The sequence below is a fragment of the Pseudomonas sp. HMSC066A08 genome, assembly GCF_001813025.1.
GTDB classification, from domain to species: domain Bacteria; phylum Pseudomonadota; class Gammaproteobacteria; order Pseudomonadales; family Pseudomonadaceae; genus Pseudomonas; species Pseudomonas aeruginosa.
This window is the reverse complement of record NZ_KV811293.1, coordinates 1-54969: the sequence shown is the minus strand read 5'-3', so window position 1 is coordinate 54969 and position 54969 is coordinate 1. Positions and strand designations below refer to the sequence as shown.

Genomic DNA, 54969 nt, shown 5'->3' with positions numbered 1-54969 from the left:
GTTCTGGTATCTGGGTCTCCCGTAGGTAGTGAGTGTCGCCCGACTGCTGCTTCAACGACCGTAACTCTGTCCTTTCAATGGGCACGCCAGACGGTTGGCAGCTTTATTTTCAGTGCGGCGCTCGTTGTCCGACCGCGTGAGGCGTGGTTGACCGAGGGGCCGAAAAAGGTACGATTCATCGTGCCCCAGACGCCCAGGAGGCAAAGATGCGTCCATGCAAAAACGTGCCAATTCGGCGCGCGCGGCAGCCAAGCTGTTTCTAGCTGCCCTCTGCTTCGTTTGCTTGCTGGTCGAGCCGCCAGGCGGCGGTGAAGCCAGTTTGCCAGACGGCAGCGATCTCTCTTCGGAGGGCGCTGTTCGGGTCGCGACCAAGATAGCCGTTCTGGTATCTGGGTCTCCCGTAGGTAGTGAGTCCCTGTAGCAGTTGGGTGAGAGCGAACTGGTGTTGCCCAACAACACAAGGAGTAGCTTTGAGTAGGCTATATAAGGACATTTGCAGCCAACGAACGCTTTACGGCGCCTGGAGAAAGGTGCGTAGTAGCGCCATCTTCTCCTCCTCTGATGAAATCAAACGGGAGGCTGAAGATTTCGAAAGCCGGCTCCCTGACTCCTTGATCGATATTCAGCGCGCTCTATCGAAACAAGCATTTATATTCCTCCAGCAAACTGGCGTCGCACAGAAGAAGCCAGGCGGGAAATCCCGCCCCTTGGTTCTAGCTCCTATCCCGAATCGTATTGTCCAGCGAGCCATTCTCGACGTTTTGCAGCGACGCGTCCGCTTTGTTAAGCGAGTTCTTGGTACTTCCACAAGCTATGGTGGCATTCCCGAAAAACGTGTAGCCATGGCCATCTCTGACGCGAGAGAAGCAATGCGTGCGGGGGCACGATTCCACATTCGGTCAGACATCCCCGCCTTCTTCACCAAAATCAACAAAGACCGGGTTCTAGAGCTTCTGCGGCCGCATCTGAACTGTGAGGCTACCCTCAAGCTTTTTGAGGAAGCCATCAAAACGGACTTAGCCAATATCGACGACCTCAGAAGGAAGGAGCTGGCCGAGATTTTTCCAATCGGAATCGAGGGAGTGGCTCAAGGATCTCCATTGTCCCCCCTGATAGCCAACATCTACCTGGCCGACTTCGATCTAGAAATGAACTCAGACGGCATTACATGCCTACGCTACATCGATGACTTTTTGCTGCTTGGGGCAACTCTTAGTGATGTAGACAAAGCATTCAACAGATCGTTGAAAGTGCTGAGCAAGATTGGGCTGGAGGCTTACGACCCACGGACAGACAAAGCAAAGGCCTCCCGCGGAGCCACCCAGAAGGGGTTCGATTTCTTGGGCTGCAATGTCTCTCCGGGTTTGGTACAGCCTAGCGAAGCGACACGCAAACGATTCAGGGAAAAGTTGGACGCCGAGTTCGTCGCTGCTTCACATGCCCTACGCTATAACGCCCAGTACCACGACGGCGACGGGAAGTACGCATACTCATCCGCTCTTTTCCGGATCGACAAAATCATCCTAGGGTGGGGAAAAGCTTTCACGTTTTGCAATGGCACCCACAGCATGAGCGCGCTGGATGATTTTATTTCAAAAAAACTTGCTCAGCTTGAAGCAGAGAAGACTGCTGTTCTGGCCAAGTCCGACAGCGCAGCGCAAAGAAGAATCTTGGGCGTACGCCTCCTGACTGACATCCAAGGCTAAATTGCTCCTGATGCCCGAGAGCTGCCCCCCATGGGCAGCCGCGCCTATACAGCCAGCTTCTCCTAAGTCGCAATTAACCGACGTCAATGAGTTCAGCAATGTCCTCGCGAGGTATAGCAAGCCCATTACCTGTAAAGGTATGTTTAAGGTGGCACTCACCATCATCTGATAATAAATAGGCCCAGAGCGTGGCGGAGTAGTCGTCAATGTTCGAGACCCCTCCTTTGAACTTGACTACAACGGGCCTCAGCCTCTCCTCGATGATTTCCGACAAGTCGACCACCCCTCCACCACCACAAAAGCTGGAAGACCACAGATCCTGAATAGCCTCTGGAACCCGATAGCGAATTCCATTTGAGCTAGAGCTGGCCGCGGTGAAAGTATTCCAAGCGTAGGGGCCACACATCTCGGGTGCGTAGCCCTCAAACTCGCTGCGACGCTTAACGATTCCCTTAGCCACCTGCTTCGCAAGTGATTGCTTCTCAGGAGGAATCCACTCGGTGATTTTTTCTAAGAAGCGCTCTACACCTTGCGACGAACCTAGGAGGCCCTCATCAAACCATGAGGTGCAGCCATCGTAGCTTGTCGAATGGTAGTAATAAGCTTGGGTGATATCAGTGCGAGGAGAGGCTTTCAGCAGGTGGCATACAAAAAAATGGAAGCTCCTCGTATCAATCTCAGAATAAATCTCAGCGATTTGTTGCACTTCAGGATTTCGAAGAACTCTATCGATTTCCTCAGTGGGAACTGCATAGATTTCAGCAAGAGATCTAATGGCATCCTCTCTGTTATCACAGCTCGGGATAAACAATGAATCGTCCCCTCTTTTATAGTCGATTCGAATGACTGCTTCTGGCCGCCTCCTGCCTGTTGCGACAGGCTCAATGCGGCCAAATGCTGCCTGCGAGCGAAGGCAGAAAACGACCGATTGCTGCCTGACATGAAGGGCTACAAGTGCCCCATAGCCATCGTCAGAGAAGATCAACAGGCCAGACATGGCTTCATCGAACGGCTGTTTAGTTGGCCGAAGAAGCGCAGCTGCCTAGCGGCCCATTACTGCAAGCTCGCAACAAGTTGCGCAGCGATGAGGCCTTGTAGCGGCGATGTTTACCATTTAATTTTACCTGCAGTCCCTAATCCCTAACCAGAATTTCATAAGTGAACGTCACATGCTCTGGAACATACTCTTGTGCGTTGACCTCACGCTGCACCTCATCAATTGTGATGATACACAGAACTCCGTACGAGTTTAATAGGACTGCTTTCTGCCCCAAAACTGGGTTGACAATGCGACCCGGTGTTATGAAAGACTCTACAGTGAGCGGGTCAAAATCCGGACCAACAATCAGGCCAACCGCTTTCAAGCCGCTATCTATGTACACCTGGATACTGTTGTTGGAATGCCCACTGAAGTTGATTTTGAATTCGAACTCCCCGTGGCCAACCGTGTAGTGGGCATGGTTTCTATAGCGAAAGGTCACACGTCCATTAAGGGCGGGATTCGCGTAAAGAGCTGGGTCGCGAAGAGCATCAACACGCTCAAGGCGTGCTGCGCGTTTTCGAACCAAAGACAATGGGACGGCATGAGTCTTGTCAGCCGGCAGCCCTTCAACCCATCGCCAGAGCTCGTCTATCTGAATCGACCCGGGAAACTCGTTATTTTCAGGACTGGAATTAAAGTCAAAACCCTTAGGATTATGATCATTGAGCCAGTTAGGCAATATACGCTCGGGGTTTCGGACGAATATAACTGACAACCAATTGGCTGGCTTGCCCATAAAAGCCCTACTTACCCATTCCGTCTCAATGCCAACCCCAGACTTTGGCTTATTATTAGCTCGATCAACATAATTCTCGTCGACAATCAAAAGAACATGAGCGGACTCTGTAACCTCTCGCATGAAACCATGCAGACTTGATCCATAATCTACTGCCTCATCAATTTTTACGACGTAGCCGAGCAAATGGAGTTGACTAGCAAGCAAGCGAACCCAATCTCGATGGGCTGTTGATGTCCACGCGTAAGAGATAAATAGATCGGCACTCATGCATTCAATTCCCGTTTACGTAGCGAGCCTGCGGCTCCCCAACAAAATATTCAAAATATGCCTAAACGTCCTAGTTGCTGTGATTCATTCTGCCTTGCTAAGATTTTGGCATTGTTCGGCAACCTAGCGTTCTTCGAGGCTAACACACTGCGTAACAATGTCTTTGAAGGAATGCAAAACCAAAAGCTATACGTACTGTTGTCGACCGTCAGTTATCGGCCGCCAAGAATTCAATATCCCGAAAGCCAATCTCTCAACGTTACGGCTGTATTTGCTTTAGTATCAAGCACCATCCACAGCTCTTTCTCGTACCCTGAAAGTTTTCCCCAAGCGATTCGATGGTACAAGCCGAGATACTCCCAATTCGTCCAATTGTCATCGTAGGTGCTGTCAGATGCTGGAAACAGGGCGATTTTCATCAAACCCTTTTCGCCATCCGCAATGCCCAACTCCCAGGGAACCCACCGACTGTCTTTGCTCTTCTCAGTGGTCAGCAGAACAAAGCGTCTTGTTTGACTAATGCGCTGCTTAAGTAAGGCAGCAGTTTCTGCTGAGGTGTAGGGCGGCATTTCAGGGTCAATTTCATCGATATAGACCCGTGCACCGTGGTTGTGAAGCACCTCCATCGCTCCCTCCAACAGTTCGTGATCTTTGCTGGAGTGCGACAAGAATGTGCTCGTGCCACTGCTTGATGCATTGGATCTTAGAAGCTGCTCGCGGCCACTTTGCGATCTGTTTGCTGTAAAAGCTCGAAGTTCGGCCGTGGTAACGTTCCTTGCCATCGAATCCTTTCTACTTGGGGCACTCACGTAGCATGAGCTATTCGGTCAATGATCTCAAAAACTAGGGAAACGAGCTTGCGCCGCCCAACTTTGCTATCCAGGAATCCTGGAGCAGAAAGTACTTTCAGTTCTTTATCCGTGGGCCTTACAGCGTCCTGACCAGATGAGGAGAGCTCTGATCCCAACAGCAGGTCACTGATTTTCTGCGCAGCGCCACCAGACGCCCCTACCGGAAGCAGAAATACCCCTGCCGCCTTGGCAACTTCAAACTCTTGTTCCACGCCTTGAGCGACCTCCAACTTGTCGCCGGCCAGCTTCGCACCGCCAATGAAAATGGCGATACCAGCTTGTCGCGCAAGCTCCAGCCGCAGCGCAGCCCATTCTTCGTTGTTGGGCTGGGCTCCCGCCAGGGGTTGAGGAAAGGGCCTGGCGATCAGCCGTCGCTCGAGATCCCATCCGCCGCCTTGCCGCAGCGCTCCCAAGAACCCCGACAATGACGCCGATCCAACCAACAGGCCTGCACCAGTCACCAGGTGGCGCCCTGTCTCACCAATCTGCCGGCCAATGTCCTCGGCCAGTGCATGAATGTCGGCTGACTCGGAACCTCCCCGCTCAAGAGGCCAGCTGCCACTCACCCAGATTCTGCGCGCAGCGACTCGCTTTTCAATCTGACGTAGAAGCGCCGGAATTTCGGCATAGTCACTGACCTCTACCGCCAACAAGCCATAGCGTTTCAGATCTTTCGCCCACAGCTTGTGCTGAGCATTGCGCGCTGCGAATTCCCCTTCGGTCGTGAAGTCGGCCCTCTGCGGCGCACGCACGATGGCGAAGTGCTCGGGCGGCGCATCGGTGAAGCTTTCCCGAATCAGCGATAGGACATGCCGAACATTGGGGTCGGTGAAGCTGATGCCGATGAACAGCATGGACATGCTGGTCAGGTGCGCTTGAAACAGCGGTAGGTACTGGCCTCGTTTTGAACGAAACAGCTCGTAGTCGTCCGTGGAGATGACGACATCGTCGAGGCGATCCACAGAACCATGCATCTTGTAGAGCAGCGCTGCGCCAGGTGTCACCCTAAGGGCGAGATCTTTGGAGCCGGATATGGGGTTGAGCGGCCGGCTAATGGATTCAAATGCACGCTCTATCAAGCGGTCGTAGTTGGTCGTCCAGATATGTCTGACCGGTAGCCGCGAGATGATCTCAACCGTCTCGGGGATAGGTTTGTCAGGGCCTATCTCGTTCTTGATGACATTACGGACGCGTGTGGCACCACCATTTTCCAGGATGCTCCATTGAGCCAGCGCCGCCAGGTCGTGGACGTTCTTCGAGTCAACCTCAAGCTCTACAGCGATGTCACTGAGCAGCTCTGACCAGGAAGGGTAACCCGCCGCCATTGAGACGCCGGCACCAACGAAAATCGCCCCCACACCATCGTTCAGCGCATCAGGGTACTCATTGAGGAATCGGTTCAAAGCCGCTTTAGTCATGGTCAGCACTCATCAAATGCGCGGAGATTGCTCCAGACCTCACGGCTTGTAGTTCTTCCGGACGGCAATGGCATCCTCGATCCATTGCTCAATGCTCTCCTGGATCGATGCGTAGACCGCTTTGCTGTCGACCCCTACGGGGGTGATCAGCTTGGCATAGTTCGAAAGGTTCACAGTACCGTTCTTCAGTGTGACCAGATCGAAAGGGTTGGAGCCCGCCATCGAAGAGTTTCCATTGGTATCTAGAAGCTTGTTGATGCGAATGCCCACGACGCCCTTGCCCGCGTTCCAACCCTTGATGATTTCGTTCACCACCCATGGTCGGCTTGCGGTCTCGGAGCCCACCAGCACGACTACGCATGACTTCCCTACAAGGCTGTCATCAATCCACTTTTCAATTGCTGCATTACCCTTTTTCTTGACCTCTTCCCACTCGTTCGGCGTATAGAGCTTCTGACCATCCAATGCACCGATGTTCCGAACTTGCTGGGTGCGCCAAAAATCATTCTTGAAGTGGAAGCTGAAGAAAACATTCCTTGCCATTGCATAGCTCCTTCTTGGGGTACGGATGACTTTGATCAAACCTAACTGATTGGAAAGAGCGAATCCACAAGTTGAATCGCTCCTAGCTCCGCAGCCGCTTTTGATGGTTGCTCGTGGCCGCTTTTGGCCGTTTTCTGCCAGTCCAAATTGGCGAAATCAATACCAATGAGAGACGTCATACGCAGCCACCTTCTCCTCAACCCCTCATCCATTCCTCCCCAACCTATACCTACTGACCGCCTCGTAAACCGCCTTCCGCAACCGGTTGATCCCGCCGATCGGCCGATGCGCCGGCAGCGCGTGCCAGGGGTTGAACGAAAGGTTGTCACAGAACAGGTTCTGTTCCCGGCTATCGAAATCCTGAGCTGGCACGATGATGTCGGCTATGGTAGCGAAGGGCGCGTCCGACTCCTTCCATTCGATGCTGGTGTCTTCGATGGGCATGTACTTGTCCGGGTCCTGGCGCTGCACCTGGAAGGCGTAGCAGGCGGGGGCGCGGTCGATGGAGAGTTGCTGGTACAGGGCGGCGCGGAGGAAGTTGGGCAGGTCCTGGTTCTGCTTCGGTAGCTGGTAGGCCGGGCATTTCTCCGGGGCGGGGACGACGCGGAACTTGATGTTGTGTTCGCCCAGCTTGTACGGCGAGATGCCGTTGTAGCCGGCGTGCAGCGGGCTGTCCGGGGCGGGGGCGAGGGTGCGTAGGGCGATCAGCAGGTGGCGCAGTTCCCAGCTGGTGGGGTTCCAGTTGGGGAAGAAGGCCAGGGCTTTCTTGCCGTCGGCCTGGGCGGCGAAGTTCTGCCGGTATTCGGCGATGTCGCGGATGAAGAACACCGGCTGGTTGAACATGACGAAGTCCTGCTCGCTGTCATGGCCGCGGCCGGGCAGGAGTTTTTCGCCGGGCACGTCGAGCAGCTTGATGGCCATGCCGCGCGCGTCGTTCTTGCTGTCGAACTGCGGGTAGGCGTTGCCGTTGGAGAAGCGCACCCAGGCGTTCCAGCTCTTGCCCGCTTCGGCGAACACGCCGCGACGCAGGGTCGGGTCGAGGTCGGCGCGTACCTTGAACTCGGCCTTCACGCAGCCGTGGGCCTTGGCGTGGGCATCGCGCAGGACGCGGGTGTTGTCGCGGTGCTGTTCGACCACGCGGATGGCGTCCTGGATGATCGCCTGGGTGATGCGGGCTTCGTCCGGGGCGATCTGCTCTTCCGCGGACACCGGGCCGGAGAATTTCCAGGCGTAGTAGAGGCTGCCGATGGCCCAGCCGCCGAGGCCGACGGCCAGCAGCAGGAGGAGCAGGTGGCCGAGCCATTTGCCGAGGAACAGCCAGGCGTGGGTGAGGAGTGCGCGCATGGAGTGGGTGTCCTTGGTGGTGTGCGTTGGCTGTGGGCTTTTATTCTTCTTGGGCGGGGAGTGCGCCACGATGGCTTCTCCCCGTCCTCTGGCTAGGCGTCCCCCCTGGAGGGAGAGGGGCTGCTCGGGGTGGAGAGGGGCGGCGGCGCCATGCCTCGCGCTTCTCCATTTCCCAGGTTCAGCGTTGCGCGGTCCGTTGCTCCGGCGCCGGGCATTTCGGGCCGGGCGTCCAGGGTGGGGTCTGGGCCGGGACCAGGCGGCGCTCGAATTCGGGGTTGCCGAGCACCTTCAGGTATTCCACCAGCGCCCAGCGTTCTTCCGGGCTGAGGGCGCGGCCGATCACGCCGTTCTGCCGGCAGCCGTCGCGGAATTCGTGGCCGCTGTTGCGGTTGCCGGTGAGACGGGTGTCGAGGAGGAAGCCGCCGGGGAATTTCTCGGTGCGGAATCCGACGAATTTCGGATCGAATTCGAAGGTGCCGACGTAGAACTGCGGCGAGCGTTCGGCGGCCGGGGAGAGCAGCTGGAACAGGTTGGGCACCGAGCCGTTGTGCAGGAACGGCGGGGTCGCCCAGACGCCGTCCAGCGGGCGGGCCTTGTAGGCGCGCAGTTCCTGTACGCCGATCGGCAGGTCGAAGCCGTTCATGGTCTTCTGCTGTTCCGGCGGGATGCCGGCGTCCCGGTAGGCGCGCTGCTCGACGAAGGCGGTGATGTAGGCCAGGCCCTTGGCCGAGGACAGTTGCGAGAGGTCGAGTTGCTGCGGATCGGCGCCGATCAGCTGGACGTTCATCCGCGCCAGTTCGTCGACGCTCCAGCCGAGCTTGCGCAGGTCGTAGCGGTGGTCGGCGATGTTGTCGGCGGTGGTCGGGTCGGTGCCGATCACCTCGGTCGGCACCATGTGCATGCGCCACTCGGGATTGCGTCCGGGGGCGGCGTATTCCGCCGGTTGCACCTTGGGCGCATGGCAGAAGGCGCAGTTGGCTTCGAACAGGGCGCGGCCCTGGGAAGCGCGTTGCAGGTCGATGCGGCCGAAGAGGTCTTCCGGCCAGGTCGGCGGTTTCAGTTGTTGCAGGGTTTCTTCCAGGGCGTGCAGGTCGTGCAGGCGTACGCTGGAGGCGTAGCGCTGCTCGCCCTGCAGCGCCTGACCGTGCTCGTCGAAGATCTGCAGGCGCGCGCCGACACCGAGGGCCTCGCCGATGTTGCGCGCCATCGGCTGCATGGCCGAGCCGTTCCATTGCACCCAGTCGAATTTCCAGATGTCCCAGACCTGCGGATAGCTCACCGGGGCGTTGGCGACGCGGTAGTTGCCCGGGTCGATGGCATCGCCGAAGACGCTGTTGGCAATGCGCCCGAAGGCGTCGGTGCGGCCGGGGCCTTCCTCGGTGGGGTAGAGGTGGCGGCGGGTGTCGTTCCAGGCGGTGCGCAGGAGGGTGTCGAGCACGGCCTTGAAGTCGGCGCGCAGTTGCGACTTGTCCTGTTCGTAGCGTTCGCCGAGGACTTTCCTGGCGAAGCGGTTGAACTTGAACGGGTTGTAGTAGGTGGCGGCCATGCTCGCGCCGAGCGCCTGGCCGAAGGCGCCGCCGCGCAGGGTCGGCACGGTGGCGGCGATGGAGTGCATGGCGGCGCCGCCGTCGATGCGCAGCGACTTGCCCTGGTAGCGCAGTTCGCCGGTGTGGCAGGCGGCGCAGGTGATGTCCAGGTAGCGGGTGCCGGTCTTCTCGTCGCGGTGCTGGCTGAAGCCCACCGGCAGGTTGCCGGGGTTGAGGTCGCTGGCTTTCTGCTGCGGATCGACGAGGAAGCCGAAGCGGGCGAGGTATTCGGGGGCGGCGAAGGGTTCTTCGGAGAAGGGCAGTTCGAGGGCGGTGAACCAGTCGTAGTGCAGGCCCTTCACCAGGGTACCCTGGGGGGTGTAGTAGAAGCGCTGGCGGGCCTCGTCCTTCCATTGCGGCAGGTAGCGTACCTCGCTCGGCGCCTGGTAGTGGGGGAGGTTGGGATTGGCGACGTAGTAGACCACCACCCCGACGACCGCCAGCACGATCACGCCGACAACCAGCAGAGCCTTTTTCACGGTGCGCATCAGGAAACGTCCTTGTAGGCCTTTTTTGGGCACCGTTATGCCAAGGCGTTGGCATATTGGCAAGCTGCTATCAGCTTTTTTGACAAGGTTTTCTTGACAGCGAACGGGTGAAACGTTTGTGCAGGCCTCGCCTGGCGATATTGGCGACGAAAACTCGGTATTTCACCGGAGAAAGGCGGGACGCCGGAGCGTCTTGGAACGGCAGGGCGAGGCGCCGGCGGCCTGCCGGTCAGAGACCGGAGAAGGCCAGCCAGGCGATGATTGCGGCGTAGAGCATCCAGGTGGGATCGGTGCGGCGGTCGAGCAGGGCTTTCATTTCTTCGCCTCCGCGCTCCAGAAGCCCTGGGCGTTGCGGAAGGGCTGGCGGGCCAGTTGTTCCAGGCGGGTGATGCCGTCGGCGCGCATGGCATTGATCAGGGCCGAGAAGGATTTGGCGGAGTAGCTCATGGTGTCGTCTCCAGTTCCGTTCTGGTTATTCGGGGATCTGGCGACTATGTAAACATCGGCGTTGGCGAATGAAAAATGGATAGTCTCACTAGCCACTATCGATGGAATTGATTGATAGGCGAGAACATCTCCCCGCCGCAGGGCGGGGCGATGCGGCTCATTCCGGGTTGAACAGGATCACCGCCGCGCGCAGCTTGCTGCGGCCGAAGCGGCTCATCTTGTCGAACTCGGCGTGGCTTACCGGGATGTGCTGGCAGTCCAGCGGCTGGCGGTGCTGGCTGTGGTCGACGTCGGGATCGTGGAGGTAGACGAAGTCCTCGTCGTAGTGGGTGACCAGCACCCAGTGCGGGGCCTTGGAGCGGGTCAGGCGGTAGCTGCTGATCAGCACCAGCGGCTGGCCGCCCCGGGCCAGCTGGCGCGGGATGTCGAGCCTGGCCGAGCGCTTCTGCTCGACGCCCGAGGCGTCCAGTTCCTCGCAGAAGTCCTCGTGGACCAGGCGCATCACCGCCTTCTTGTCTTCGTTGCGTACGCCGTCGAGGAACAGCGGGCCGCCGGCGGACAGCACCAGCTTGACCCGGAAGCCGCGCCGCCAGGCGGCCAGCGCCAGGCCCTGGGGGCTACAGCCGCCGTGCCCGGCGGTCATGTAGATGGTGGTCGCCTCGCGCCACAGGCGCAGCTCCTCGCGGCGGGTCAACTGGCGCTCCGGTTGCAGCGCGCCCATGGCCATCAGCAGGCAGGCCGGGCCGCAGGTGAAATCGGTGGTCTGCCGGTAGAAGGGCACGTGGCGGCGCTGGTCGTGGCCGGGGTTGCGGATGCGTTTCTCGAAGCGCAGCGCTTCGCTGTGGTCCTCGTAGTAGTCGCGCACGGTGGCGAAGGGACGGTAGCCGTTGCGCTCGTAGAGGGCGATGGCGCCACGGTTGTCCGGGCGCACTTCCAGGCGCATGTAGGCGCGGTCGTTGTCCCGCGCGGCCTGCTCGGCGGCTTCCAGCAGCTTCTGGCCGAGGCCGATGCCGCGGGCGCGCGGGTCGATGGCGATGGAGTAGAGGCGGGCCAGCGAGGTGCCTTCGTGGAACAGCACCAGGGCGTAGCCGAGCACGCCGCCGTCGCCTTCGGCTACCGTCAGGCTGGCGTGGGCGCGGGTGAGCATCCACTGGAAGTTGCGGCGGGACAGGCGATCGTAGTCGAAGCAGCGATTTTCCAGCTCGACCAGGGCGGACAGGTCGTCCACGCCGGCCGGGCGGAGGGTCAGGTTCATAGCGGTCTCCACGGCCGCGGGCGGGAACTTCCGCGCAGGCGTGCTGTAATGGATGCTGTACGCTTCGGTTTGCTGGCAGGCGCCATAGAGCGGTTTCGCAAGGGATTCCCGCCGAGTATTGGCCGGGATGCGTGCGCCGGCAAGCCGGTTCCGAATGCGCCGTGGTTTCGCTGTCACCCCGGGAGGTGTCGTGAGCAAGCTGTTCATCATCGTGGAACGCAAGGAAGACTGGACGTCCTATTACCCCAGCGAGGATGTGGTCACCGCCCAGGAATACCTGGAACTGCCCATCGACGACGACACCGGCAAGCGGGTCCAGGTGATCAACCTGTGCCGGCACTACAAGTACCTGCGCCATGGCTACTACTGCTCGCTGCTCGCCGAGGCGCGCGGGCACAAGGTGATCCCCTCGGTGCGGACGATCAGCGAGCTGGCCAGGAAGTCGCTGTACAGCCTGGTCCTGGAAGATCTCGATCGCACCCTGGACAAGGCCCTGGCCGCGCACCCCTACGGCAGCACCGATGGTTTCACCCTGACCCTGTATTTCGGCCGTACCGACATCGAGCCGCTGCAGGACCTGGCGCGACAACTGTTCGAGGCGTTTCCCTGCCCGTTGCTGCTGGTGGAGTTCAAGCGCAACCGCACCTGGCACATCGAGGGCATCAAGCCCGGCGCCATCCACAAGCTGCGCGAGGACCAGGAAGACCTCTTCGCCAACGCCCTGGACAGCTTCAGCCGGCAGATCTGGCGCAAGCCGCGTTCGCGCAAGCCGTTCCGCTACGACCTGGCGATCCTCCACGACCCCGGCGAGGCGTTCCCGCCCTCCGACGCCAAGGCGCTGAAGAATTTCGTGCGGGTCGGCCGCAGCCTCGGCATCGACGTCGACCTGATCGAGCGCAAGGACTATTCGCGGATCGCCGAGTACGACGCGCTGTTCATCCGCGAGACCACCAATGTCGCCGACCACACCTACCGTTTCGCCAAGAAGGCCGAGAGCGAAGGGTTGGTGGTGATGGACGACCCGGTGTCGATCCTGCGCTGCACCAACAAGGTGTACCTGGCCGACCTGCTGCGCAGCCACAAGCTGGGCATGCCGGCCACCGAGATTCTCTACAAGGAGAACCCGCAGGAACTGGAGAAGGTCGGCGAGCGCCTGGGCTTCCCGCTGGTGCTGAAGATTCCCGACGGCAGCTTCTCGCGCGGGGTGATCAAGGTGGAGGACCAGGAGCAGTTGCTGGCGGCCAGCGCCGAGCTGTTCGAGCGCTCGGTGCTGATCCTTGCCCAGGAGTTCTTCTATACCGAGTACGACTGGCGTATCGGCGTGCTCAACCGCAAGCCGATCTTCGCCTGCCAGTACTTCATGTCCAAGGGCCACTGGCAGATCTACGACCACAGCCCGGACGCCGAGGAGGTCAGCGGCGATTTCCGCACCCTGCCCGTGCACGAGGCGCCGCGCAAGGTGGTGGAGCTGGCGGTGAAGACCGCCAACCTGATCGGCGACGGCCTCTACGGGGTGGACCTGAAGCAGGCCGGTGACAAGGTGGTGGTGATCGAGGTGAACGACAACCCGAACATCGACTGCGGGGTGGAGGATGTCTACCTCGGCGACGACCTCTACAAGCTGGTCCTGGAGGAGTTCGTCCGGCGTCTGGAAGTCAAGCGTCGCGGCTACGACTGATAAGACGATTTCGGCATTGGCGATATAAACAAAGATTCACTTCAGGGCGTCAAAAAATTGCTAGATTTTCCTTTCAGAGCGCCAACATGCCGTTTCTATGACGGTTCAAAGAATTGGCGCCGCAAAGGAGCAAACATGCCAGACGCATCGAACCTCCGCCGTCTGCTGGTGGTGGACCCGTGCGACGATTGCCGGCGCCTGACGCCGGGACTTCGCGAGGCGGGTTGGGCAGTGGACAGCTGCGCGCTGGAAACGGCGCGCGAACGCGCCTGCGACGTCGGCCTGCTGCGCCTGCGGCCGTTCCACCTGGAACGGCCGGAGACGGTGAAGGACCTGATCAGCCGCAGCGGCACCGAGTGGATCGCCGTGCTCAGCCCGGACACCTTGCCGGTGAATGGCGTCGGCGATTTCGTCTGCGAATGGTTCTTCGACTTCCATACCTTGCCGTTCGACATGGCGCGGGTGCAGGTGACCCTCGGCCGCGCCTTCGGCATGGCCCGCCTGCGCGGGCGTGGCACGGTGCCCGGCAATGCCGGGGGCGAGCACGAACTGCTCGGCGAGAGCCTGGCCGTACGCGACCTGCGCCGGCTGCTGGCGAAGCTGGCGCCGACCGAATCGCCGGTACTGATCCGTGGCGAGAGCGGCACCGGCAAGGAACTGGTCGCGCGTACCCTGCACCGGCAGTCGCGGCGCGCGGACAAGCTGTTCGTCGCGATCAACTGCGGGGCGATTCCCGAGCACCTGATCCAGTCCGAGCTGTTCGGCCACGAGAAGGGCGCCTTCACCGGCGCGCACCAGCGCAAGGTCGGGCGGATCGAGGCGGCCGACGGCGGCACCCTGTTCCTCGACGAGATCGGCGACCTGCCGCTGGAGTTGCAGGCCAACCTGTTGCGCTTTCTCCAGGAACAGCAGATCGAGCGGGTCGGCGGTAGCCGGCCGGTCGAGGTGGATGTGCGGGTGCTGGCGGCGACCCATGTCGACCTGGAGGCGGCGATCGACGCCGGGACGTTCCGCGAGGACCTCTACTACCGGCTCAACGTCCTGCAGGTCGGCACCGCGCCATTGCGCGAACGGAGCGAGGACCTGCCGCTGCTGGCCAATCATTTCTCCCGGCTCTACAGCCTGGAGACCGGCCGCCGCCCGCGTCGCTTCAGCGAGGACGCGCTGGCGGCGATGGCGATGCATGCCTGGCCTGGCAATGTCCGCGAACTGGCCAACCGGGTACGTCGCGGATTGGTCCTGGCGGAGGGGCGACAGATCGAGGCCCAGGACCTCGGCCTGGAATGCGCGCGCGGCGACGGCCCGCCGTTGTCCAGCCTGGAGGTCTACAAACTCTGCGCCGAGCGCCAGGCGATGTGTGACGCGCTGGCCCGTTACGGCGACAACCTCAGCGTGGCCGCGCGGATGCTCGGGGTGTCGCGGCCGACCTTCTACCGCCTGTTGCACAAGCACCGGTTGCGCTGAGCGGCCACCGTGGGCGGGCGCGTAGGGCGTACGAGCGCGTCTCGGTTATCCGCCGTTGCGGCGGAGTCGGCGCATAACGCCCGTGGCGTTATGCGCCCTACGGGAGCGAGTGGGCATGCGGATGTTCCCCTGCGTTCGCGGGAGGGCCGGTTGCGTAGGGCGACGGAGAGGGCGGCGGCAGATGTGCCGGCCAAGCAAAATATCCTGCGTTTCCCAGCCGTAGCGAACTAGAATCCAACCGATCCCGACCGGTTCGCGACAGTTGCTCGTGGCGATTGACAGAATCTGTCAGATCGACGCATATTCACCTAACGCAAACGTTTGCGTATGGATAATATCCTGGAAAAGCCTCAGTAAAACGATAAGAAAAGCTGGAGGATACACCATGAAGCGGGTCGCTTCCCGGCGCCTGTTGGCTGCCGTTGTGCTGACTGCCTGTTCCTCGTTCCTGCCCCTGTCCGCCGTCCACGCGGAAACTCCCGAGAAGCCCAGGATCGCGCTGGTGATGAAGTCGCTGGCGAACGAGTTCTTCCTGACCATGGAGGACGGCGCCAAGGCCTACCAGAAGGAGCATGCCGACCGGTTCGAACTGGTTTCCAACGGCATCAAGGACGAGACCGATACCTCCAGCCAGATCCGCATCGTCGAGCAGATGATCGTTTCCGGGGTCGACGCACTGGTGATCGCGCCGGCCGATTCCAAGGCGCTGGTGCCGGTGGTGAAGAAAGCGCTGGATGCCGGCATCGTGGTGATCAACATCGACAACCGCTTCGACCCGCAGGTGCTGCAGGCGAAGAAGATCGGCGTGCCCTTCGTCGGGCCCGACAATCGCAAGGGCGCGCGGCTGGTCGGCGAGTACCTGGCGAAGCGACTGAAGGCCGGCGACGAGGTCGGCATCATCGAAGGGGTCTCCACGACCACCAATGCCCAGCAGCGCACCGCCGGCTTCAAGGATGCGATGGAAGCGGCGGGGATGAAGATCGTCTCCTTGCAGTCGGGCAACTGGGAAATCGAGAAGGGCAACGCGGTGGCCTCGGCGATGCTCAACGAGCATCCGGACCTCAAGGCGCTGCTCGCCGGCAACGACAGCATGGCCCTCGGCGCGGTATCGGCGGTGCGCGCGGCGGGCCGCGCCGGGCAGGTGAAGGTGGTCGGCTACGACAATATCCAGGCGATCAAGCCGATGCTCAAGGATGGCCGGGTGCTGGCCACTGCCGACCAGTTCGCCGCGAAGCAGGCGGTGTTCGGTATCCAGACCGCGCTCAAGCTGCTCGCCGGACAAACCCCGGAACATGAGAAGGACGGCGTGGTCGAGACGCCTGTCGAGTTGGTGACCGCGCCCTGAGCCGTCCGATGGAGCCTTCCCATGTCTAGCGACGCATTGCCGCTGCTGAGCATCCGCGGGGTCGGCAAGACCTACGCGCAGCCGGTGCTGGCGGAGATCGACCTGCAACTGTTCGGCGGCGAGGTGCTGGCCCTGACCGGCGAGAACGGTGCCGGCAAGAGCACCCTGTCGAAGATCGTCGGCGGCCTGGAGCGTCCCGGCGCCGGCAGCCTGGAACTCCTCGGCCGGCCCTACGCCCCCGCTAGCCGCCGCGAGGCCGAGGCGCTGGGCGTGCGCATGGTGATGCAGGAACTGAACCTGCTGCCGACCCTGTCGGTGGCGGAGAACCTGTTCCTCCACGACCTGCCCCGGCGCGCCGGCTGGATCGACCGTCGGCGCCTGCGCGCGGCGGCCCGCGAGGCGATGGCCCAGGTCGGCCTGGAGGCGATCGATCCCGACACGCTGGTCGGCGACCTCGGCATCGGCCACCAGCAGATGGTCGAGATTGCACGCAACCTGATCGGCGACTGCCGCTTGCTGATCCTCGACGAACCCACGGCGATGCTTACCGCGCGCGAGGTGGACATGCTCTTCGAGCAGGTCGAGCGGCTGCGCGAACGCGGCGTGGCGATCGTCTACATCTCCCATCGCCTGGAAGAGCTGGCGCGGATTTCGCAGCGCATCGCGGTGTTACGCGATGGCCGCCTGGTCTGCGTCGAGCCGATCGAACGTTACGACGCCGACCGACTGGTGACCCTGATGGTCGGCCGCGACCTGGGTGAGCGCTTCGACCTGGGTACACGGCAGATCGGCGCGCCGTTGCTGCGGGTGGAGCGGCTGAGCCGGCGCGGCAAGGTGCATGAGGTGTCGTTCGAGGTGCGCGCGGGGGAGATCTTCGGCATTTCCGGACTGATCGGTTCCGGGCGCACCGAATTGTTGCGCCTGATCTACGGCGCCGACCGCGCCGACGGTGGCCAGGTCCTGCTCGGCGATCCGCCGCAGCGCCTGAGCCTGCGTTCGCCGGCCGACTCGGTGCGCCAGGGGGTGGCGCTGATTACCGAGGACCGCAAGGGCGAGGGCCTGCTGCTGGACCAGTCGATCAGCGCCAACCTGGCCCTGGGCAACCTGCCGGCGCTGGCGCGCCACGGGGTGATCGACCGGCGCCGCGAGGAAGCCCTGGCGCGGCGCCAGGTGGCGGCGCTGCGGGTGCGCTGCGCGGACACCGCGCAGGCGGTGGGCGAACTGTCCGGCGGCAACCAGCAGAAGGTGGTGATCGGCCGCTGGCTGGAGCGCGACTGCCAGGTGCTGCTGTTCGACGAGCCGACCCGTGGCATCGATGTCGGCGCCAAGTTCGATATCTATGCCTTGCTCGCCGAGTTGACCCGCCGGGGCAAGGCGCTGGTGGTGGTGTCCAGCGACCTGCGCGAGCTGATGCTGATCTGCGATCGCATCGGCGTGCTCTCGGCGGGACGCCTGGTGGACACCTTCGAGCGTGAGGCCTGGACCCAGGACGCGCTGCTGGCGGCGGCCTTCGCCGGTTACAAGAAACGCGACGCGCTGCTGGCGACGTCGTGAACACGCAACGCAAGGAACCAGAAATGAGCGACCCGACGTCTTCCGCTACCGCCGCCGCAGCGCCAACCCTGCGACGCGGCAACTATTTCGGCCTGGGCACCTACCTCGGCCTGGCCGGCGCGCTGCTGGCGATGATCGCGCTGTTCTCGGCGCTGAGCAGCCACTTCCTCAGCTATGGCACCTTCCTCGCCATCGCCAACCAGATCCCCGACCTGGTGGTGCTGGCGGTGGGCATGACCTTGATCCTGATCGTCGGCGGCATCGATCTCTCGGTGGGTTCGGTGCTGGCCCTGGCGGCCTCGGCGGTAAGCCTGGCGACGCTCGGCTGGGGCTGGGGCGTGCTGCCGGCGGCGCTGCTCGGGATGGCCTGCGCGACCCTGGCCGGCTGCGTCACCGGTTCGATCACGGTGGCCTGGCGGATTCCCTCGTTCATCGTGTCCCTCGGCGTGCTGGAGATGGCCCGTGGGCTGGCCTACCAGATGACCGATTCGCGCACGGCCTATATCGGCGACGCCTATGCCTGGCTGTCCAATCCGCTGGCGTTCGGCATCTCGCCGGCCTTCGTGATCGCCCTGCTGGTGATGTTCGCCGCCCAGGCGGTGCTCACCCGCACGGTGTTCGGCCGCTACCTGATCGGCATCGGCACCAACGAAGAAGCGGTGCGATTGGCCGGTGTGAACCCGAAACCCTATAAGATTGCTGTATTCGCCCTGATGGGGCTGCTCGCCGGGTTGGCCGCGCTGTTCCAGATCTCGCGTCTGGAAGCGGCCGATCCCAACGCCGGGGTCGGCCTGGAACTCCAGGTCATCGCCGCGGTGGTGATCGGTGGCACCAGCCTGATGGGCGGGCGAGGTTCGGTGGTCAGCACCTTCTTCGGCGTGCTGATCATTTCCGTATTGGCGGCGGGGCTGGCGCAGATCGGTGCGTCGGAGCCGACCAAACGAATCATTACCGGGGCGGTGATCGTGGTAGCGGTGGTGCTGGATACCTACCGCAGCCATCGCGCCCGCAGACAGGGCTGAACGATGGCGACAATGAAGGACGTGGCGGCGATGGCGGGGGTTTCCTTCACCACCGTATCGCATGTGGTGAACAGGACGCGGCCGGTCAGCGACGCGGTGCGCAAGAAGGTCGAGGACGCCATCGCGCAGCTGCACTACGTGCCCAGCGCGGTGGCGCGTTCGCTGAAGGTGCGCACCACCTCGATCATCGGCCTGCTGGTGCCGAACAGCACCAACCCGTATTTCGCCGAGCTGTCGCGCGGCATCGAGGATTGCTGCGAGCGCAACGGTTACTGCGTGATCCTCTGCAACTCCGACGACAACCCGCAGAAGCAGGCCAACTACCTGCGCGTGCTCCAGGAAAAACGCATCGATGGCCTGGTCCTGGCGTCCGCCGGCGGCGACGGCGCGCTGGCCAAGGGGCTGGCGAACATGCGCACGCCGACCGTGATCGTCGACCGCGAGGTGGAAGGCGTGGAAGCCGACCGGGTGCAGATCGACCATGAGATGGGCGCCTACCTGGCGACCCGCCACCTGCTCGAACTGGGCCATCGCGACATCGCCTGCATCGGCGGGCCGCTGTCGACCAAGGTCTCGACGCTGCGGGTCGAGGGCTACCGGCGGGCGATGGCCAAGGCCGGCCTGGAGGTGCGCCCACAGTGGCTGCTGGAAAGCGAGTTCAGCAGCCCCGGCGGCTACCACGCGGCGTTCGGCCTGCTGGGCGGCGAGGGTGAGCGACCGACGGCGATCGTCGCCGGTAACGACATGATCGGCATCGGCGTGCTGCGTGCCGCGGCGGAGCTGAATATCAGGGTGCCGCACGAGCTGTCGGTGATCGGCTTCGACGATATCGAGCTGAGCCGCTTCGTGTTTCCCGCCTTGACCACCGTGGGCCAGTCGATCCGCCTGCTCGGCGAGATCGCCGCGCAACTGCTGCTGCAACGCATCGCCGAGCGCGAGGAGCCGATGCAGCGGCGGGTGGTGGCGCCGGCGCTGGTCCTGCGCGAATCCACCGCGCCGCCGCTGGTGCGGGTCTGAACCGGGCGCCGGGGGCGCCCTCGCTAGAGAGAGGCTGGAACAAGGACGCAACGATGCAAGCGAAAGTACTGGTGGTGGGCAGCCTGAACATGGACCTGGTGGTGCGCGCGCCGCGTCTGCCACGGGGCGGCGAGACCCTCGCCGGGCAGTCCTTCATCACCATTCCCGGCGGCAAGGGAGCCAACCAGGCGGTCGCCGCGGCGCGTCTCGGCGCGGAGGTGGCGATGATCGGCTGCCTTGGCGACGATGCCTACGGCGACCAGCTGTACCGTGCGCTACAGGCCGAGGGCATCGACTGCCAGGGCGTCGAGCGGGTGGCCGGGGAGTCCAGTGGAGTGGCGCTGATCGTGGTCGACGACAGCAGCCAGAATGCCATCGTCATCGTCGCCGGCGGCAACGGCCACCTGTCGCCGGCCGTCCTGGCGCGCCACGAGCACTTGCTGGAGCAGGCGCAGGTGGTGGTCTGCCAACTGGAAAGCCCGCTGGAGACGGTTGGCCATGTGCTGCGCCGGGCCCATGCGCTGGGCAAGACGGTGATCCTCAACCCGGCTCCGGCCACCCGCGACGTGCCGGCGGAGTGGCTGCCGCTGGTGGACTACCTGGTCCCCAACGAGACCGAAAGCGAACTGCTCTGCCGCCTGCCGGTGGACTCCCCGGAGAGCGCCGGGCGTGCCGCCGAGCGCCTGCGCGAAATGGGCGCCGGCAGGGTGATCGTCACCCTCGGCGCACAGGGGGCGCTGTTGGTGGGCGAAGGACGGGTCGAGCATTTCCCGGTGGCGCGGGTCAAGGCGCTGGATACCACGGCGGCCGGGGACACCTTCGTCGGCGGCTTCGCCGCGGCCCTTGCGCGCGGCCTCGACGAGGCGGCGGCGATCCGCTTCGGCCAGGCCGCCGCGGCGATCTCGGTGACCCGCCTCGGCGCGCAGACCTCGATCCCCTCGCGCGGGGAAGTCGAGCGGGCGCTCGCTGGCGAGGCTTGAGAGGGACGCTGCCGTTGCTACCGGCGTTATCCGCCCTGCGCAGCTACGCGAGGATCGCTCCCAGGCTCGCGCATCCCTTTGAGGGGTAGGGCATGCCCAGGCTCGAACGGCGGCATGCCCCCTCAGAAGTAGTAGGGGAATTTCACGCCGAAGGTGAAGTCGGGCGCGTCCGGAGTGATGCCGATGGACAGGCTGGGCACGATGCTGAACCTGTTGCTCACCGCATAGGTCATGCCCAGGCCGAAGTAGCCGGCGTTGGCGTCGCTGCCGCTGACGGTCTGCCAGCTCTGGCCGTCCTGCTTGACCTTGCTCTTCTGGCTGATCAGCTCGGAGAAGGAGAACGACATGCTCATCTTCTCGTTCAGCGCGAAGGCCACGCCGACGCCGAGCTGGAACCAGTTGCCGAGCTTGACCTTGCCGCCGGTCTTCACGCCTTGCTGCGGGTTGATGTCGTCGAACGACTCTTCGAAGTTGTAGGTATACGACAGGCTGCCGAACAGCACCGCCGGGTCCACCGTCTTCACCAGCGAGATGCCCGGGGTGATCGACCAGACGCCGTTGCCGGTGGGCAGGTCGTCGGGCACGTTGAGGTTGTTGTTGCCCGGTACCTGCCTCAGCTTGATGCCGTAGGGATCCTTGCCGGTGGGCGCCTTGACCCGCAGGCTGACCACCGCGTCCGGGGTGCTCTCGCTTTCGTCGAGGAACTTGTAGGCGACGCCGAAACTGACGTCGCCCAGGCGCGGATCGCCGGTCACCGATTTCTCGGTGATCTGCGAGGTCGAGCCGCCGGCGCCGGCGGACTGGTAGGTCGATTCGCGATAGACCACCGGGGCGTTGATATCCACCTGCCAGCGCTGGTTCCAGTTGTAGCGGCCGGTCAGGTCGAGGGTCCAGATGTCGGCGTCGATCTGGTCCACGCCGATGTTGCCGAGGAAGATCGAGTCCAGCGCCAGGAAGCCGTTGAGGAACAACTGGCGGGTGTCGTAGTGGCTGTAGGTGAGGCCGGTCTCCAGGCTGAAGGTGCCGCCGCCGAAGAAGCCGCTGGCGTCCTGGTAGATGTTTTCCACGCTGGGCGCGGGCGCGCCGTCGTCCTTGAGGCTGGCACCGTAGGTGCCGGCGACCGCGTTGGCGTCGTTGCGCGCCTGCGCCGGCGGCTGGATCGACTTGACCAGGCGTTGCGGCTGCGGCGCCTGCGGTTGCGCCTCGACCTGGCGCACGCGCTGTTCGAGGACCATCAGGGCGTTCTGCTGGGCCTCGTAGCGTTGGCGCAGCTCCAGGAGTTCCTTCTTCAGCGCCTCGACCTCGGACTCCGTCGCGGCCTGCGCCAGGAACGGGGAAACCAGGGTGGTGGCGCAGAGGACAGCTTGCAGCGAGAGTGTCTGGGTCATGTTTGCCGTTCCGTTTTTATGGCCTTCCGATAGCACAGTGATTTCAGACTAGATCAACTTTCAGTAGCCGCTGGGGCGCAGCGCGCGCAATTGCTCCCAGGCGCAATTCAGCGCCGGATCGGCGCCCGGCCGGTCCTTGAGCATCACCTCGAGCGCCGCCAGGTTCTGCACCAGGTTGCGATTTCCGCTGAGCGCCACGCTCTGCACCAGGCCGCCGGCGCCGAGGCTTTGCAGGCTGGCGCCCTGGCCGCTGGCCTGGATCGCCAGTTGCAGGGCGCCGCCGTTCGGCGTGACCTTGACCGTGCCGGCTTCGCCGCTGAGGGCGAGCGCGCCCTCCAGCGGCGTGCCGCCCGGCAATGGCGGCGGCGCCTCGCCGTGGCGGACCTCGATGCTGACGCCATTGCTGGCGCTGTTGTGGTCGCCGGCGGTGCGGATGCTCTGGCTGACCCCCTGGGTCTGCGCCAGCCCGGCGCCGCCGAGGACCTGGCCGGTGCCGGCGGCGGGCGGCGGTGCGTCGCCTGGCCGATCGACCAGGGTGACGTTGAGGACCGGGCGCGCCAGGTTCTGCCGGACCTGCAGGTCGACGCGCGCGCCGAGGACCTGGCCGCTGGCGTTCTGCCAGGTGCTGCTCATGGTCACCCCGAAGCTGACGATCCGCCCCGGCAGCACATAGCGCCCGCGCAGCTGGGAAAGCTCCTGGTCGCTCAGTTCGGCGGGGGCGAAGAGGTCGCTGGCGGGGGCGGGCAGCGCGGCGCCCAGGCAGCAGGCGAGGAGGAACCAGTGGTGCGTGTGCATGGCGTACTCCCGAAGCGTCCAGCTCCTGCGATCAGAAGAAATCGCTCTGGATGAAGCCGAATTCCATCAGTTCGGCGTCCCTGACCGGTTTGAAGCGGTCCAGGCGATTGCGCGCGGTCAGCGGCTCGGGCGGCGTCAGCAGCGGATTGCCGCGGTCGTATCCCTGGCCGATCACGGCGAAGACGATGCCGTTCCAGCCCTTGGCGAACTCTGTCAGCGCGTAGCGTTTGTGTCCCAGCGCCGGGTCACCCACGTACACGTACTCGCCCTGGGTGCGTTGCAGGACGACGAAGTGCTTGTAGCCGCGGATTTCCATCAGCACGATGGCGGGAATCTTCAGCTGTTCCAGTTGCGCCGCCTCGATCCGGTAGCCGCGCGCGCGCATGCCCATGGATTCGACGTAGCGCTTCATGTCGAGCATGGAGAAGCCCTGGGTGCGGACGATCTCCGGGTCGGCGTGGGCGAGCATGCCCTGGATCACCGCCTGCTCGTCGAGCGGGGCGCCGTAGGCCTTCTCCAGGATGGTCGCGAGGGCCGCGGCGCCGCAGCTGAAATCGGTCTTCTGCTCGACCAGGTCGGCGAAGCGCCGCTCGCGGATGCTCTGCACCTGCTTGTAGACCAGGCCGCCGCCGGGCAGGGCGGGAAAGCCCAGGGTCGCCGCCTGGGCGGTGAGGTCGACGAGCAGCAGCAGGGAAAGGATGAGCGTGCGCATGGCCGGTTCCTGTGTCGGATGGAAAGGGTTCCGGCTGGCGCCGGAACCCCTGGGCCAGGATCAGAAGCCAAGGCTCTCGCCACCGGCCGGGCAACTGCTGCAACCGGCGGCGATGGACAGGGAGTTGCTCTGCTGGTTGCCGCCACCGGCGGCTATGTTCACCCCGACGTTGCCCGAGACGTTCTGCAACGAGTTGCTCAGGCTGGCGTTGTTGGTGACCGGGGTCTTGAAGCCGACGATCGCCGGGATGAAGCCGGACACCGTGCCTTTCAGGTCGACGTCGCCCTTTTCCTTGAAGGCGAACGCGCCGCCGTCGTGGTTCAGGTCCTTGGCGCCCTGGGCCTGGCTGTCCACGTCGATGTGGCCGGTATTGCTGCCGCCCGGATGGGTCTGGCCTTCCCAGGTGTCGAGGTAGACGTCGCCGATCTGGTCGGAGGTGCCCTTGTAGCTGCCGTCGGCGTTCAGCTTCAGCGACACGTAGGTGCCGCCATAGGCGTAGTTGGCGCTGTTGACGGTGGCGTTGCCGGTGGAGGTCTGCGACGCGGCGCTACCGGCAGTGCTGTACTGGCCGTTGGAGACGGCGGCGGCCAGGTCGTTCTTCTGCTGGTTGAAGTTGCCGGCGGCGACGTTCACGCCCAGGTTGCCCGAGACGTTGTTGGCCGAGTTGCTCAGCGATGCGGTGTTGGGGTTGGAGTAGTTGTTCAGCGTATTGCCGTAGCCGCTCTGCAGCACGCTGGTGCTGGCGGTCGCGGTGCCGAACACGAAGCTGGCGTCGGCGCTGGCCAGCGCGGCGGCGTTGGCCTGCTGGTTGTTGTCGCCGGCGGCGACGTTGACCCCGACGTTGCCCGAGGCATCCTTGATCGAGCCGCTCACCGAGGCATTGTTCACCGTGCCGAAGTTGCTGACCTTGTTGTTGTAGTTCAGCTGGGCGTCCATCACTACGGCGGAGGCGCCGCCTTTCTTGCTCGCCGGGATGTCCGGTTTCGGGTTGTGATGCGGGGGTTTCGGCGGATGCCAGCCGCCGTGGCCACCTTCGTTTCCGGCGTAGGCCGATACCGACAGCACTGCAGCCATTGCCAGGGCCAGCGGGGTCAGGACCATAGTCGCTTTCATGGCGTTTCTCCTTGCATTTCTGTGCTTAGTGTTGGGCTTGTGTTGGCTTGGCAGAGTCATTCCATGACCCTGACGCTGAGGGTGTTCATCGACTGATTGCCCACCCCAGCGCTCTGGTTCACCTGCACCACGCCGCTGCTCCCGGCGAAGGCGCGATCGTCCGTCGAGACGCTGCGTCCTCCCGGGACCGGAGTGGTCGAACCGGAGACTTTGCTCAGCGCCACGCTCTGCGCGAGAACGCTGTCATCCAGGCTTTCCGGGCCGTTGCCGAGGCTCAGCCGGAAGGCGTTGATCTGTTGGTTGCCGAGGCCGGCGCCCTGGTTGACGCCGAGGATGCCGCTGCCGCGCAGCGCCGTCCCCGAGATGCTGGCGCTGGCCGCGATCGGCGGGCTGGCGTCGAATTGCAGATGCTGCCGCTGGTCGCTGCCGGCGAGGGCCGCGGAGCCGACCGCGACGACACGAACGTTGCTCTGTTGCTGGGCGTCGCCGGCGGCCTGGTTGAGGGCGAAGTTGCCGCGGTAGGTGCCGCTGGCATCGATGCTGGCGCGATTGCGTGAGGCCAATGGGTCGGCCTGGAGCGACGCGATACAGGCGAAGGCGAGGAGGAGGGCGGACAGGCGCTTCATTGACCACCCCCGAGCATCTGCAATGGCGCCAGGCCCTGCTTGAGGCTGCCGTTGATTTGCCCGGCGAGGCCTGCGCCGGCGCCGCCTCCCGCGCGATGGGTCGCGCCGAGGTTGCCGACGGCCTGGACCGCCGCCGGGCTCGCCGGCTGCCTGGCGAAACCCGGCAGGGCGCCGCCGGGGAGAATCATGCTGCGAATCCCGGAACCGCTGGTCACGCTGGCGAAGTCGGCATCGCCCAGTTCGCGGCTCACGGTATTGCCGCTGGCCGCCCCGTTGGCGAGGGCGTTGACCTCGGCGGAGACGTTGGTGTCGACGACGGTGGGATGTGGGTCGGGCACCATGCTCGGACGGTAGGCGACCCGTGGCTGGACCTGGCGCTGGACGACGATCGTGCCGTCCGCCGCATGCGCGGGCGGGAGGTTCACCGGCACGGAGCCGACGATGACCAGCAGCGCTGGAACGACGATGCGTAGCGAACTCCCCGACATGATGGCGCTTCCTTCGTTGGCGCTGAGCCCTAATCAGCGTTGGCAGGGAGCGAGCATGGGGCGTGCCGGTTTTGCGTTTTCCTTGTCAATCAAGGGCTTGGGGGTGAGCGCCGGAGGAGTCTGGCGGACAGTGTTGCATCCGTGCAACAGCAGGCCCGCCGACCATGGGGGCAAGCCTGCCGGGGAAGCGCCCGGAGCTGTTTCAGCGCCGAGACAGCTTTCCGCGGTGCCGTCGCGAAACGCTCTGCGCCAAGGCCCGGACTGCGCTGGCGGTGTATCGCCGGCGTGACAGGGCCGACCCTTCAGTCGTCCCGGAGCAGTCCTTCCACCGCGACGAAAGCCTGGCGCCGGCGCTCGGCCCAGTCGCCGGCGATGGCGCGGTAGGGCTGTCGATGTCGCTCCAGCCAGGCATGGCATTCGCGATGGAATGCCTGGCGCTGCGCCAGTTCCGGCTGGCAGCGCTGGCCGTCGGCGCTCCAGGCTACGCCCTCCGGAGAGAGCAGCAGGTGCAGGTCGTAGCGCCGCCGCAGCAGGGCGGGTTCGAGCCAGTCCGGGCAGGCGCCGAAGAGAATCCGGCTCCAGAGGATGTTGCTCAGCAGGTGGGTATCGAGGATCAGCAGCGCCGGCCGTTCCGCGCGAGCGGCGTCCTCCCGGGCCAGTTGCCCGCGGGCGATGGCGGGGATGTCGGCGTAGCAGGTGTCGCGGCGCTGTTCGTCGATGAAGTGGCGGACGTACTCGCCGACCACCCGGCCGCCGAAGCGGGCCTGGAGCTGCTCGGCAAGCCAGCTCTTGCCGCTGGATTCGGGCCCGGTGAGTACCAGCACCTTCATGCGGCGACGCCCTCGCGCAATGCCGGGTCGCGGCGCCAGGTCCGCCAGCCGTGGATCGCCAGCAGGGTGAAGAGGGCGTAGAGGGCGGCGGTCAGGTACAGCGCCTTGCTGGCGAAGAGCGCCACGAACAGCACGTCCACGGCGATCCACAGGGCCCAGCATTCCAGGCGCTTCTGCGCCATCCAGCATTGCGCCACCAGGCTGAAGGCGGTCAGCCCGGCGTCCCACCAGGGACTGGCGGCATCGGTGTGGTTGGCCATCAGGTAACCGAGCGCGACGCTGCCGACCAGGCCCGCACCGAGCCCGTAGAGGCGCTGCGCGGCGTTCAGGCGGCTCACCGAGCGGCCGTCGTGGTCCTGCCCGCCGCGGGTCCACTGCCACCAGCCATAGAGCTGCAGCGCCGCGTAGACCATTTGCAGGAGCATGTCCGAATAAAGCTTCACCTCGAAGAATATCCAGGCATAGAGCGCCACCATCACCAGGCCGATAGGCCAGCACCAGGGGTTCTGGCGGACGGTCAGGTAGACGGCGATGGCGCCGAGCGAAGCGGCGAAGAGTTCAAGGGGTGACACGGAAGGCCCTCATGCGACGAGGACGCATTGTAGCGAATGTATCCGGCGCTTCGCGAAGGCCTGGGAAAAAGGGGGGGCGCGGACGGATTCGTTCGGACGCCGGCCGGCAAGAATTCCAAGATTCTTTGCCGGCCGCTCTGGTAGCATGCCCGCCGGTTTCGACTTCGGCAGTGGGGAACTGGTCGGGTTCTTCGGAGTCGTAAGGCCTTCAAAAAAGACGGCGAGTGTATCGCCGAGAACAACGAAAGCTCGTTCGGGACAGTAGTAGAAGGGGGAGAAACATGGAGTGGTGGACTGCTTTCCAGGCGTTCATCCTGGGCGTCGTGGAGGGGCTGACCGAGTTCCTGCCGATTTCCAGCACCGGGCACCAGATCATCGTCGCCGACCTCATCGGCTTCGGCGGCGAACGCGCCAAGGCGTTCAACATCATCATCCAGTTGGCGGCGATCCTCGCTGTCGTCTGGGAATTTCGGGGAAAGATCTTTCAAGTCGTCCGTGACCTGCCGAGCCAGCGCCAGGCCCAGCGTTTCACCGCCAACCTGCTGATCGCGTTCTTCCCGGCGGTGGTCCTCGGCGTCCTGTTCGCCGACCTGATCCACGAGTGGCTGTTCAACCCGATCACCGTCGCCCTGGCGCTGGTGGTGGGCGGGGTGGTCATGCTCTGGGCCGAGCGCCGGAAGCATGTGATCCGCGCCGAACACGTCGACGACATGACCTGGAAGGACGCCCTGAAGATCGGCTGTGCCCAGTGCCTGGCGATGATCCCCGGCACCTCGCGGTCCGGCGCGACCATCATCGGTGGCCTGCTGTTCGGCCTTTCGCGCAAGGCGGCCACCGAGTTCTCGTTCTTCCTGGCGATGCCGACCATGGTCGGCGCGGCGGTCTATTCCGGATACGAGTACCGCGACCTGTTCCGCCCCGAGGACCTGCCGGTGTTCGCCGTCGGCTTCGTCACTTCGTTCGTCTTCGCCATGGTGGCGGTGCGCGCCTTGCTGAAGTTCATCGGCAACCACAGCTACGCGGCTTTCGCCTGGTATCGGATCGCCTTCGGCCTGCTGATCCTGGCGACCTGGCAGTTCCACCTGATCGACTGGAGCACCGCCGGCGAGGTGTGAGGCCCGGGGAGCAGGCAAGAGGCGCGGCGCGAGCCGCGCCTTTTTTTCGCCTGGCCGCCGCGGGTGGCTAGAATGCAGCGCGAAACGGGTAGCGAGCGAGTGGATGTGGATATGGAAAAACCGGGCATGATCAGCCGCTGGTACGACGACAAGGGCTTCGGCTTCATCCTGCCGAAGACCGGCGGGGAAGAAGTCTTCCTGCATATCTCCGCGTTCCGCGGCGACCGCCGTCCCCGCCAGGGCGACCAGGTGTGGTTTCTCGCCAGCCAGGACGCCCAGGGCCGCCTGCGCGCCGAGAGGGCGCGGCTGGACGCGCTGACCATCGATCCGCCATCCGTCCGCCGTGGCGCCCAGGCGCCGGTGACGCGGGCCCAGGCGCGGCCGGCGCCGACTCCGCCGAGCGCGTTGCAGCGCCCGTCGGCGAAGCTGCTGGTCCTGCTGATCCTCTGCGTGCTGCCGGCCGCCGGCGCATGGCGGATGTACCTGGACGGACAGGCGCTCTGGCCGCTGCTGGCCTATCCGCTGGCCAGCCTGCTCGCATTCGCCCTCTACTGGCGGGACAAGCGCAGCGCCGCACGCGGCGACTGGCGTACCCCGGAGGTCCGCCTGCACCTGTTCGAGCTGCTCGGCGGCTGGCCTGGAGCGCTGGTCGCGCAGCAGGTATTCCGCCACAAGACCCGCAAGCTCTCGTTCCAACTGGTGTTCTGGGGCATCGTCCTGCTGCACCAGTCGTTCTGGCTCGACAGCCTGCTCGGCGGGCGCCTGTCCGCCGCGCTGCTGCAACGGATCGGCTGAACGGCGCGGCTCACTCGCCGGCGCGGCGGTAGGCCGGGCCGGTCTCGCCCGAGGGGCGTTGCAGGGCTTCCACGAGGAAGTCGATCAAGGCACGGATCGCCGGAATCTGGCTGCTGCGCGGCAGGTAGGCGGCCTGCATGGTGCTTTTCGGCAAGGTCCACTGCGGCAGGATGCGCACCAGGCTGCCATCGGCCAGTTCCCTGTCGCAGTAGCCTTCGGGCAGCAGGGTGACGCCGAGGCCGGCCACGGCGGCTTTCTTGCGCAGGACGAAGTCGTCGACGCCCAGGCGCGGTTCGCGTTCCAACTGGTAGCGGCTGCCATCCGGCCCGATCAGGGTCGCGTGGACCTTGCGGTCGTTGTGGATGGCGCCGAGGAAGGGCAGGTCCTCGAGGTCTTCCGGATGTTCCAGGCGACGCCCGGCGATCAGCGACGGGGCGGCGAGGATCTGCGTGGTGGCCGGAGCCAGGCGCCGGCAGACCAGCGCAGGGTCCTCGTCGCCGAGTTCGCGCACGCGCAGTGCCACGTCCACCCCCTCGTTGAGCAGGTCGACCCGGCGGTTGGTCAGGAGGATTTCCAGCTGGACCTGCGGGTGCCGTTCGAGAAACCGCGGCAACAGGTCGGCCAGGTTGCTCGAAGCCATGGCCACCGGTGCGGAAAGGCGCAGCCGGCCACGCGGCTCGACGCTCAGCTCGGCGATCACCTGGTCGGCCATCTCCGCTTCCAGCAGCAGGTTGCGACAGTGCTGCAGGTAGCGTTCGCCGACCTCCGTGAGCGCCAGCTTGCGCGTCGTGCGGTGCAGCAGGCGCACCTGTAGGCGCTCCTCCAGTTCGGCGATGCGCCGCGACAGGCGCGACTTGGGAATTCCCGTCTCGCGTCCGGCCGCAGCGAAGCCGCCGCATTCCACCACCTTGGCGAAGTAGTAGAGATCGTTGAGGTCGTGGGGCATGCATGCGCTCCGCTGGGGGAAAAACAGATTGTCCTATGTGTGGGACGAATAGTCATGTTTCTACCGACTAATCGTCGATTGGTCTTGCCGGTAGGATGCAAACCACTCGATCGCCACACCGCGATCCCCCCACTTTCAGGAGCGAGACATGAAACTTTTGCATATCGATTCCAGCATCCTCGGCGACGCCTCCGCTTCCCGACAACTGAGCGCCGAGCTGGTCCAGGCCTGGCGGCAGAACGAAGACGGGCTTGACGTCACCTACCGCGACCTGGCCGCCGACGCGGTGGCGCATTTCTCCGCCCTGACCCTGGCCGCCGGCAGCACCCCGGCGGAGCTGCGCGACGCCGCGCTGAAGCATGAAGTCGCGGTGGGTGAAGAAGTGCTGGAAGAGTTCCTCGCCGCCGATGTCGTGGTAATCGGCGCGCCGATGTACAACTTCACCATCTCCAGCCAGCTCAAGGCCTGGATCGACCGCATCGCGGTCGCCGGCAAGACCTTCCGCTACACCGAGAACGGCCCGGTTGGCCTGGCCGGCGACAAGAAGGTGGTGATCGTCTCCACCGCCGGTGGCGTGCATGCCGGCCAGCCGACCGGCGCGGCCCACGAAGGCTACCTGCGCACCGTGCTGGGCTTCTTCGGCATCACCGATATCGAAGTGGTTCGCGCCGAAGGCCTGGCCTATGGCGAGGAGCCTCGCGCCCAGGCCATCGCCGCCGCCCGCCGGCAGATCGCCGGGCAGTTCGCCGCGGCCTGATCCCTGCGTCATCGGAAAACCCCGCTTCGGCGGGGTTTTCGCGTTGTGCGCGGCGGCGCGCTGCGTGTAGATTGGCCGGACAATTACAAGCACAAGGAACCGGCCTGTGAGCGCGTGTTACTGCCGCAACTGCGGCGCCCGAGCGACCCGTCTCGTCGAGAACGGCATCTGCGAAGCCTGCAAGCGGCGCTCGGACATCAATCCGAAGAACGTCCTGATCGCCGCGGCCCTGATCGTCTACATCGGGGTGAACGTGGCTGCCTACATCAAGGACCACCCGCCCCGCGAGCTGACCGCCGAACAGCGCGAGAAGATCGCCGAGGGCCAGCGCCTGGCGACCCGCGCGGCGATGATGGCCGGCTACGTCGACTGAATCGCGCCCCCGAAGAGCTGCGGGCATGCCGGGGCGCGCTATCCGCCCTGCGGCCCGGATGCGGCGGGAGGAATGAAAAAGCCCCGCGGATGCGGGGCTTTTGCGTTGCGGGACGGGGACTCAGACGATCACGCCCTGGCTGCGCAGGTAGTCGTCGTAGCTGCCGCTGAAGTCGGTCACGCCGTTCTCGCCCAGCTCGATGATGCGGGTGGCCAGCGAGGAAACGAATTCGCGGTCGTGGCTGACGAAGATCAGCGTGCCCGGATAGTTGTCCAGCGCCAGGTTCAGCGCCTCGATGGACTCCATGTCCAGGTGGTTGGTCGGCTCGTCCATCACCAGCACGTTGGGGCGCTTGAGGATCAGCCGGCCGAACAGCATGCGGCCCTGCTCGCCGCCGGAGATCACTTTCACCGACTTCTTGATCTCGTCGTTGGAGAACAGCATGCGGCCGAGGGTGCCGCGCACCAGTTGTTCGCCGCCCTGGGTCCACTGGGCCATCCAGTCGAACAGGCTCATGTCGTCGGCGAAGTCGTCGGCATGGTCCTGGGCGAAATAGCCGACGTCGGCGCTGTCGGTCCATTTCACCTCGCCGCTGTCCACCGGCAGGTCGCCGACCAGGCAGCGCAACAGGGTGGTCTTGCCGATGCCGTTGGGGCCGATGATGGCGACGCGCTCGCCGGCCTCGACCTGCAGGCTCAGGCCCTTGAACAGTGGCTTGCCGTCATAGCCCTTGCTGATGTTTTCCACGGTCACCGCCTGGCGGTGCAGCTTCTTGTATTGCTCGAAGCGGATGAACGGGCTGACCCGGCTGGACGGCTTGACCTCTTCCAGCTGGATCTTGTCGATCTGCCGGGCGCGGCTGGTGGCCTGCTTGGCCTTGGAGGCGTTGGCCGAGAAGCGGCTGACGAAGGATTGCAGCTCGGCGATCTGCGCCTTCTTCTTGGCGTTGTCCGACAGCAGACGCTCGCGGGCCTGTTCGGCGGCGGTCATGTATTCGTCGTAGTTGCCCGGGAACAGGCGCAGCTCGCCGTAGTCCAGGTCGGCCATGTGGGTGCAGACGCTGTTCAGGAAGTGGCGATCGTGGGAAATGATGATCATGGTGCTGTTGCGCGCGGTGAGCACGCCTTCCAGCCAGCGGATGGTGTTGATGTCCAGGTGGTTGGTCGGTTCGTCGAGTAGCAGTACGTCCGGGTCCGAGAACAGCGCCTGGGCCAGCAGCACGCGCAGCTTCCAGCCGGGAGCGACGGCGCTCATCGGGCCGAAGTGCTGCTCCAGCGGGATGCCCAGGCCGAGCAGCAGTTCGCCGGCGCGGGACTCGGCGGTGTAGCCGTCGAACTCGGCGAACTGGACTTCCAGCTCGGCCACCGCCATGCCATCTTCCTCGCTCATTTCCGGCAGCGAGTAGATGCGGTCGCGTTCGGCCTTCACCGCCCAGAGTTCCTCGTGGCCCATGATCACCGTATCGATGACGCTGAAGTCCTCGTAGGCGAACTGGTCCTGGCGCAGCTTGCCCAGGCGCACGTTGGGTTCCAGCATGACCTGGCCGGCGCTCGGCTCCAGGTCGTTGCCGAGGATCTTCATGAAGGTCGACTTGCCGCAACCGTTGGCGCCGATCAGGCCGTAGCGGTTGCCGTTGCCGAACTTGACGGAAACGTTCTCGAACAGCGGCTTGGCGCCGAACTGCATGGTGATATTCGCGGTGGAGATCAACTTCTTTACCTATAGAGGACTTACGCACGCCTGGACCCTGGCGATACCGGTCTGCTACCGGTTCTCGGCTTTCCGCTGCGCTCCATCTGGAGCATGGGTCGATCCTGCGGGCATTCGTGGAGTGCCGCAGCCAGCGTCATGACGTGGCTGTAGCGCGATGAAGGCGGGGTGTGATGCCTGGCATTCGGCGAATTGTCTCACAGGTGCGCCTGCCGTTGCATGACAGCGTACGCCGAAGCGGTTTTTCCCGCTGCCCGGCAGGTGGTAGAGTCCCGTCTTCCGCTCATCCGCAAAGGACTCCCCGATGAAGCCCGCTGTTCTCCCCGCGTTGTTGGTTCTGTCGCTGCTGGGCGGTTGCGGGGATTCATCATCGGACGGAAAGGCTGCTTCCGGGCCGCTGGCGTTGCACTGCGGAGACTTCGGCAAACTCGAGGTGATCGACGGTTTCGCCAGTCTAAAGCTGCCCGACGGCAGCAGCGTGCAGTCGCTGGGCGGCGATGTCCGCAGCCTCGCCGATGGCCAGGCGCTGAGCGCGATTTCCTATAGCGACGGTTCGGTCCTGTACCGCCAGGCGGGCGACACGCCCGGCTACCTGTACACGCCGGCCAAGGGCCAGCGGCAGGCCTGCGAGACGCGCTGAACGATCCCGCCGGAGGGAATGCCCATGCCCAGTGCCGCCGATATCGTCCGTCATCACGACAGCGACCCGCTGGAAAATCCCTGGGTCGACGGCCAGCCGCCGCCGCCCGAGCGCATCGAGGTGCATGACTACGACCCTCGCTGGCCGGAACTCTACCGACAGCTGGCACGGCGCATCGGAGATGCGCTCGGCGGGCTCGCCCTGGAGATCGCGCATGTCGGCTCCACGGCGGTACCGGGCCTGGCGGCCAAGCCGGTGATCGACATCGACCTGACGGTAGCCGACCCGCGCCAGGAGCAGACCTATGTGCCAGCCCTGGAGCAGCTCGGCTACCGCCTGCGGATCCGCGAGCCGAGCTGGCACCAGCACCGCTGCCTGCAACTGGAGTCGCCACGGGTGAACCTGCACGTGTTCGGTCCGGATTGTCCCGAGACCATTCGTCACCGGCTGTTCCGCGACTGGCTGCGTGAAAATGCCGAGGACCGCGAGTCGTATGCCGCCGCCAAGCGCGCTTCGGCCGACGGCGAGCAGCGGGTGGCGGACTACAACCGGCGCAAGGAGCCGCTGATCCGCGCCATCTACGCGCGGGCTTTCGCGGCCGCCGGGTTGATCTGAGCCACGCAGGCGCAGGCCGGCTGTCGCATCGCTCGCCCAGCCGCTAGAATCGCGCTTCCCATTCACCGCAAGGCCCGCCAGCATGCCGCATCTCGTCATCGAAGCCACTGCCAACCTCCGCCTCGAAACGTCCCCCGGCGAACTGCTGGAGCAGGTCAATGCCGCGCTGTTCGCTTCCGGACAATTCGGCGAGGCGGACATCAAGTCGCGCTTCGTCACCCTGGAGGCCTACCGGCAGGGAACCGCGGCGGTCGAGCGCGCCTACCTGCACGCCTGCCTGGCGATCCTCGACGGACGCGACGCGACGACCCGTCAGGCGCTGGGCGAGGCACTCTGCGAGGTGCTCGCCGGCGCGGTGGCGGGGGGCGGCGAGGAGGGCGTGCAGGTCAGCGTCGAAGTGCGCGAGATGGAGCGCGCCAGCTACGCCAAGCGCGTCGTCGCCCGGCAGCGCTGAGAAACTGGCGCGCCTGGCTCAGATCCAGGCGTTCAGTGCCGCGCCGGCCTGCGTCGGGTCCTCTTGCCGTCCCGGCGCCTGGCCGTTCTGCATGGCGATCATCTCGCGCATGCGTTCGCCGATGCCTTTCTCCACCTGTTCGCGTTTCTCCGGCGGCATCGCGTCCAGTTCCTCCTCGGTCAGGCCGAGGCTCTTTAGGACCTGCTCGCGCATCCGCTCGGCAGGCGATTTCTGCATGTACTCCTTGAACTCGTCATAGGCCGACTTGCCTTCGCTGGCGGCGGCAGGGGCATTCGCCTGGTTCTGCTTCAGTGTCAGGTTCAGCTTCGCAAAACCCTCGTCCATGGCCTGGCGGGCGGACTCCGCGGCGGGATCGACGGCCTCGTTGCGCAATGGCGTGCCAAGGGCGGGGCGCGGCTTCAGCAGATCGCCGTTGCCGATCCCGGTGTCGGTTTGCCGCTGGTTGTTCAGGTAACGCGCAGACCAGCCGGAAAGGCTGGCGGGACCGATGCTGTTCATGACCTGCTTCCATGGAAATGAATGACCGCCGCTCCGTCGCAAGGGCCGTGCCAGGTCGCCCGGGCCCCGCGCCAGAGGGTTCGGCGCATGGCGCAGGGCAGGGCGGAGGCAAGCGCTTGCCGCTAACGGCAACGGCGTTCCGCGGTTAGAATGCCCGGCTTGTGCACCAGGTTGCGAAGAGAGCCATGACCGACACTCCCGACGATCGAACCGGAGATGCCTCCGGCCTGTCGAAGCGCCAGGCATTCCATCGGCAGCACCGGCAACGGGCGGAGGAAGAGGCGCGGCGCCTGCTCGACGCCCGCGCCGAACAGGGCGGCCGCTGGCTGGACTGGGTCGCGGGCCAACTCTACCTCCTGCGTCCGCCGGAATACGCGGCCATGGTGCGTCGCGAACTGCAGCGCTTGAGCGGCGACTGAAGCTGGCGAATTTGTCGGCGCGGATTGCAGTTTCGCCAGGAAACCCATGCCACTGGTAAGGTGGCGATCCCAGAAGATCAGAGGAGGCGGTATGCCTTTGAAGCAGTTTTCCAGTGCACTCGTTCTCGCGGCCCTGCTCGCCGGTTGCAGCAGCAACGGCGACGGCCCGTCCACCGAAGGCGCCAGCGCGCCCGCGGCCACCCCGGCAGCGGATGGCCGTTGCGATGCCAGCGCGGTGCAGGCCTATGTCGGCAAGCAGGCTTCCGCGGCCATCGTCGAGGAGGCCCGCCGCGCCGCCGGCGCGGAAGTCGCCCGGGCGCTGCGCCCGCACGATGCGGTGACCATGGATTACAACCCGCGCCGGCTGAACATCGATGTCGACGACACGCTGGTGATCAAGCGCCTGTCCTGCGGCTGACCGCCCAGCCCCGAATACGAAGAAGCCCCGCATCGCGGGGCTTTCTCTTGGCCGTTCGAAGAGGCCTCAGATGGCGGTACTGCGGAGGGCGGCGTTGGACTGGCTGACGGCGGTTTGCGGTTTTTCCTCGAGAATCGCCTGACGCTTGGCCTGGTATTCCTCGAACGACAGGCTGCGTCGAGCCAGGTCTTCCAGCGCCAGTTGGCGGACCTCGTCGTCGCCGTAGGGGCGCGAAGGGTTGTAGTCGCTGGCGCAGCCGAGCAGGGCGAGGGAGAGGAACAGTACGCTGATGAGTGTCTTGGCCATGACCGGCTCCTGGATTCGGTTTCCCGGGGAATGGTCGAAAGGCTAACAACGGCGCCGCGGCGCTAGAAATCATCCCGCTCGATAGTGCTTATTCGCCTGGCCGAACGCGGGAAGAACTCCTGCTTCCGAGGTTATTCCCGGCGTAGGAAGAGGCAGGGGGCGGCAGCGGGAGGGGTTGAAGAGCGGAAGCTGGAGCGTGCGCCACCTCTGCCGCGAGCCGGCATAATGGCGCGCTCGCGTGCCGTGTGCCGGCGTAGGAGAGACATTCGATGAGAGGGCGCAGGGCGAACGATGCCGGCGGTGTCATCCGCCGTTCTGCGCCTCCGCCCCGGTGGGGGCGCAGGCGCGGCGCCGGGGGAGGATCAGGCCGCGACTTCCGCAGGCTTGCCCAGCAGGCGGTCGACCAGGCTGCAGGCGGCGAGGGTGGCGACCGAGGGGATCAACCAGGCCAGGCCCTGTTCGGCCAGCGGCAGGTGCAGCAGCCATTGCGGGAAGTCCTGGCCCAGGCCTGCCGCCTTCAGGGCATCGAGCACGCCGAACGCCAGGGAGACCAGCATCACCGGGGCGAGGATGCGCGTCGCCGAATGCCAGAGGCCGATGCAGAAGCTCAGCGCCACCAGCACGATGCACGGCGGATAGATCGCGGTGAGCACCGGAATCGAGACCTGGATCAGCTTGGTCAGGCCGAGGTTGGAAACGATGAAGGAGAACCCTGCCAGGATGATCACCAGGCTGCGGTAGGACAGCGGCAGGCGCTGGCAGAAGTACTCGGCGCAGGCGCAGGTCAGGCCGACCGCGGTGACCAGGCAGGCCAGCGCGATAAGTCCCGCCAGGAACGAACTGCCGAGGCTGCCGAAGGTATGTTGCACGTAGGCGTGCAGGACCGCCGCGCCGTTGCTGGCGTCGGCGGCGATGGCATGGCTGCCGGCGCCGAGCCGGAACAGGCTGACGTAGACCAGCACCAGGCCGACACCGGCGATCAGCCCGGCGACGATGGCGTAGCGGGTGATCAGCCGCGGCGACTGCACGCCGCGGGAACGGATGGCGTTGACGATGACGATGCCGAAGACCAGTGCGGCGAGGGTGTCCATGGTCAGGTAGCCGTTGACGAAACCCTGGGAGAACGCGGCCTGGGTGTACTCCGGCTGGGCCGTGCCGATCGGGCCGGCGGGCCAGAGGAAGGCGGCGGCGCCGAGGATCGCCAGGGCGAGGATCTTCAGCGGGGCGAGGAAGCGTCCGACGGTGTCCAGCAGGCGACCGGGGTAGAGGGAGATGGCCAGGGCGAGGAGGAAGTACGCCAGGCTGTAGACGAACAGCGCCGTGCCGCTCTCGCCGAGCAGCGGCACCACGCCGACCTCGAAGGACACCGTGGCGGTGCGCGGAATGGCGAACAGCGGGCCGACCGCCAGGTAGCAGACCGCCGCCAGCAGGCCGCCGGCATACCTGCCGATCGGATGGCTGAGGGCGTCGACCGAACCGCCGACCTTGGCCAGGGCGATCACGGTGATCACCGGCAGCCCCACCGCGGTGATCAGGAAGCCCAGTGCCGCCAGCCACACATGGGGGCCGGACTGCAAGCCGACGATGGGCGGGAAGATGATGTTGCCGGCCCCGACGAACAGGGCAAAGGTCATAAAACCAAGCGCCAGGATGTCCCGGCCTTTCAAAGCGTTCATGCTGGAGAGGTACCGCGCTGCTCGAGGAAATTCACAGAAGGGTTTCCCGGGGGGTAGGGGAAACGGCACTCATCTGGATGGGACGAGCAGGGGAGGCGGCCGCCGTCCTTGTGGGAGCCGGGCCGGAAACTTGGCATGCTAACGAAAATGCCGGGGTCGCGGGATAGACATTGGTCTGGCTGTCCTTTTGTTGAAAAACGACGTCGCAATCAGAACAGTCCGTAGGTGTCGGCGCCGGAGCGCTCCGCGTTCCTTGCCGCTTGCTGTCTTCCGCTCGCATCGGCGGCGCCATGCGGGAGGATGCCGGCGAACCCGGAGAACGCCCGGCAAGCTTCCCGCGAACTTTTTGCAATCCGGCTGAAAGCCCCGGAATACAAGGGCTGCGGCGCTTCCGGAGGGTTACGTTTTCTGTAGGTATTCTTCACGAAAGATTGACGGATCGCCGAGCAGACTGCCGCCGTCGTCGAGTGCTGCCAGGGGCAACGCTGCGCACGGCAACCCGGAAGTCAGTGAAGATCCATGCCCATGTCGAAAGCCCGCGCCGTCCGTCCCGAACTGCTGACTCTGCTGGTCAGCCTCGCCTTCCTGCTGTTCTACAACCTGCCGCTGTGGCAGCGCCTGCTGGCGATCACCCCGGCGGGCTGGCAGGGCCTCGGCATGATGCTGGCGGTCGGCCTGATGATCGCCGCGATCTTCAACCTGGCTCTGACCCTGCTGGCGTTCCGCTGGCTGCTCAAGCCGGCGCTGACCCTGCTGATCCTGGCGGCCGCCGGCACCACCTACTTCATGACCCAGTACGGCGTGCTGATGGACGTCGGGATGCTGCGCAACGTCATGCAGACCAACCCGGCCGAGGTCGCCGACCTGCTTTCGCCGAAGCTCGCCGTCTACCTGGCGTTGCTTGGCGCGCTGCCGGTCTGGCTGCTGTGGCGCACGCCGGTGCGCTACCGGCCGTGGCCACGCGAGCTGCTGAGCAAGCTGCTGGTAGCGCTCGCCTGCCTGGCCCTGCTCGCCGGGGTGGCGCTGGCCAATTACCAGGGGCTGTCCTCGCTGTTCCGCAACAACAAGGAACTGCGCCTGCAGGTCACTCCGAGCAATCTGGTCGGCGCCGCCATCGGCTACGCCAAGGGCCAGGCCCAGGCCGCCAGCCAGCCGCTCCGGCCGATCGCCATCGATGCCCGGCGCGCCGCCCTGTGGCAGGGCCATGCGCGCAAGTCGCTGACCGTGCTGGTGGTGGGTGAGAGCGCGCGGGCGCAGAACTTCGGCCTCAACGGCTACGCTCGCGAGACCAACCCACGGCTGAAGGCCGAGGAGGGCCTGATCAACTTCTCCAACGTGCACTCCTGCGGTACCGAGACCGCGGTGTCGGTGCCCTGCATGTTCTCCAACCTGGGCCGCGCGGACTACAGCGACGCTCGCGCGCGCACCCAGGAAGGCCTTCTCGATGTGTTGCAGCGCGCAGGCCTGCGGGTCCTGTGGCGGGACAACCAGTCCGGCTGCAAGGGCACCTGCGACCGCGTCGCCTTCCAGGACCTGAGCGAGAGCAAGGATCCGGCCCTGTGCGCCGGCGGCGAGTGCCATGACGAGATCCTCCTGCGCGACTTGCAGGCCTTCATCGACGGGCTGCAACAGGACACCGTGCTGGTCCTGCACCAGATGGGCAGCCACGGCCCGGCCTACTTCAAGCGCTATCCCAGGGAGTACGAGAAGTTCACCCCGGTCTGCGCCAGCAACGACTTCAGCGCCTGCTCGCGGGACAGCATCATCAACGGCTACGACAACACCCTGCTGTACACCGACCACGTGCTGGCCAGCCTGATCGACCTGCTGCGCAAGAACGAAGAGCGCATCGATACCGGCATGCTCTACCTCTCCGACCATGGCGAGTCGCTCGGCGAGTACAACCTTTACCTGCATGGCACGCCTTACCTGCTGGCGCCGGACCAGCAGAAGCACGTCGGCATGCTGGCCTGGTTCTCGCCCGGCTACCAGAGCGCCTTCGGCCTCGACAGTGGCTGCCTGCGCCAGCGCAGCGACGAGGAGTTGTCCCAGGACAACCTGTTCCACTCGATGCTCGGCTTGCTGGAGGTGCGCACCGGCGCCTACGATCCCGGCCTCGACCTGTTCGCCCCGTGCCGTGCGCCGGAGGTTCTCCAGGCGCTCAAGGCGGACGGCGGACGGGCGCTGTACTCCGAGGAAGCGTCTGGCCAGGAGCCGCCGGCTTCCTGATACGACCCGGCGAAAGGACTATTTCCTTCGCCTCGCGGAAGGGTAAGGTTCAGCCTCGAACCCGCGAGGATGCCCATGGATCGCCACGCCCAACATCACCCCCGGAGCCGCGCCTGCGTGCTGCCCAACGGCCTGCGCCTGCACCTGACGCATGACCCGGCGGCATCGCGCGCCGCTGCCTGGCTGCGGGTGGCGGCGGGCAGCCACGACGAGCCGAACGCGCATCCCGGCCTGGCACACTTCCTCGAGCACCTGTCGTTTCTCGGCGGCGCGGCGTTTCCCGGCGACGAGCGCCTCATGCCGTGGTTGCAGGTGCGCGGCGGCCAGGTCAACGCCAGCACCCGGGGCAGGACCACCGACTATTTCTTCGAGGTGACGGCGGAGCACCTTGGCGCCGGTCTGGCACGGCTGATCGACATGCTCGCCCGCCCCTTGCTGGACATCGATGCGCAACGGCGCGAGCGCGAAGTACTCGAGGCCGAATACCTGGCGCGCTCGGCCGACGAACAGACCCTGATCGACGCGGCGCTGGCCCTCGGCCTGCCCGCCGGGCATCCCTTGCGGCGTTTCGTTGCCGGGCGCCGCGACAGCCTGGCCCTGGAGAACGATGCGTTCCAGCGGGCCCTGCGCGAGTTCCATGCCGCCCACTATCACGCCGGCAATTGCCAACTATGGCTGCAAGGGCCGCAGGCACTGGACGAGCTGGAGAGGCTGGCGCAGCGTGCCTGCGCCGGCCTGCCGGGCCGCACGCCAGGCGCGAGTCCGCCGCCGCCGCCGTTGCTGCCCTTCGCCGGCGAAGCGCTGGCGCTGCGCCTGCTGGGACCGCCGCGGCTGGTGCTGGGCTTTGCCCTCGACGCTTTGCGGGAGGCCGACGAGCAGACCCTGCTGGCGTTCGCCGAATTGCTCGGCGATCGCTCGCCGGGCGGGTTGCTGGCGGCACTCGGCGAACAGGGCCTGGGCGAATCGGTGGCGCTGCGGGTGGTCCATCGGGACGCGCGGCAGGCGCTCCTGGCGTTGACCTTCGAACTGTTCGACGGCAGCGCGGCGGCGGCGCTGGAGGCGGCCTTTTTCGACTGGCTGGGCGCCCTGCGCGACGATGCCGCCAGCCTGCTGGCGGCGCGCCGGCCGTTGCTGGCGGAGCCCGCTGCACCGCTGGAGCGACTACGCCAGCGCGTTCTCGGCCTGCCAGCGGAGATTCGCCCGGCCTGCCTGGACGCGCTGCGCGCCGACCGTTGCCTGCGGCTGCACCTGGACAGCGAACTCGACGGCGCCGAAGCGCGCTGGTCGGCGGGCTTCCGCCTGAGCGTGGCGCCGGTTGCCGCAGCGCCGCCGCTGGCCGCGCAGCGGCATGCCTGGCGCTTCGAACTGCCGTCGCCGCCGAGTGCCGCCGCCGAGGGCGCGCTGTTCCTGCGCTGGCGCTTTCCCGGCGTGCCCGCACGGTCACGCTTCCTGGCGCTGTACCAGGCGTTGCGTCCGCTGTGCGGCCAGGCGCGCCTGGGGGGTGTGGAGATGGGCCTGGAGGCGCTCGGCGAAGACTGGTCGCTGCGCCTGCTCGGTCCGCGCGATCGCCTCGAGGCCGCCGTGCGCCCGGCCCTGGCCCGGCTCCTCGCGGCGCCGGCCGACTGGCGCGCAAGCGGCGAGCGTCTGTCCTCCGCCGAGCGGCGCCGCAGCGCCACTGGCCTGCCGATCCGGCAATTGCTGGACGCCTTGCCCGGCGTATTCGGCGAGCCGCTGGCGGAGGTCGACGACGACTGGCGGCGGACGCGCTGGGACGGCCTGGTCATGCAGGCCGCGATGCCAGATCCACGATGGATGCCCGGCCAGGCTGCCGGCGAGCGCCTGGAGCCTCTGCCGCCGAGGCCCGGACGGCATCGCCGCGAACTGGCCGTGGACGGCGAGTCGGCGTTGCTGCTGTTCTGTCCGCTGCCCACGCCGGAAGTGCCGATGGAGGCGGCCTGGCGCCTGCTGGCGCGCCTGCACGAGCCAGCTTTCCAGCGGCGCCTGCGCGACGAGCTGCAACTGGGCTATGCGCTGTTCTGCGGCTTCCGCGAGGTCGGCGCCCGGCGCGGCCTGCTGTTCGCCGCGCAATCCCCGCGGGCCTGCCCGGAGCGCCTGCTGGAGCATATGGAGACCTTCCTCCAGCGCTCCGTCGAGACGCTCGCGCGACTGCCGGCGCAACGCCTGGCCAGCCTGCGCGAAGCCCTCGCCGACGACCTGCGTCGAGCGCCGGGTAGCTTCGCCGAGCGAGCACGGCGCGCCTGGGCGGAGCACCTTGGCGGTGGCGCCGGTCGCTCCCGGCTGCTCGCCGAGGCTGCCCTCGGCCTGAGCGGCGACGACCTGCTCGCGGCCCAGGCCCGGCTGCTGGAGGCGCGCGGCGGCTGGTGGGTGCTTTCCAGCCGGCGCTGAAGCGAGCCACGCGGTAACCCGACGACAGCCTTGCCGGCATCACTGCGGCGTTAGGTCGAAAGCCGCGCTGCTTCGGTGGCGCTCCCGCCGCGACCAAGGTTGCGCTACTGCCGGAGGAGCGCTGCCCGCGCCTTGCGCAGCGGCACCCGCGCCCACCATGAAGAAGCGTCGAAGCAGGCCCAAGGAAGCGTATGGCCGGGCTTTCCCGGTTTCGATAATCGGCTCCGCCACGACCGGCCCGGTCGTTTCACCTCGCGGAGTGCGCCATGAACAAGAACAACACCGCCGTTCGCCGAATCCTGCCGCTGACCCTGGCCTCGCTGGGTGCCCTGGGCGGCCTGCAACCGGCCGCCGCCGATATCCTGCTGTACGACAAGGACGAGACCACCTTTTCCACCGACGGCTACTTCAACGCCTTCTACGTCAACAGCGACGTCGACCGCCAGGGCGAGACCTACGATCGCCGCCAGTCGCGGGTGAAGATGGGATTCCTGCCGAACTACATCGGCTTCAACTTCGGCAGGAAGGTCGACGAGCTGAGCCTCGGCGGTCGCGCCTCCTTCTGGGTGACCATCAACGACAGCGAGACCGACGGCACCGATACCGCCATCGACGTCCGTCAGTTCTACGGCACGGTCGCCGGCGACTGGGGCGAGGTGCTGATCGGCAAGGACTTCGGCCTGTTCTCGCGCTCGAACATCTTCCTCGATGAACTGCTGGCCGGTTTCGGCAACCCCAGCGACACCCTCGGCCTGGTGGACGGCAAGGGCGTCTCCTTCGGCAACATCGGTACCGGCTATCCGTACCCGTTCCCCACTTCGCAGATCACCTACCGCAACAACAACCTGCTGCCCGGCCTGCGCATCGCCGTGGGCATCCTCGACCCGATCGACTCCAACCAGATCGACAAAGACGCCAGCGACGGCCTCGACGACAAGGCCTACCAGGACAACCCGCGCTACGAGAGCGAGGTCAGCTACCAGTTCGACCTGGCCGGGGCGCAGGTCTACAGCTGGATCAACGGCGGCTACCAGACTTCGAAGAACACCAGCGACAGCGTCGACAGCGTGACTTCCAAGGGTGTCGGCTATGGCTTGCAGGTGAAGATGGGCGGTTTCTCCGTGACCGGTTCGGGGTTCACCGCCAAGGGCATCAATCCCTTCTTCACCAACAACGCCGGCGAAGCCGCGCTACGCGAGGTGGACAGCCGCGGCGCATTGCTGCAGGGCTCGTACTCATGGGGCAAGAACCGCCTGGCGCTGTCCTACGGCAAGACCGTCGACGACGGCAACGGCCTGGGTTCCGCGGCCGACTACGAGAGTCGCGGCATCGCCTATTTCCGCACGATCAACGACAACCTCAAGCTGGTCGCCGAACTCAACCGCTACCGGATCGACGGGCGCGACGGTGCCGCGCTCGACGAGGACACCGACACCGTGGCCCTCGGCGCCGTACTGAACTGGTGATACCGCTACTTTCGAAGGACCCCGCCGCGACCCAAGTAGGATAGGGGCCGCGGCGGCGCCCTTCGTAGAATGCTGGCGAGGCGGAACGACGGGGGAGCGGGCATGTACGAAGGGCAGGGGGAAGGGGTCTGCAGGGGTATGTCCAGCGCCCGCGACGTCGAGGTGGTGGCCCAGGACCTGGCGCGCCAGCTTATCCATCCGCACCTGGGCTTCGTGCTGTTCTTCTGTTCCGCGGAATACGACCTGCCGGCCCTTGCCGAGATGCTCGAACGCTACTTCGGCGGCATCGACCTGGTCGGCTGCACCACAGCCGGCGAGATCACTCCGGCGGGCTACGGGCGCGGCTGCGTCAGCGCGGTGGGCTTCGACGTGCGCAGCTTCGCCATCAGCAGCGCGTTGATCGACGAAATGGAGCGCTTCAGCCTGCTGGACGCGCAGCAGATGGTCGAGACCCTGGTGGCCGGCTGTCGCCGCGGCGGCCTGGCGCCGATCAAGGACCACAGTTTCGCCCTGACCTTGCTCGACGGCCTGTCCAGCCGCGAAGAGGTGGTGCTCGCCGCGCTTGGCGCGGCGCTCGGCGCGATCCCGCATTTCGGCGGCTCGGCCGGCGACGACCGGCACCTGACCCACACCCATGTCTACCACCAGGGCCAGTTCCATACCGGGGCGGCAGTAGTGGTGCTGGTCAACACCTGGCTGGACTTCGAGGTCTTCACCACCCATCACGTGGTGCCGCGCGCCGAGAAGCTGGTGGTGACCCGCGCCGACAGCGGCAGCCGACGGGTCCACGAACTCAACGCCGAGCCGGCGGCGCTGGAATATGCCCGGCTGGTCGGGGTGGCGCCGCAGGCGCTGGATTTCGCCCTGTTCTCCGCGCATCCGCTGGCGGTGCGGGTCGACGAACGCTATTACGTGCGCTCGATCCAGCAGGCCAACGAGGACCTGAGCCTGACGTTCTACTGTGCGGTGGAGAACGGCATCGTCCTCACCGCGATGAGCACCGGCCCGCTGTTGCCCAACCTGGAGGCGCAGTTCCGTCGCCTCCACGAGCGCCTCGGACCGCCGTTGCTGACCATCGGTTGCGACTGCTTCCTGCGGCGCCTGGAGCTGGAGGTCGGCGGCGACACGCAAGCTACCGCCGCGTTTCTCCGCAGCCAGCAGGTGATCGGCTTCAACACCTACGGAGAGCAATTCAATGGCATGCATATCAACCAGACCTTCACCGGGGTCGCCATTGGCCGACCCCGCGGAGGTGTCCGTCGCTGAGCTGCAGGCGCGGGTCGTCGCCCTCGAAGAAGAGCGGCACAAGTTGCAGCGGATCAACCAGGCGCTGATCGGACGCATCGAGTCGAGCGCCGCGCAGAGCGACGATGCCTACGGCGCCTTCCAGTATTCCGTGGTGCTGGCCGAGCAGGTCCGCGAGCGCACCGACGCGCTGAGCCAGGCAATGCTCGAACTGAAGGCCAGCAACCAGTTGCTCAGCGACGCCCGTCTGCGTGCCGAGACCGCCCACCAGCATCTGCTCGACGCCATCGAAAGCATCTCCGACGCCTTCGTCCTGTTCGATCCGCAGCAACGCATCGTATTGTTCAACGAGCGCTTCCGCGCGCTGTGGGTCGACAGCCGGGCACGGATCGGTCCTGGCATGCGTCGCGCCGAACTGCACCGGCTGGCGCGTAGCGGCGGGCTGATCGTCGAGGAGCAGCGCGGCGGCGACCAGCAGACCCTGTACCGCCTGCGCGACGAGCGCTGGCTGCGGATGAGCGAGCGACCGACCCGCGACGGCGGGCTGGCGGTGCTCTACAGCGACGTCACCGAGATCAAGCTCAGCGAGACCGCGCGCCGCGAGCAGGCGCTGGCGCAGAAGTCGCACCTGTTGCAGCGGGCGGTGGACAATCTCTCCCAGGGCGTGGCGATGGTCGGCGCCGACGGCGTGCTGGAGTTGTGGAACCGGCGCTTCCTGGAGCTCTGCGGGCTGGCCCCGATCGCCGGGCACCGGGCCTTCGCCGAAGTCATGGCGGAGAGCGAACTGCCGTTGCTCACGCCGCGCAGCCGGGACTCCCAGGGGAGTCCGCTGAGCGCCCGCGAGCAGCGCCTGTTCGATGGCCGGGTGCTGGAGATCCGTACCCACGCGCTGCCCACCGGCGGCTTCGTCAACACCTTCACCGACATTACCGAGCGCTATCGCCACGCCGAGGCGTTGCGCGCCAGCGAGCGCTGGATCCGCCTGATCACCGACCAGGTGCCGGCGCTGATCGCCTATCTCAGCGACGAACTGGTCTACGAATTCACCAACAAGGTCTACGAGGAGTGGTACCGCTGGCCCAGCGGCTCGATGCTCGGCCGCTGCCTGCGCGACGTGCATGGCGCCGAGCACTGCCGGCGCCTGGAGCCGTACTTCGAGCGGGCCCTGGCCGGCGAAAGCGTGACCTTCGAGATCGCCGAGACCGCGTTGTCCGGCGAGGAACGCTACATGCAGCGCTCCTACGTGCCGAACCGCCAGGCCGACGGCAGGGTCGCCGGGCTGTTCGTGCTGATCCGGGATATCACCGAGCGCCGGCGTACCGCCGAGGCGCTGCACCAGGCCTACCAGAACCTCGAACAGCGGGTGCGCGAGCGGACCGCCGAACTGACCACCCTCAACGACCAGTTCAAGCGCGAGATCCATGAGCGCAGCCAGGTCGAGGCGCGCCTGCGCGAGGCCAAGCGCGAGGCGGAGCAGGCCAACCTGTCGAAGACCAAGTTCCTCGCGGCGGTCAGCCACGACCTGCTGCAACCGCTGAACGCCGCGCGGCTGTTCACCAGCGCCTTGCAGGAGCGCGGCAGCGCGGCACGGGACAACGAGGCGCTGGTGAACAACATCAGTCATTCACTGGAGGACGTGGAGAACCTGCTCGGCACCCTGGTGGACATTTCCAAGCTGGACGCCGGCGTGATCACCCCGGACATCGCTCCGTTCGAGCTTGGCGAACTGCTCGGCAACCTGGCCGCGGAGTACCGCCAGGTAGCCGCCAGCGAAGGGCTACGCCTGGACTTCGTGGCCTGCGGGGCGCTGGTCCGCAGCGACCAGCAACTGCTCGCGCGAATCCTCCGCAACCTGCTTTCCAACGCCATTCGCTATACCCCGCGAGGGCGCGTGCTGCTGGGTTGCCGCCGGCATCGGCAGCGCCTGTCGATCGAGGTCTGGGACACCGGGGTGGGCATCGCCGCCGACAAGCTCGGCGAGATTTTCCAGGAATTCAAGCGCGGCGAGTCGCAGCGTTGCCACCAGGACCGGGGGCTCGGCCTGGGACTGGCGATCGTCGACAAGATCGCCCGCATGCTCGGCCACCGGGTCCGGGTCGGCTCGCTGCCGGGCAAGGGCTCGTGCTTCGCCATCGAAGTGCCGCTGGCCCGCCATGCCCCGCGCAGTCGGGCCGAGCCGCTGGCCAGCGCGGACGACCTGCGCGAGCGCCTGCGTGGTTCGCGGGTGTGGGTGCTGGACAACGATGCGGCGATCTGCGCAGGCATGCGCACGTTGCTCGAAGCCTGGGGCTGCCGGGTGGTGACGGCGCTGTCGGAGGAAGACCTGGCGCGACAGGTCGACAACTACCATGCCGAGGCCGACCTGCTGATCGTCGACTATCACCTCGACGACCAGCGCAACGGCGTCGACGCGGTCGCCGCGATCAACGCCCGGCGCGGCTCGCCGCTGCCGGCGCTGATGATCACCGCCAACTACAGCAACGAGCTCAAGCAGCAGGTCCGCGAGCTTGGCCATACCCTGATGCACAAGCCGGTGCGGCCGATGAAGCTGAAGACCGCGCTCTGCCACTTGCTGGAGCGCGAAGCCTCGGCCTGATTCAGGCGCCTTCGCGCGCCGCGCGGCCCAGGCGCGGTGCGAGGATCAGGGCGATCCCGCCGAGCACCGCCAGGGTCGCCGGCGGCAGTCGCGGGGCGAGCGGCTCGCCGAGCAGCAGGGCGCCGCAGAGGGCGGCGAGCACCGGCACGCTGAGTTGCACCGAGGCGCCCTGGATCGCCGTCAGCCCCGGTAGTGCGCCGTACCAGACGGCGTAGCCGAGGCCGGAGGCGAAGGCGCCGGAAAGCAGCGCATAGGCCAGTCCGGCGCCGTCCAGCCGCAACTGCCCGTGGAATGCCAGGAGCAGCAGGGCGGCGAAGGCAAGGGCACGCAGGAAGTTGCCGGCGCTGACCGCCAGCGGATCGCCGCCGCCGCGGCCGAGCAGGGTATAGAGGCCCCAGGCGAGGCCGGAGAGGAGCATCAGCAGGGCACCGCCCAGCGGCGGCGCGCTGGCTCCGGGGAGCAACAGGAACAGCAGGCCGCCCAGGGCCAGCAGGAAACCGAGCAGCGCCTGTCCGCCCAGCCGTTCGCCGCGCAGCAGGCCGGCCAGCAGCAGGGTGACCTGTACCGCGCCGAACAGCAGCAGCGCGCCGGTGCCGGCGTCCAGCTGCACATAGGCGTAGGAGAACGCGGCCGCGTAGACGAACAGCGCCGCCGCCCCGCGCCAGCCGCCGCGCGCGGGCGTGGCCGGGCGCCGGCGCAGATGCAGCAGGACGGCGAGCATGAGGGCGCCGGAGAAGAGACGCAGGGCGGTGAAACTGACCGCGTCGATGGCGGTGTCCTTCAGCGCTGCGCGGCAGAGCAACGAATTGCCGGCGAAGGCCAGCATCGCCAGGACGGTGAGCAGCAGGGTGCGGCGGTCGGGCATCGGCGGGTCTCAGCGGCGCAGGTAGGCGGCGAAGTCGATGTCGCCGGCGCTGAGGATCGCCTGGACCCGGTTGTGTACCTTGAGCTTGCGCAGGATCGCCGAAACGTGCGCCTTCACCGTGGTCTCGGCGATGTCCAGGTTATAGGCGATCTGCTTGTTCGACTCGCCCTTGGTCATCCGCTCCAGCACCAGCAGCTGCTTGCGGGTCAGGGCCTGGAGCAGTTCCGGGGAGATGCCGTGTTCTTCGTGGCCGCTGCGGCGCGGCGAACTCTTCTGGGTGCGGATCACGTCCGAGGGCAGGTAGACGTTGCCGTTGAGGATCTGCTCGATGGCTTCGGTCATCTGCGCGCGCGGCGAGGACTTGGTGATGAAGCCCACCGCGCCGTAGGTGATGGCCTGTAGCACCACCTGCTTGTCCTGCTCGGCGGAGACGATCACCACGGGAATGGTCGGGGCCTCGTTGCGCAGGTTCATCAGGCCGTTGAGGCCGTGCATGCCGGGCATGTTCAGGTCGAGCAGGATCAGGTCGAGGTCGTCGTGTTCCTGGGTCAGGCCCAGGGCGCTGTCGAGGTCGGCGGTTTCCATCACTTCGCTGCCGGGGAATCCGTCGGCGATGACGTTGTGGATGGCCTCGCGGAACAGCGGGTGGTCGTCGGCGATCAGGATCTTGTACATGGCCTGCACCTCGTTATTGTCGTTATGGGCGGCTGGTGGCGGCTCGGGGCACGCGGGCGGATGCGAATGCGCTCACGGTAGCAGTCGTGGGCGCGATAGCCCAGCGGGCGGGCGGAGAAGGCGAGCTCGGTACCGCGGCGGGACCGCCGCAGGGTAGTCGGGCGCTACGCGGGGCAAGGCAAGGCGGGGCATGGCGGCTTCTCGTCGTTTCTTCTTGTATGCGTCATTACAGGGCAGGCGCGCTGCTTTGGAAATTCGACGTCCGGAGGGGTGAACCAGTACCAAAGTAGCAGGACCAGGCGCTTGCGCAGCGCTCCTGCTGCATCGGCGGCGCCCGCAGGGGCGGCTGGAGGCGGGTGGCCGCGCAAAAGTAGCGGCCCGGCAGTACCAAGGTAGTAGCACGCCGTGGCTCCGCGCGTCCTAGCATGCCTCGACAACGACAATGGACAGGAGTCGCCGCCATGCGCATCGCCGTCACCCTGGTGTTGCCCATCCTGCTGATCCTCAGCCTGCTCGGGTTCGATTTTCTCTATTCCCGCCACCTCGGCCAGGAAAGACCCGCCGCCTGCGCCGTCGGACAGGCCTGTCGGATCGCCCCCTGAGCCACGCCATGGATGACCTGCGACCCGCCGGCCCGGCGGAGTACCGCTGGCTGCTCGCCGTGCAGGAGCGCGAGCGGCGCTTGCTGGCCCAGGCGGTGCATGACGATATCGGCCAGTACCTGACGGGTATCCGCACCCAACTGTTGTTGCTGCGCTGTACGGCAGGCGACGGGCAGCCGGCGCTGGCGCGCCTGGAGCGCTACTGCCAGGGGCTGGACGACAGCTTCCGCGCGCTGCTGCGCGGTCTACCGCCGCCGGCCCTGCAACGCCAGTCGCTGGACGAGGCGCTGCGCGCCTGCGTGGCGGACTGGCAGGGAGGCCAGGGCATCGCCTGCGAGCTGCGCCTGGGCGGTCCGCTGCCGCCCCTGGATGCGGCGGCCGGGACGCATCTCTACCGCCTGTTGCAGGAGGCGCTGAACAACGTCGCCCGGCATGCCTGCGCCAGCCGCGTGCGGATCCGCCTGCAACGCCGTGGCGGCTTTCTCTACCTGAGCGTACGCGACGACGGTCGCGGCTGCGCGGCGGACCCGGCCCCCGGCTTCGGCCTGGACTCGATGCGCCAGCGCGCGCGCTGCCTGGGCGCTGAACTGAGCCTGCGCAGCCGTCCCGGACAGGGCCTGGCGTTGCGCCTGCGGATGCCGCTGGAACGCGGCGACTGAGAGGAGAGGACGATGAAGATCCTGCTGGTGGACGATCATTTCGTGGTCCGCGAAGGGCTGGCCGCGCTGTTGCGCGGGCTGCTCCCCGACGTGGAGGTGAGCGAGGCCGGCGATGGCGAAGAAGCCATGCAGGCGGTGCAGCGGGAAATTCCTTCGCTGGTCATCGTCGATCTCGGCCTGCCGGGCATCAGCGGCCTGGAACTGACTCGCCGGCTGCGCCAGCGCCTGCCGCAGTTGCGCGTGCTGTTCTTCAGCCTCCACGACGAACTGGCCCTGGTGCGCCAGGCGCTGGATGCCGGTGCCCGCGGCTACGTGACCAAGCGCGCGGCGCCGACGGTGCTGCTGGAGGCGATACGGCGGGTGCTCGCCGGCCAGCTCTATCTGGAGCAGCCGCTGGCCACGCGCCTGGCCTGCCAGTCGTGGGGAGAGCAGGGCGGGGCAGCGTTGCGCGGGCTGACCCGTCGCGAGTTCGAGATCTTCCGCCTGCTCGCGCGTGGCCTGGCCCTGCGCGAGGTGGCCGAGCACCTGGGGGTAAGCGCCAAGACCGTGTCCAACCATGTCAGCCTGCTCAAGCAGAAGTTGCAGGTGAGCACCCAGGCGGAACTGGTGCACCGGGCCATCGACAGCGGCGTGCTGCGGCTGGGCCTGCCGCTGCCGCTCGCCGAGGAGGCTCGCGGCAGCCTCGGGTAGGGGCGCCGTCGCTGCTGTCCGGCGCTTCACTGCCAGCCCGCGGGGCAGTCCTTGCAACCCTGCATGTTGCTGCCCTGGAAGTTGCCGAAGCGCACCTTGCTGCCGCGCAGGTCGGCATCCTCCAGGTTGGCCTCGGCCAGCTTGACTTCCTGCAGGTTGGCGTCGCGCAGGTCGGCGCCCTTGAGATCGGCGCGGGACAGCCAGGTCATCTCCAGGTCGGCGGCGCGCAGCGTGGCCTGGTGCAGGCGCCCACCGCTGAGACGGGCGAACTCCAGGTAGGCGGCGGTGAGGTCGGCGCCTTGCCACTGGGCGCCCTGGGCGAACAGGCCCCAGGCCTGGATCGCCACCGCCCTGGCGCCGGAGAGGTCGGCGCCGCGCAGGTTGGCTTGCTGCAGGCTGGCGCGGGTGAGGTCGGCGCCACGCAGGTTGGCTTTTTCCAGGTTGGCCAGGTCGAGCCTGGCGTGACGCAGGTCGGCGCCGGAGAGATCGGCGCCGGCCAGGTCGATGCGGCCGAGGTCGAGGTTGCGCAGGTCGGCGCCGCGCAGGTCGGCCTTGGCGCAGCGCGCGCCGGGCTCCAGGCGGCAGCCGGCGATGACGCGGACGTCGTCGTCGATGTCGTCGGCGGCCTGGGCCAGGCCGGCGCCGAGCAGGGCGGCGCAGAGGAGGAAGGTCTTCATCGGGATACTCCGCAGGCGGGGAAAGCCGCGCCCCGCAGGGCGCGGCGCGGGGATCAGCGGCTGGCGGTGCGGTTGTCCCAGCTGGGCAGCTTGAATACCCAGAAGGAACCGCCCTGGGCCACCGGCCGGGTCAGGTCGGCCATGTCGCCGCCCCACAGCGGCACGGCGCCGCCGTAGCCGACGGTCACGCCGAGGTACTGCTCGCCGTCCTGTTCCCAGGTGATCGGTGGCGAGACGATGCCGCTGCCGGTCTGGAATTTCCACAGCTCCTTGCCGCTCTTCGCGTCGAAGGCCTTGAAGTAGCCGTCGCCGGTGCCGGTGAACACCAGGTTGCCGGCGGTGGCCAGCACCCCGGCCCAGAGCGGCAGGTGTTCCTTGTGTTCCCAGACCACCTTGCCGCTGACCGGGTCCATGGCGCGCAGGCTGCCGACGTGGTCGTCGTACATGCGCTTGATCCGGAAGCCCATGCCCAGGTACGCGCTGCCCTTCGTATAGCTGACCTCCTCGGTCCAGTAGTCTTCCTTCCAGTGGTTGGCCGGCACGTAGAACAGGCCGGTGTCCTGGCTGTAGGCCATCGGGTTCCAGTTCTTGCCGCCGAGGAACGGCGGCGATACTTCCACCGCCTTGCCATGCTTCTGCCCCGGTTCCGGCAGCGGCGGGCGCTGGCCCTCGCGCTCCACCGGGCGGCCGGTCTTCAGGTCGATGTGGCTGGCCCAGGTGATGTTGTCGACGAAGGGGAAGGCGTTCTGCAACTTGCCGTTGCTGCGGTCGACCACATAGAAGAAGCCGTTGCGGTCGGCGTGGGCGGTGGCCTTGACGATCTTGCCGTCCTTGGCCTTGTAGTCGAACAGCACCAGTTCGTTGTTGCCGGAGAAGTCCCAGGCGTCGTTGGGGGTGTGCTGGTAGAACCACTTCACCTCGCCGCTGCTCGGGTCCACCCCGACCTGGCCGGAGGTGTAGAGGCTGTCGTAGTCGTGCGGGTTGCCACCCTTGGCGGTGCGCGCCCAGGTGTTCCACGGGCCGGGGTTGCCGGCGCCGACGATGATGGTGTTGGTCTCGGCGTCGAAGCTGGCGCTCTGCCAGGGAGCGCCGCCGCCGTGGCTCCACGACTCGACCTTGCCGGTCGGCGAGTTGCGATCGTCCGGCCAGGAGGGCGCCTTCACGTCGCCGGTTACCGTGCTGTCCTTGCCGTTCAGGCGGCCCATGTGGCCTTCGACGAAGGGACGCATCCAGATTTCCTCGCCGGTATCCGGATCGCGGGCGAACAGGCGGCCGACCACGCCGAACTCGTCGCCCGAACTGCCGTGGATCAGCAGGACCTTGCCGGTCTTGCCGTCCTTCACGATGGTCGGCGCGCCAGTCATGGTGTAGCCGGCGCCGTGATCGGCGAACTTCTTCTTCCACACCACCTTGCCGGTGTTCTTGTTCAGCGCCACCACCGAGGCGTCGAGGGTGCCGAAGAACACCTTGTCGCCATAGATCGCGGCGCCGCGGTTGACCACGTCGCAGCACGGGCGGATGTCGTCGGGCAGGCGGTGGTTGTAGGTCCACAGGCGCTTGCCGGTCTTCGCGTCGAGGGCGAACAGACGCGAGTAGGAGGCGGTCACGTAGATCACGCCGTCGCTGACGATGGCCTGGGACTCCTGGCCGCGCTGTTTCTCGTCGCCGAAGGAGTACGACCAGGCCGGGGTCAGCTTGAACACGTTGTCGGCGTTGACCTGCTTGAGCGGGCTCCAGCGCTGGGCGTGGGTGCCCATGCCGTACTGCAGCACGTCGCCGGTGGTCTTGTCGTCGTTGGCGATGTCCTCCCAGGACACATCCTTGGCCAGCGCGGCGCCAGCGCTGCCCAGGGCGACGGCGAAGGCGAGGCAGTGCAGGCTCGGGCGCAGGAGGCCGGCAGGGGCGGGTGAGGTTCTTGTTGTCATGATCGGGTTCCCGTTTGGAGTGAGGGTCGAGAAACGGCAGGCCGCTGCTCGGGCCGCGGCGGCTTCATGGTGGAAGCGGGGCGCGCCGACGGGAACGGAAGATCGCCCGATTCGTCCGGGAAGACTTCCCGGACGGGGCATGACTTGGACTTGCTGCCAAAGCCCCCCGTAAGGCCTTCCGAGGCTCTACTCCGAAGGGAGTAGGCGAGGACGCCCAAAGCAGGATTCGGGCGCGCGGCGGAGCTTCCTAGGATGGCGACGAGCGCCGTTTGGCGCCCGTGCCTTGTCCTGTCTCCCCGGAGGAATGAAGTGATGAACAAGAACAACGCCTTGCGCGGCCTGCTGGTGCTGGCCGGTCTCAGCCTCTCGAGCCTGGCGCTGGCCCACGGCGACGTGACCCCCCAGGCAGTGGACACCAAGGGACTCGAGCCGCTGGGCAAGGAATGGCGCGACACCAACCCCTACCGCGAGCCCTACGCCAAGCACGACCTCGCCGTCGAGATCGGCGCCTCCGCCTACAACCAGAACTGCGCGCGCTGCCACGGCCTGGAAGCCAAGTCCGGCGGCATCGCCCCGGACCTGCGCCTGCTGGAGACCGGCGCCGAGGGCGACGAATGGTTCAAGGAGCGGGTCATCAACGGCGCGGTGCGCGATGGCGCGGTGTACATGCCGAAGATGGCCGACTTCATCAGCCAGGAAGGCCTCTGGGCGATCCGCAGCTATCTGGAAAGCGTGCACGTCGACGAGTGACGCGCCCGACCCTTCGCCGCCGACCGCGGCGCCCTTGCACGAGTCCGCCGCGCCACGGCGGAACGACCACACAGGAGAGCTTCGCCATGATCTACGCAGCGCCCGGAACCCCCGGTGCCGTCGTCACCTTCAAGCCTCGCTACGGCAACTACATCGGCGGCGAGTTCGTGC

54 protein-coding genes are annotated in these 54969 nt (G+C 66.0%); 27 read left to right on the top strand and 27 right to left on the bottom strand.

All coding sequences use genetic code 11. From position 1 onward, the window contains the following. The first annotated feature begins 530 nt into the window (after positions 1-530). Positions 531-1706, top strand: a complete 1176-nt coding sequence (locus HMPREF2886_RS11810) for a reverse transcriptase domain-containing protein (protein WP_256562512.1) — start codon at positions 531-533, stop codon at positions 1704-1706. Between the two features lie 73 nt (positions 1707-1779). On the opposite strand, the gene HMPREF2886_RS11805 is transcribed toward HMPREF2886_RS11810, so the two are convergent. The 10 genes from HMPREF2886_RS11805 to HMPREF2886_RS11770 all read right to left on the bottom strand — a co-directional run bounded on the left by HMPREF2886_RS11805 (position 1780) and on the right by HMPREF2886_RS11770 (position 11686). Next, the gene (locus tag HMPREF2886_RS11805; RefSeq protein ID WP_256562511.1) at positions 1780-2703 is read right to left on the bottom strand and encodes a hypothetical protein; all 924 of its coding nucleotides are present in this window, start codon (positions 2701-2703) and stop codon (positions 1780-1782) included. A gap of 136 nt (positions 2704-2839) precedes the next feature. Beyond that, positions 2840-3754, bottom strand: coding sequence for a toll/interleukin-1 receptor domain-containing protein (locus tag HMPREF2886_RS33215; protein ID WP_128688811.1), 915 nt, complete (start codon positions 3752-3754; stop codon positions 2840-2842). A 230-nt stretch (positions 3755-3984) separates the two neighbouring features. Next, positions 3985-4422 (bottom strand): toll/interleukin-1 receptor domain-containing protein, encoded by a 438-nt coding sequence (locus HMPREF2886_RS11795; protein ID WP_230964777.1) that lies wholly within the window; start codon positions 4420-4422, stop codon positions 3985-3987. Positions 4423-4559: 137 nt separating this feature from the next. Then, complete coding sequence (locus HMPREF2886_RS11790) at positions 4560-6023, bottom strand: SIR2 family protein (protein WP_070747399.1); 1464 nt, start codon at positions 6021-6023, stop codon at positions 4560-4562. Positions 6024-6062: 39 nt separating this feature from the next. Continuing rightward, a complete protein-coding gene (locus tag HMPREF2886_RS11785; protein WP_070747397.1) occupies positions 6063-6566 on the bottom strand; it encodes a TIR domain-containing protein in 504 nt (167 codons plus the stop codon). Between the two features lie 41 nt (positions 6567-6607). Next, positions 6608-6745: a hypothetical protein gene (locus tag HMPREF2886_RS34600; RefSeq protein ID WP_168172019.1), complete on the bottom strand. Its 138-nt coding sequence runs from the start codon at positions 6743-6745 to the stop codon at positions 6608-6610. 25 nt (positions 6746-6770) lie between these two features. Then, the gene (locus HMPREF2886_RS11780; protein WP_070747394.1) at positions 6771-7910 is read right to left on the bottom strand and encodes a catalase family protein; all 1140 of its coding nucleotides are present in this window, start codon (positions 7908-7910) and stop codon (positions 6771-6773) included. Between the two features lie 178 nt (positions 7911-8088). Continuing rightward, positions 8089-9984: a di-heme-cytochrome C peroxidase gene (locus HMPREF2886_RS11775; protein ID WP_070747391.1), complete on the bottom strand. Its 1896-nt coding sequence runs from the start codon at positions 9982-9984 to the stop codon at positions 8089-8091. A gap of 312 nt (positions 9985-10296) precedes the next feature. Further along, complete coding sequence (locus HMPREF2886_RS34995; protein ID WP_003088290.1) at positions 10297-10431, bottom strand: hypothetical protein; 135 nt, start codon at positions 10429-10431, stop codon at positions 10297-10299. 157 nt (positions 10432-10588) lie between these two features. Beyond that, entirely contained in the window at positions 10589-11686 is a 1098-nt protein-coding gene (locus HMPREF2886_RS11770) for a GNAT family N-acetyltransferase/peptidase C39 family protein (protein ID WP_003113487.1), read from the bottom strand. Positions 11687-11876: 190 nt separating this feature from the next. On the opposite strand from HMPREF2886_RS11770, the gene HMPREF2886_RS11765 reads away from it, so the two are divergent. From HMPREF2886_RS11765 to rbsK, 7 genes are all read left to right on the top strand, one after another. Next, on the top strand, positions 11877-13364 hold the full coding sequence (locus HMPREF2886_RS11765; RefSeq protein ID WP_033970256.1) for a RimK family protein: 1488 nt from the start codon (positions 11877-11879) through the stop codon (positions 13362-13364). Between the two features lie 135 nt (positions 13365-13499). Then, positions 13500-14828 carry a sigma-54 dependent transcriptional regulator gene (locus HMPREF2886_RS11760; RefSeq protein ID WP_033978668.1) on the top strand — a complete coding sequence of 443 codons (1329 nt, stop codon included), beginning with the start codon at positions 13500-13502 and terminating at the stop codon, positions 14826-14828. A gap of 385 nt (positions 14829-15213) precedes the next feature. Continuing rightward, the gene (locus HMPREF2886_RS11755; protein ID WP_033970252.1) at positions 15214-16173 is read left to right on the top strand and encodes a sugar ABC transporter substrate-binding protein; all 960 of its coding nucleotides are present in this window, start codon (positions 15214-15216) and stop codon (positions 16171-16173) included. Between the two features lie 21 nt (positions 16174-16194). Beyond that, the gene (locus HMPREF2886_RS11750) at positions 16195-17727 is read left to right on the top strand and encodes a sugar ABC transporter ATP-binding protein (RefSeq protein ID WP_070747389.1); all 1533 of its coding nucleotides are present in this window, start codon (positions 16195-16197) and stop codon (positions 17725-17727) included. Between the two features lie 23 nt (positions 17728-17750). Further along, the gene (locus HMPREF2886_RS11745; RefSeq protein ID WP_033978665.1) at positions 17751-18749 is read left to right on the top strand and encodes an ABC transporter permease; all 999 of its coding nucleotides are present in this window, start codon (positions 17751-17753) and stop codon (positions 18747-18749) included. 3 nt (positions 18750-18752) lie between these two features. Further along, complete coding sequence (locus HMPREF2886_RS11740) at positions 18753-19766, top strand: LacI family DNA-binding transcriptional regulator (RefSeq protein WP_033970237.1); 1014 nt, start codon at positions 18753-18755, stop codon at positions 19764-19766. 53 nt (positions 19767-19819) lie between these two features. After that, positions 19820-20746: a ribokinase gene (gene rbsK, locus HMPREF2886_RS11735; RefSeq protein ID WP_070747387.1), complete on the top strand. Its 927-nt coding sequence runs from the start codon at positions 19820-19822 to the stop codon at positions 20744-20746. Between the two features lie 122 nt (positions 20747-20868). On the opposite strand, the gene HMPREF2886_RS11730 is transcribed toward rbsK, so the two are convergent. From HMPREF2886_RS11730 to pnuC, 8 genes are all read right to left on the bottom strand, one after another. Beyond that, a complete protein-coding gene (locus HMPREF2886_RS11730) occupies positions 20869-22134 on the bottom strand; it encodes a transporter (protein ID WP_033970233.1) in 1266 nt (421 codons plus the stop codon). A 60-nt stretch (positions 22135-22194) separates the two neighbouring features. Next, a complete protein-coding gene (locus HMPREF2886_RS11725; protein ID WP_033978664.1) occupies positions 22195-22929 on the bottom strand; it encodes a hypothetical protein in 735 nt (244 codons plus the stop codon). A 31-nt stretch (positions 22930-22960) separates the two neighbouring features. Beyond that, positions 22961-23641 carry a C39 family peptidase gene (locus HMPREF2886_RS11720; protein ID WP_003117395.1) on the bottom strand — a complete coding sequence of 227 codons (681 nt, stop codon included), beginning with the start codon at positions 23639-23641 and terminating at the stop codon, positions 22961-22963. A 60-nt stretch (positions 23642-23701) separates the two neighbouring features. Next, positions 23702-24754: a hypothetical protein gene (locus HMPREF2886_RS11715; RefSeq protein WP_033970229.1), complete on the bottom strand. Its 1053-nt coding sequence runs from the start codon at positions 24752-24754 to the stop codon at positions 23702-23704. Between the two features lie 56 nt (positions 24755-24810). Then, positions 24811-25380: a hypothetical protein gene (locus HMPREF2886_RS11710; RefSeq protein ID WP_033978662.1), complete on the bottom strand. Its 570-nt coding sequence runs from the start codon at positions 25378-25380 to the stop codon at positions 24811-24813. Continuing rightward, a complete protein-coding gene (locus tag HMPREF2886_RS11705; RefSeq protein ID WP_033978661.1) occupies positions 25377-25868 on the bottom strand; it encodes a hypothetical protein in 492 nt (163 codons plus the stop codon). Before HMPREF2886_RS11705 ends, HMPREF2886_RS11710 begins: the two co-directional genes overlap by 4 nt. A gap of 302 nt (positions 25869-26170) precedes the next feature. Then, positions 26171-26698 (bottom strand): AAA family ATPase, encoded by a 528-nt coding sequence (locus HMPREF2886_RS11700; RefSeq protein WP_033978660.1) that lies wholly within the window; start codon positions 26696-26698, stop codon positions 26171-26173. Then, the gene (pnuC, locus tag HMPREF2886_RS11695) at positions 26695-27270 is read right to left on the bottom strand and encodes a nicotinamide riboside transporter PnuC (protein ID WP_003088324.1); all 576 of its coding nucleotides are present in this window, start codon (positions 27268-27270) and stop codon (positions 26695-26697) included. The genes HMPREF2886_RS11700 and pnuC overlap by 4 nt, the downstream gene beginning before the upstream one ends. Before the next feature lie 281 nt (positions 27271-27551). Here pnuC and HMPREF2886_RS11690 point away from each other — a divergent pair, with 281 nt between their 5' ends. Together HMPREF2886_RS11690 and HMPREF2886_RS11685 are read left to right on the top strand one after the other, a co-directional pair. Beyond that, positions 27552-28385 carry an undecaprenyl-diphosphate phosphatase gene (locus HMPREF2886_RS11690; protein ID WP_024917331.1) on the top strand — a complete coding sequence of 278 codons (834 nt, stop codon included), beginning with the start codon at positions 27552-27554 and terminating at the stop codon, positions 28383-28385. A gap of 72 nt (positions 28386-28457) precedes the next feature. Beyond that, the gene (locus tag HMPREF2886_RS11685) at positions 28458-29180 is read left to right on the top strand and encodes a DUF1294 domain-containing protein (RefSeq protein WP_070747386.1); all 723 of its coding nucleotides are present in this window, start codon (positions 28458-28460) and stop codon (positions 29178-29180) included. Positions 29181-29190: 10 nt separating this feature from the next. On the opposite strand, the gene HMPREF2886_RS11680 is transcribed toward HMPREF2886_RS11685, so the two are convergent. After that, positions 29191-30126, bottom strand: a complete 936-nt coding sequence (locus HMPREF2886_RS11680; RefSeq protein WP_070747384.1) for a LysR substrate-binding domain-containing protein — start codon at positions 30124-30126, stop codon at positions 29191-29193. Positions 30127-30274: 148 nt separating this feature from the next. Between HMPREF2886_RS11680 and azoR2 the strand changes: the two genes are divergently transcribed. Both azoR2 and HMPREF2886_RS11670 read left to right on the top strand, forming a co-directional pair. Then, positions 30275-30883: an FMN-dependent NADH-azoreductase AzoR2 gene (gene azoR2, locus HMPREF2886_RS11675; RefSeq protein WP_003088332.1), complete on the top strand. Its 609-nt coding sequence runs from the start codon at positions 30275-30277 to the stop codon at positions 30881-30883. Between the two features lie 106 nt (positions 30884-30989). After that, positions 30990-31256 carry a hypothetical protein gene (locus HMPREF2886_RS11670; protein ID WP_003088334.1) on the top strand — a complete coding sequence of 89 codons (267 nt, stop codon included), beginning with the start codon at positions 30990-30992 and terminating at the stop codon, positions 31254-31256. Between the two features lie 120 nt (positions 31257-31376). On the opposite strand, the gene HMPREF2886_RS11665 is transcribed toward HMPREF2886_RS11670, so the two are convergent. Continuing rightward, complete coding sequence (locus HMPREF2886_RS11665; RefSeq protein ID WP_033978657.1) at positions 31377-32966, bottom strand: ABC-F family ATPase; 1590 nt, start codon at positions 32964-32966, stop codon at positions 31377-31379. A 304-nt stretch (positions 32967-33270) separates the two neighbouring features. On the opposite strand from HMPREF2886_RS11665, the gene HMPREF2886_RS11660 reads away from it, so the two are divergent. The 3 genes from HMPREF2886_RS11660 to HMPREF2886_RS11650 all read left to right on the top strand — a co-directional run bounded on the left by HMPREF2886_RS11660 (position 33271) and on the right by HMPREF2886_RS11650 (position 34675). Then, entirely contained in the window at positions 33271-33606 is a 336-nt protein-coding gene (locus tag HMPREF2886_RS11660) for a hypothetical protein (protein ID WP_003119150.1), read from the top strand. A gap of 24 nt (positions 33607-33630) precedes the next feature. Continuing rightward, a complete protein-coding gene (locus HMPREF2886_RS11655; protein WP_033973849.1) occupies positions 33631-34221 on the top strand; it encodes a GrpB family protein in 591 nt (196 codons plus the stop codon). 82 nt (positions 34222-34303) lie between these two features. Beyond that, the gene (locus HMPREF2886_RS11650) at positions 34304-34675 is read left to right on the top strand and encodes a 5-carboxymethyl-2-hydroxymuconate Delta-isomerase (protein ID WP_042170440.1); all 372 of its coding nucleotides are present in this window, start codon (positions 34304-34306) and stop codon (positions 34673-34675) included. A gap of 18 nt (positions 34676-34693) precedes the next feature. Here the strand turns inward: HMPREF2886_RS11650 and HMPREF2886_RS11645 are convergent, their stop codons facing one another. Beyond that, positions 34694-35194 carry a hypothetical protein gene (locus HMPREF2886_RS11645; protein ID WP_057388136.1) on the bottom strand — a complete coding sequence of 167 codons (501 nt, stop codon included), beginning with the start codon at positions 35192-35194 and terminating at the stop codon, positions 34694-34696. A 185-nt stretch (positions 35195-35379) separates the two neighbouring features. On the opposite strand from HMPREF2886_RS11645, the gene HMPREF2886_RS11640 reads away from it, so the two are divergent. Both HMPREF2886_RS11640 and HMPREF2886_RS11635 read left to right on the top strand, forming a co-directional pair. Beyond that, on the top strand, positions 35380-35613 hold the full coding sequence (locus tag HMPREF2886_RS11640; protein WP_003111311.1) for a hypothetical protein: 234 nt from the start codon (positions 35380-35382) through the stop codon (positions 35611-35613). Positions 35614-35704: 91 nt separating this feature from the next. Beyond that, the gene (locus HMPREF2886_RS11635) at positions 35705-36031 is read left to right on the top strand and encodes an I78 family peptidase inhibitor (protein WP_033973853.1); all 327 of its coding nucleotides are present in this window, start codon (positions 35705-35707) and stop codon (positions 36029-36031) included. Between the two features lie 66 nt (positions 36032-36097). On the opposite strand, the gene HMPREF2886_RS11630 is transcribed toward HMPREF2886_RS11635, so the two are convergent. Then, positions 36098-36337 carry a hypothetical protein gene (locus HMPREF2886_RS11630; RefSeq protein ID WP_033973854.1) on the bottom strand — a complete coding sequence of 80 codons (240 nt, stop codon included), beginning with the start codon at positions 36335-36337 and terminating at the stop codon, positions 36098-36100. Between the two features lie 362 nt (positions 36338-36699). Continuing rightward, on the bottom strand, positions 36700-38013 hold the full coding sequence (gene brnQ, locus HMPREF2886_RS11625; RefSeq protein WP_033978653.1) for a branched-chain amino acid transport system II carrier protein: 1314 nt from the start codon (positions 38011-38013) through the stop codon (positions 36700-36702). Positions 38014-38538: 525 nt separating this feature from the next. Between brnQ and HMPREF2886_RS11620 the strand changes: the two genes are divergently transcribed. The 5 genes from HMPREF2886_RS11620 to nahK all read left to right on the top strand — a co-directional run bounded on the left by HMPREF2886_RS11620 (position 38539) and on the right by nahK (position 47955). Beyond that, positions 38539-40242: a phosphoethanolamine transferase gene (locus HMPREF2886_RS11620; protein WP_033973856.1), complete on the top strand. Its 1704-nt coding sequence runs from the start codon at positions 38539-38541 to the stop codon at positions 40240-40242. Positions 40243-40317: 75 nt separating this feature from the next. Next, a complete protein-coding gene (pqqF, locus tag HMPREF2886_RS11615) occupies positions 40318-42648 on the top strand; it encodes a pyrroloquinoline quinone biosynthesis protein PqqF (protein ID WP_070747382.1) in 2331 nt (776 codons plus the stop codon). A 266-nt stretch (positions 42649-42914) separates the two neighbouring features. Further along, positions 42915-44114, top strand: a complete 1200-nt coding sequence (locus HMPREF2886_RS11610) for a porin (RefSeq protein ID WP_003107001.1) — start codon at positions 42915-42917, stop codon at positions 44112-44114. 102 nt (positions 44115-44216) lie between these two features. After that, on the top strand, positions 44217-45380 hold the full coding sequence (gene nosP / locus HMPREF2886_RS11605) for a nitric oxide-sensing protein NosP (RefSeq protein WP_003106998.1): 1164 nt from the start codon (positions 44217-44219) through the stop codon (positions 45378-45380). Then, positions 45310-47955, top strand: a complete 2646-nt coding sequence (gene nahK / locus HMPREF2886_RS11600; RefSeq protein WP_079387679.1) for a hybrid sensor histidine kinase/response regulator NahK/ErcS' — start codon at positions 45310-45312, stop codon at positions 47953-47955. Before nosP ends, nahK begins: the two co-directional genes overlap by 71 nt. Before the next feature lies 1 nt (position 47956). On the opposite strand, the gene HMPREF2886_RS11595 is transcribed toward nahK, so the two are convergent. Together HMPREF2886_RS11595 and agmR are read right to left on the bottom strand one after the other, a co-directional pair. Further along, on the bottom strand, positions 47957-48820 hold the full coding sequence (locus tag HMPREF2886_RS11595; protein WP_033978649.1) for a DMT family transporter: 864 nt from the start codon (positions 48818-48820) through the stop codon (positions 47957-47959). 9 nt (positions 48821-48829) lie between these two features. After that, a complete protein-coding gene (agmR, locus tag HMPREF2886_RS11590; protein WP_003107754.1) occupies positions 48830-49495 on the bottom strand; it encodes a response regulator AgmR in 666 nt (221 codons plus the stop codon). A 461-nt stretch (positions 49496-49956) separates the two neighbouring features. On the opposite strand from agmR, the gene HMPREF2886_RS34595 reads away from it, so the two are divergent. Genes HMPREF2886_RS34595 through HMPREF2886_RS11580 form a run of 3 tightly spaced genes read left to right on the top strand, consistent with a single transcriptional unit; the run spans position 49957 to position 51446 of the window. After that, a complete protein-coding gene (locus tag HMPREF2886_RS34595; RefSeq protein ID WP_003088510.1) occupies positions 49957-50097 on the top strand; it encodes a hypothetical protein in 141 nt (46 codons plus the stop codon). 8 nt (positions 50098-50105) lie between these two features. After that, on the top strand, positions 50106-50756 hold the full coding sequence (locus HMPREF2886_RS11585; RefSeq protein WP_033973862.1) for a sensor histidine kinase: 651 nt from the start codon (positions 50106-50108) through the stop codon (positions 50754-50756). Positions 50757-50768: 12 nt separating this feature from the next. Continuing rightward, entirely contained in the window at positions 50769-51446 is a 678-nt protein-coding gene (locus HMPREF2886_RS11580) for a response regulator transcription factor (RefSeq protein ID WP_033978648.1), read from the top strand. 26 nt (positions 51447-51472) lie between these two features. On the opposite strand, the gene HMPREF2886_RS11575 is transcribed toward HMPREF2886_RS11580, so the two are convergent. Both HMPREF2886_RS11575 and exaA read right to left on the bottom strand, forming a co-directional pair. Continuing rightward, positions 51473-52123 carry a pentapeptide repeat-containing protein gene (locus HMPREF2886_RS11575; protein WP_033973864.1) on the bottom strand — a complete coding sequence of 217 codons (651 nt, stop codon included), beginning with the start codon at positions 52121-52123 and terminating at the stop codon, positions 51473-51475. A 53-nt stretch (positions 52124-52176) separates the two neighbouring features. Beyond that, on the bottom strand, positions 52177-54048 hold the full coding sequence (exaA, locus tag HMPREF2886_RS11570) for a quinoprotein ethanol dehydrogenase (RefSeq protein ID WP_042166140.1): 1872 nt from the start codon (positions 54046-54048) through the stop codon (positions 52177-52179). 312 nt (positions 54049-54360) lie between these two features. Between exaA and pedF the strand changes: the two genes are divergently transcribed. Together pedF and HMPREF2886_RS34990 are read left to right on the top strand one after the other, a co-directional pair. Further along, entirely contained in the window at positions 54361-54798 is a 438-nt protein-coding gene (gene pedF, locus HMPREF2886_RS11565; protein WP_003088533.1) for a cytochrome c-550 PedF, read from the top strand. Positions 54799-54884: 86 nt separating this feature from the next. Continuing rightward, positions 54885-54969 (top strand): hypothetical protein (locus HMPREF2886_RS34990; protein ID WP_239667242.1); only part of this gene is annotated, 85 nt, incomplete at its 3' end.

Coding starts and splice junctions, on each gene's coding strand:
- HMPREF2886_RS11705 (WP_033978661.1), bottom strand. CDS start 25,868: ATGTCGGGGAGTTCGCTACGCATCGTCGTTCCAGCGCTGCTGGTCATC.
- HMPREF2886_RS11790 (WP_070747399.1), bottom strand. CDS start 6,023: ATGACTAAAGCGGCTTTGAACCGATTCCTCAATGAGTACCCTGATGCG.
- HMPREF2886_RS11700 (WP_033978660.1), bottom strand. CDS start 26,698: ATGAAGGTGCTGGTACTCACCGGGCCCGAATCCAGCGGCAAGAGCTGG.
- HMPREF2886_RS11710 (WP_033978662.1), bottom strand. CDS start 25,380: ATGAAGCGCCTGTCCGCCCTCCTCCTCGCCTTCGCCTGTATCGCGTCG.
- HMPREF2886_RS34600 (WP_168172019.1), bottom strand. CDS start 6,745: ATGACGTCTCTCATTGGTATTGATTTCGCCAATTTGGACTGGCAGAAA.
- HMPREF2886_RS11620 (WP_033973856.1), top strand. CDS start 38,539: ATGTCGAAAGCCCGCGCCGTCCGTCCCGAACTGCTGACTCTGCTGGTC.
- HMPREF2886_RS34995 (WP_003088290.1), bottom strand. CDS start 10,431: ATGAGCTACTCCGCCAAATCCTTCTCGGCCCTGATCAATGCCATGCGC.
- rbsK (WP_070747387.1), top strand. CDS start 19,820: ATGCAAGCGAAAGTACTGGTGGTGGGCAGCCTGAACATGGACCTGGTG.
- HMPREF2886_RS11655 (WP_033973849.1), top strand. CDS start 33,631: ATGCCCAGTGCCGCCGATATCGTCCGTCATCACGACAGCGACCCGCTG.
- HMPREF2886_RS34595 (WP_003088510.1), top strand. CDS start 49,957: ATGCGCATCGCCGTCACCCTGGTGTTGCCCATCCTGCTGATCCTCAGC.
- pqqF (WP_070747382.1), top strand. CDS start 40,318: ATGGATCGCCACGCCCAACATCACCCCCGGAGCCGCGCCTGCGTGCTG.
- HMPREF2886_RS11785 (WP_070747397.1), bottom strand. CDS start 6,566: ATGGCAAGGAATGTTTTCTTCAGCTTCCACTTCAAGAATGATTTTTGG.
- HMPREF2886_RS11580 (WP_033978648.1), top strand. CDS start 50,769: ATGAAGATCCTGCTGGTGGACGATCATTTCGTGGTCCGCGAAGGGCTG.
- agmR (WP_003107754.1), bottom strand. CDS start 49,495: ATGTACAAGATCCTGATCGCCGACGACCACCCGCTGTTCCGCGAGGCC.
- HMPREF2886_RS11640 (WP_003111311.1), top strand. CDS start 35,380: ATGACCGACACTCCCGACGATCGAACCGGAGATGCCTCCGGCCTGTCG.
- HMPREF2886_RS11610 (WP_003107001.1), top strand. CDS start 42,915: ATGAACAAGAACAACACCGCCGTTCGCCGAATCCTGCCGCTGACCCTG.
- HMPREF2886_RS11715 (WP_033970229.1), bottom strand. CDS start 24,754: ATGAAAGCGACTATGGTCCTGACCCCGCTGGCCCTGGCAATGGCTGCA.
- HMPREF2886_RS11750 (WP_070747389.1), top strand. CDS start 16,195: ATGTCTAGCGACGCATTGCCGCTGCTGAGCATCCGCGGGGTCGGCAAG.
- HMPREF2886_RS11650 (WP_042170440.1), top strand. CDS start 34,304: ATGCCGCATCTCGTCATCGAAGCCACTGCCAACCTCCGCCTCGAAACG.
- nahK (WP_079387679.1), top strand. CDS start 45,310: ATGGCATGCATATCAACCAGACCTTCACCGGGGTCGCCATTGGCCGAC.
- nosP (WP_003106998.1), top strand. CDS start 44,217: ATGTACGAAGGGCAGGGGGAAGGGGTCTGCAGGGGTATGTCCAGCGCC.
- HMPREF2886_RS11595 (WP_033978649.1), bottom strand. CDS start 48,820: ATGCCCGACCGCCGCACCCTGCTGCTCACCGTCCTGGCGATGCTGGCC.
- HMPREF2886_RS11740 (WP_033970237.1), top strand. CDS start 18,753: ATGGCGACAATGAAGGACGTGGCGGCGATGGCGGGGGTTTCCTTCACC.
- HMPREF2886_RS11690 (WP_024917331.1), top strand. CDS start 27,552: ATGGAGTGGTGGACTGCTTTCCAGGCGTTCATCCTGGGCGTCGTGGAG.
- brnQ (WP_033978653.1), bottom strand. CDS start 38,013: ATGAACGCTTTGAAAGGCCGGGACATCCTGGCGCTTGGTTTTATGACC.
- HMPREF2886_RS11685 (WP_070747386.1), top strand. CDS start 28,458: ATGCAGCGCGAAACGGGTAGCGAGCGAGTGGATGTGGATATGGAAAAA.
- HMPREF2886_RS11635 (WP_033973853.1), top strand. CDS start 35,705: ATGCCTTTGAAGCAGTTTTCCAGTGCACTCGTTCTCGCGGCCCTGCTC.
- exaA (WP_042166140.1), bottom strand. CDS start 54,048: ATGACAACAAGAACCTCACCCGCCCCTGCCGGCCTCCTGCGCCCGAGC.
- HMPREF2886_RS11780 (WP_070747394.1), bottom strand. CDS start 7,910: ATGCGCGCACTCCTCACCCACGCCTGGCTGTTCCTCGGCAAATGGCTC.
- HMPREF2886_RS11760 (WP_033978668.1), top strand. CDS start 13,500: ATGCCAGACGCATCGAACCTCCGCCGTCTGCTGGTGGTGGACCCGTGC.
- HMPREF2886_RS11680 (WP_070747384.1), bottom strand. CDS start 30,126: ATGCCCCACGACCTCAACGATCTCTACTACTTCGCCAAGGTGGTGGAA.
- HMPREF2886_RS11660 (WP_003119150.1), top strand. CDS start 33,271: ATGAAGCCCGCTGTTCTCCCCGCGTTGTTGGTTCTGTCGCTGCTGGGC.
- HMPREF2886_RS11630 (WP_033973854.1), bottom strand. CDS start 36,337: ATGGCCAAGACACTCATCAGCGTACTGTTCCTCTCCCTCGCCCTGCTC.
- HMPREF2886_RS11770 (WP_003113487.1), bottom strand. CDS start 11,686: ATGAACCTGACCCTCCGCCCGGCCGGCGTGGACGACCTGTCCGCCCTG.
- HMPREF2886_RS11575 (WP_033973864.1), bottom strand. CDS start 52,123: ATGAAGACCTTCCTCCTCTGCGCCGCCCTGCTCGGCGCCGGCCTGGCC.
- HMPREF2886_RS11585 (WP_033973862.1), top strand. CDS start 50,106: ATGGATGACCTGCGACCCGCCGGCCCGGCGGAGTACCGCTGGCTGCTC.
- HMPREF2886_RS11755 (WP_033970252.1), top strand. CDS start 15,214: ATGAAGCGGGTCGCTTCCCGGCGCCTGTTGGCTGCCGTTGTGCTGACT.
- HMPREF2886_RS11725 (WP_033978664.1), bottom strand. CDS start 22,929: ATGCACACGCACCACTGGTTCCTCCTCGCCTGCTGCCTGGGCGCCGCG.
- HMPREF2886_RS11745 (WP_033978665.1), top strand. CDS start 17,751: ATGAGCGACCCGACGTCTTCCGCTACCGCCGCCGCAGCGCCAACCCTG.
- HMPREF2886_RS11645 (WP_057388136.1), bottom strand. CDS start 35,194: ATGAACAGCATCGGTCCCGCCAGCCTTTCCGGCTGGTCTGCGCGTTAC.
- azoR2 (WP_003088332.1), top strand. CDS start 30,275: ATGAAACTTTTGCATATCGATTCCAGCATCCTCGGCGACGCCTCCGCT.
- HMPREF2886_RS33215 (WP_128688811.1), bottom strand. CDS start 3,754: ATGAGTGCCGATCTATTTATCTCTTACGCGTGGACATCAACAGCCCAT.
- HMPREF2886_RS11805 (WP_256562511.1), bottom strand. CDS start 2,703: ATGTCTGGCCTGTTGATCTTCTCTGACGATGGCTATGGGGCACTTGTA.
- HMPREF2886_RS11720 (WP_003117395.1), bottom strand. CDS start 23,641: ATGCGCACGCTCATCCTTTCCCTGCTGCTGCTCGTCGACCTCACCGCC.
- HMPREF2886_RS11775 (WP_070747391.1), bottom strand. CDS start 9,984: ATGCGCACCGTGAAAAAGGCTCTGCTGGTTGTCGGCGTGATCGTGCTG.
- HMPREF2886_RS11730 (WP_033970233.1), bottom strand. CDS start 22,134: ATGACCCAGACACTCTCGCTGCAAGCTGTCCTCTGCGCCACCACCCTG.
- pedF (WP_003088533.1), top strand. CDS start 54,361: ATGAACAAGAACAACGCCTTGCGCGGCCTGCTGGTGCTGGCCGGTCTC.